Origin of the sequence: Microbacterium sp. 20-116, assembly GCF_041079415.1 — a bacterium.
Classification (GTDB): Bacteria; Actinomycetota; Actinomycetes; order Actinomycetales; family Microbacteriaceae; genus Microbacterium.
Window position 1 is genome coordinate 112278 of sequence record NZ_JBFYGP010000007.1, and the last position, 55911, is coordinate 168188.

General features: G+C 70.6%; 55 protein-coding genes (2 of these 55 running past the window's edge). 27 read left to right on the forward strand and 28 right to left on the reverse strand.

Annotated features, from left to right (window positions below; genetic code table 11):
• Positions 1-799, forward strand: partial view of a formaldehyde dehydrogenase, glutathione-independent gene (gene fdhA, locus AB6V29_RS13565; RefSeq protein ID WP_141376916.1) — the 3' portion only. The gene continues 419 nt to the left of window position 1, outside the view; 799 of the gene's 1218 nt are visible here — the last part of the coding sequence; the start codon falls outside the window, past its left edge; it ends in the stop codon at positions 797-799.
• Positions 800-963: 164 nt separating this feature from the next.
• Here fdhA and AB6V29_RS13570 read toward each other — a convergent pair whose 3' ends face one another.
• From AB6V29_RS13570 to AB6V29_RS13580, 3 genes are all read right to left on the reverse strand, one after another.
• Complete coding sequence (locus AB6V29_RS13570; RefSeq protein WP_369359283.1) at positions 964-1941, reverse strand: SRPBCC domain-containing protein; 978 nt, start codon at positions 1939-1941, stop codon at positions 964-966.
• 18 nt (positions 1942-1959) lie between these two features.
• Entirely contained in the window at positions 1960-2334 is a 375-nt protein-coding gene (locus AB6V29_RS13575) for a helix-turn-helix transcriptional regulator (RefSeq protein ID WP_267788992.1), read from the reverse strand.
• 388 nt (positions 2335-2722) lie between these two features.
• Positions 2723-2995: a winged helix-turn-helix domain-containing protein gene (locus AB6V29_RS13580; RefSeq protein WP_115916228.1), complete on the reverse strand. Its 273-nt coding sequence runs from the start codon at positions 2993-2995 to the stop codon at positions 2723-2725.
• A gap of 98 nt (positions 2996-3093) precedes the next feature.
• Here AB6V29_RS13580 and AB6V29_RS13585 point away from each other — a divergent pair, with 98 nt between their 5' ends.
• The 7 genes from AB6V29_RS13585 to AB6V29_RS13615 all read left to right on the forward strand — a co-directional run bounded on the left by AB6V29_RS13585 (position 3094) and on the right by AB6V29_RS13615 (position 10562).
• Entirely contained in the window at positions 3094-4569 is a 1476-nt protein-coding gene (locus AB6V29_RS13585; protein WP_369359285.1) for a proton-conducting transporter membrane subunit, read from the forward strand.
• Complete coding sequence (locus AB6V29_RS13590; protein WP_369359287.1) at positions 4569-7118, forward strand: DUF2309 domain-containing protein; 2550 nt, start codon at positions 4569-4571, stop codon at positions 7116-7118. The genes AB6V29_RS13585 and AB6V29_RS13590 overlap by 1 nt, the downstream gene beginning before the upstream one ends.
• The gene (locus AB6V29_RS13595; protein WP_210075779.1) at positions 7118-7441 is read left to right on the forward strand and encodes a transcriptional regulator; all 324 of its coding nucleotides are present in this window, start codon (positions 7118-7120) and stop codon (positions 7439-7441) included. The genes AB6V29_RS13590 and AB6V29_RS13595 overlap by 1 nt, the downstream gene beginning before the upstream one ends.
• A 53-nt stretch (positions 7442-7494) precedes the next feature.
• Positions 7495-8274 carry a DUF6671 family protein gene (locus AB6V29_RS13600; RefSeq protein ID WP_369359290.1) on the forward strand — a complete coding sequence of 260 codons (780 nt, stop codon included), beginning with the start codon at positions 7495-7497 and terminating at the stop codon, positions 8272-8274.
• A gap of 412 nt (positions 8275-8686) precedes the next feature.
• Positions 8687-9724 (forward strand): hypothetical protein, encoded by a 1038-nt coding sequence (locus AB6V29_RS13605; protein WP_369359293.1) that lies wholly within the window; start codon positions 8687-8689, stop codon positions 9722-9724.
• A complete protein-coding gene (locus AB6V29_RS13610; protein ID WP_267788984.1) occupies positions 9709-10137 on the forward strand; it encodes a hypothetical protein in 429 nt (142 codons plus the stop codon). The genes AB6V29_RS13605 and AB6V29_RS13610 overlap by 16 nt, the downstream gene beginning before the upstream one ends.
• Positions 10138-10361: 224 nt before the next feature.
• A complete protein-coding gene (locus AB6V29_RS13615; RefSeq protein WP_267788982.1) occupies positions 10362-10562 on the forward strand; it encodes a hypothetical protein in 201 nt (66 codons plus the stop codon).
• A gap of 65 nt (positions 10563-10627) precedes the next feature.
• On the opposite strand, the gene AB6V29_RS13620 is transcribed toward AB6V29_RS13615, so the two are convergent.
• Positions 10628-11701 carry a DUF4241 domain-containing protein gene (locus AB6V29_RS13620; RefSeq protein ID WP_369359297.1) on the reverse strand — a complete coding sequence of 358 codons (1074 nt, stop codon included), beginning with the start codon at positions 11699-11701 and terminating at the stop codon, positions 10628-10630.
• A gap of 9 nt (positions 11702-11710) precedes the next feature.
• The gene (locus tag AB6V29_RS13625) at positions 11711-12460 is read right to left on the reverse strand and encodes a DUF429 domain-containing protein (protein ID WP_369359300.1); all 750 of its coding nucleotides are present in this window, start codon (positions 12458-12460) and stop codon (positions 11711-11713) included.
• Positions 12461-12543: 83 nt separating this feature from the next.
• On the opposite strand from AB6V29_RS13625, the gene AB6V29_RS13630 reads away from it, so the two are divergent.
• Positions 12544-12915 (forward strand): hypothetical protein, encoded by a 372-nt coding sequence (locus tag AB6V29_RS13630; RefSeq protein ID WP_369359302.1) that lies wholly within the window; start codon positions 12544-12546, stop codon positions 12913-12915.
• A 43-nt stretch (positions 12916-12958) separates the two neighbouring features.
• Positions 12959-13846: a helix-turn-helix transcriptional regulator gene (locus AB6V29_RS13635; protein WP_267788976.1), complete on the forward strand. Its 888-nt coding sequence runs from the start codon at positions 12959-12961 to the stop codon at positions 13844-13846.
• A gap of 33 nt (positions 13847-13879) precedes the next feature.
• Here the strand turns inward: AB6V29_RS13635 and AB6V29_RS13640 are convergent, their stop codons facing one another.
• From AB6V29_RS13640 to AB6V29_RS13655, 4 genes are all read right to left on the reverse strand, one after another.
• Positions 13880-15076 carry an MFS transporter gene (locus tag AB6V29_RS13640; RefSeq protein ID WP_369359306.1) on the reverse strand — a complete coding sequence of 399 codons (1197 nt, stop codon included), beginning with the start codon at positions 15074-15076 and terminating at the stop codon, positions 13880-13882.
• 172 nt (positions 15077-15248) lie between these two features.
• Positions 15249-15929 carry a class F sortase gene (locus tag AB6V29_RS13645; RefSeq protein ID WP_116239617.1) on the reverse strand — a complete coding sequence of 227 codons (681 nt, stop codon included), beginning with the start codon at positions 15927-15929 and terminating at the stop codon, positions 15249-15251.
• Positions 15930-17438, reverse strand: a complete 1509-nt coding sequence (locus tag AB6V29_RS13650) for a tyrosine-protein phosphatase (RefSeq protein WP_369359309.1) — start codon at positions 17436-17438, stop codon at positions 15930-15932.
• 196 nt (positions 17439-17634) lie between these two features.
• Positions 17635-18717 carry a citrate synthase gene (locus AB6V29_RS13655; RefSeq protein ID WP_369359311.1) on the reverse strand — a complete coding sequence of 361 codons (1083 nt, stop codon included), beginning with the start codon at positions 18715-18717 and terminating at the stop codon, positions 17635-17637.
• 52 nt (positions 18718-18769) lie between these two features.
• Here AB6V29_RS13655 and AB6V29_RS13660 point away from each other — a divergent pair, with 52 nt between their 5' ends.
• Both AB6V29_RS13660 and AB6V29_RS13665 read left to right on the forward strand, forming a co-directional pair.
• A complete protein-coding gene (locus tag AB6V29_RS13660; RefSeq protein WP_369359314.1) occupies positions 18770-19951 on the forward strand; it encodes a citrate/2-methylcitrate synthase in 1182 nt (393 codons plus the stop codon).
• Between the two features lie 140 nt (positions 19952-20091).
• Entirely contained in the window at positions 20092-20481 is a 390-nt protein-coding gene (locus tag AB6V29_RS13665) for a hypothetical protein (protein WP_267788971.1), read from the forward strand.
• 47 nt (positions 20482-20528) lie between these two features.
• Here AB6V29_RS13665 and AB6V29_RS13670 read toward each other — a convergent pair whose 3' ends face one another.
• The 5 genes from AB6V29_RS13670 to AB6V29_RS13690 form a co-directional block, all read right to left on the reverse strand.
• Positions 20529-20798, reverse strand: coding sequence for a DUF6457 domain-containing protein (locus AB6V29_RS13670; RefSeq protein WP_267788969.1), 270 nt, complete (start codon positions 20796-20798; stop codon positions 20529-20531).
• Positions 20799-20896: 98 nt separating this feature from the next.
• The gene (locus AB6V29_RS13675; RefSeq protein ID WP_369359317.1) at positions 20897-22180 is read right to left on the reverse strand and encodes a nitrate/nitrite transporter; all 1284 of its coding nucleotides are present in this window, start codon (positions 22178-22180) and stop codon (positions 20897-20899) included.
• Positions 22177-25251, reverse strand: coding sequence for an alpha-mannosidase (locus AB6V29_RS13680; protein WP_369359319.1), 3075 nt, complete (start codon positions 25249-25251; stop codon positions 22177-22179). The genes AB6V29_RS13675 and AB6V29_RS13680 overlap by 4 nt, the downstream gene beginning before the upstream one ends.
• Positions 25252-25371: 120 nt before the next feature.
• On the reverse strand, positions 25372-26712 hold the full coding sequence (locus tag AB6V29_RS13685; RefSeq protein ID WP_307314309.1) for a 6-phospho-beta-glucosidase: 1341 nt from the start codon (positions 26710-26712) through the stop codon (positions 25372-25374).
• Positions 26709-27455, reverse strand: coding sequence for a DeoR/GlpR family DNA-binding transcription regulator (locus AB6V29_RS13690; RefSeq protein ID WP_210075753.1), 747 nt, complete (start codon positions 27453-27455; stop codon positions 26709-26711). The genes AB6V29_RS13685 and AB6V29_RS13690 overlap by 4 nt, the downstream gene beginning before the upstream one ends.
• A gap of 131 nt (positions 27456-27586) precedes the next feature.
• Between AB6V29_RS13690 and AB6V29_RS13695 the strand changes: the two genes are divergently transcribed.
• Genes AB6V29_RS13695 through AB6V29_RS13720 form a run of 6 tightly spaced genes read left to right on the forward strand, consistent with a single transcriptional unit; the run spans position 27587 to position 35440 of the window.
• A complete protein-coding gene (locus AB6V29_RS13695) occupies positions 27587-28603 on the forward strand; it encodes a carbohydrate kinase family protein (protein WP_267788963.1) in 1017 nt (338 codons plus the stop codon).
• Between the two features lie 7 nt (positions 28604-28610).
• Positions 28611-29885: an extracellular solute-binding protein gene (locus tag AB6V29_RS13700; RefSeq protein ID WP_307314304.1), complete on the forward strand. Its 1275-nt coding sequence runs from the start codon at positions 28611-28613 to the stop codon at positions 29883-29885.
• The gene (locus AB6V29_RS13705) at positions 29882-30850 is read left to right on the forward strand and encodes a carbohydrate ABC transporter permease (protein WP_267788961.1); all 969 of its coding nucleotides are present in this window, start codon (positions 29882-29884) and stop codon (positions 30848-30850) included. The genes AB6V29_RS13700 and AB6V29_RS13705 overlap by 4 nt, the downstream gene beginning before the upstream one ends.
• Entirely contained in the window at positions 30847-31743 is an 897-nt protein-coding gene (locus AB6V29_RS13710) for a carbohydrate ABC transporter permease (protein ID WP_210075749.1), read from the forward strand. The genes AB6V29_RS13705 and AB6V29_RS13710 overlap by 4 nt, the downstream gene beginning before the upstream one ends.
• A gap of 2 nt (positions 31744-31745) precedes the next feature.
• Positions 31746-32492, forward strand: a complete 747-nt coding sequence (locus AB6V29_RS13715; RefSeq protein ID WP_369359322.1) for a glucosamine-6-phosphate deaminase — start codon at positions 31746-31748, stop codon at positions 32490-32492.
• Positions 32489-35440 (forward strand): glycoside hydrolase family 2 TIM barrel-domain containing protein, encoded by a 2952-nt coding sequence (locus AB6V29_RS13720; RefSeq protein WP_369359324.1) that lies wholly within the window; start codon positions 32489-32491, stop codon positions 35438-35440. Before AB6V29_RS13715 ends, AB6V29_RS13720 begins: the two co-directional genes overlap by 4 nt.
• Positions 35441-35577: 137 nt before the next feature.
• On the opposite strand, the gene AB6V29_RS13725 is transcribed toward AB6V29_RS13720, so the two are convergent.
• The gene (locus AB6V29_RS13725; RefSeq protein ID WP_267788957.1) at positions 35578-36540 is read right to left on the reverse strand and encodes an alpha/beta hydrolase; all 963 of its coding nucleotides are present in this window, start codon (positions 36538-36540) and stop codon (positions 35578-35580) included.
• Positions 36541-36655: 115 nt separating this feature from the next.
• Here AB6V29_RS13725 and AB6V29_RS13730 point away from each other — a divergent pair, with 115 nt between their 5' ends.
• The gene (locus AB6V29_RS13730; RefSeq protein WP_369359326.1) at positions 36656-37219 is read left to right on the forward strand and encodes a TetR/AcrR family transcriptional regulator; all 564 of its coding nucleotides are present in this window, start codon (positions 36656-36658) and stop codon (positions 37217-37219) included.
• Positions 37220-37231: 12 nt separating this feature from the next.
• Here AB6V29_RS13730 and AB6V29_RS13735 read toward each other — a convergent pair whose 3' ends face one another.
• Genes AB6V29_RS13735 through AB6V29_RS13745 form a run of 3 tightly spaced genes read right to left on the reverse strand, consistent with a single transcriptional unit; the run spans position 37232 to position 39496 of the window.
• Positions 37232-37807 carry a molybdenum cofactor guanylyltransferase gene (locus AB6V29_RS13735; protein WP_369359329.1) on the reverse strand — a complete coding sequence of 192 codons (576 nt, stop codon included), beginning with the start codon at positions 37805-37807 and terminating at the stop codon, positions 37232-37234.
• On the reverse strand, positions 37801-38988 hold the full coding sequence (gene glp, locus AB6V29_RS13740) for a gephyrin-like molybdotransferase Glp (protein ID WP_369359332.1): 1188 nt from the start codon (positions 38986-38988) through the stop codon (positions 37801-37803). The genes AB6V29_RS13735 and glp overlap by 7 nt, the downstream gene beginning before the upstream one ends.
• A gap of 49 nt (positions 38989-39037) precedes the next feature.
• Entirely contained in the window at positions 39038-39496 is a 459-nt protein-coding gene (locus tag AB6V29_RS13745) for a GNAT family N-acetyltransferase (RefSeq protein WP_267788952.1), read from the reverse strand.
• Between the two features lie 84 nt (positions 39497-39580).
• Here AB6V29_RS13745 and AB6V29_RS13750 point away from each other — a divergent pair, with 84 nt between their 5' ends.
• The gene (locus AB6V29_RS13750) at positions 39581-40075 is read left to right on the forward strand and encodes a DUF1990 family protein (protein ID WP_267788951.1); all 495 of its coding nucleotides are present in this window, start codon (positions 39581-39583) and stop codon (positions 40073-40075) included.
• A 71-nt stretch (positions 40076-40146) separates the two neighbouring features.
• Here AB6V29_RS13750 and AB6V29_RS13755 read toward each other — a convergent pair whose 3' ends face one another.
• Genes AB6V29_RS13755 through AB6V29_RS13780 form a run of 6 tightly spaced genes read right to left on the reverse strand, consistent with a single transcriptional unit; the run spans position 40147 to position 43242 of the window.
• On the reverse strand, positions 40147-41001 hold the full coding sequence (locus AB6V29_RS13755) for an Asp23/Gls24 family envelope stress response protein (RefSeq protein WP_369359333.1): 855 nt from the start codon (positions 40999-41001) through the stop codon (positions 40147-40149).
• Between the two features lie 19 nt (positions 41002-41020).
• Complete coding sequence (locus AB6V29_RS13760; RefSeq protein WP_369359336.1) at positions 41021-41608, reverse strand: hypothetical protein; 588 nt, start codon at positions 41606-41608, stop codon at positions 41021-41023.
• Complete coding sequence (locus AB6V29_RS13765; RefSeq protein WP_267788946.1) at positions 41605-42186, reverse strand: DUF6286 domain-containing protein; 582 nt, start codon at positions 42184-42186, stop codon at positions 41605-41607. Before AB6V29_RS13765 ends, AB6V29_RS13760 begins: the two co-directional genes overlap by 4 nt.
• Positions 42186-42578, reverse strand: coding sequence for a hypothetical protein (locus AB6V29_RS13770; RefSeq protein WP_369359337.1), 393 nt, complete (start codon positions 42576-42578; stop codon positions 42186-42188). Before AB6V29_RS13770 ends, AB6V29_RS13765 begins: the two co-directional genes overlap by 1 nt.
• Positions 42575-42763: a DUF2273 domain-containing protein gene (locus AB6V29_RS13775; protein ID WP_103207258.1), complete on the reverse strand. Its 189-nt coding sequence runs from the start codon at positions 42761-42763 to the stop codon at positions 42575-42577. Before AB6V29_RS13775 ends, AB6V29_RS13770 begins: the two co-directional genes overlap by 4 nt.
• Positions 42760-43242, reverse strand: a complete 483-nt coding sequence (locus AB6V29_RS13780) for an Asp23/Gls24 family envelope stress response protein (RefSeq protein WP_267788943.1) — start codon at positions 43240-43242, stop codon at positions 42760-42762. Before AB6V29_RS13780 ends, AB6V29_RS13775 begins: the two co-directional genes overlap by 4 nt.
• 300 nt (positions 43243-43542) lie before the next feature.
• Here AB6V29_RS13780 and fdhD point away from each other — a divergent pair, with 300 nt between their 5' ends.
• Both fdhD and AB6V29_RS13790 read left to right on the forward strand, forming a co-directional pair.
• The gene (fdhD, locus tag AB6V29_RS13785; protein ID WP_369359340.1) at positions 43543-44454 is read left to right on the forward strand and encodes a formate dehydrogenase accessory sulfurtransferase FdhD; all 912 of its coding nucleotides are present in this window, start codon (positions 43543-43545) and stop codon (positions 44452-44454) included.
• Between the two features lie 39 nt (positions 44455-44493).
• The gene (locus tag AB6V29_RS13790; RefSeq protein ID WP_369359342.1) at positions 44494-46818 is read left to right on the forward strand and encodes an FdhF/YdeP family oxidoreductase; all 2325 of its coding nucleotides are present in this window, start codon (positions 44494-44496) and stop codon (positions 46816-46818) included.
• 123 nt (positions 46819-46941) lie between these two features.
• Here AB6V29_RS13790 and AB6V29_RS13795 read toward each other — a convergent pair whose 3' ends face one another.
• On the reverse strand, positions 46942-47937 hold the full coding sequence (locus tag AB6V29_RS13795; RefSeq protein WP_267788938.1) for a glycerate kinase: 996 nt from the start codon (positions 47935-47937) through the stop codon (positions 46942-46944).
• Between the two features lie 223 nt (positions 47938-48160).
• Here AB6V29_RS13795 and purL point away from each other — a divergent pair, with 223 nt between their 5' ends.
• From purL to AB6V29_RS13815, 4 genes are all read left to right on the forward strand, one after another.
• Positions 48161-50500: a phosphoribosylformylglycinamidine synthase subunit PurL gene (purL, locus tag AB6V29_RS13800; protein WP_369359344.1), complete on the forward strand. Its 2340-nt coding sequence runs from the start codon at positions 48161-48163 to the stop codon at positions 50498-50500.
• A 42-nt stretch (positions 50501-50542) separates the two neighbouring features.
• On the forward strand, positions 50543-50677 hold the full coding sequence (locus AB6V29_RS13805) for a hypothetical protein (protein ID WP_369359346.1): 135 nt from the start codon (positions 50543-50545) through the stop codon (positions 50675-50677).
• A gap of 156 nt (positions 50678-50833) precedes the next feature.
• Positions 50834-51826, forward strand: coding sequence for a hypothetical protein (locus AB6V29_RS13810; RefSeq protein WP_369359348.1), 993 nt, complete (start codon positions 50834-50836; stop codon positions 51824-51826).
• Positions 51827-51859: 33 nt separating this feature from the next.
• The gene (locus tag AB6V29_RS13815; protein ID WP_369359350.1) at positions 51860-52591 is read left to right on the forward strand and encodes a hypothetical protein; all 732 of its coding nucleotides are present in this window, start codon (positions 51860-51862) and stop codon (positions 52589-52591) included.
• A 138-nt stretch (positions 52592-52729) separates the two neighbouring features.
• On the opposite strand, the gene AB6V29_RS13820 is transcribed toward AB6V29_RS13815, so the two are convergent.
• Positions 52730-52990, reverse strand: coding sequence for a DUF3253 domain-containing protein (locus AB6V29_RS13820; RefSeq protein ID WP_267788931.1), 261 nt, complete (start codon positions 52988-52990; stop codon positions 52730-52732).
• A gap of 47 nt (positions 52991-53037) precedes the next feature.
• On the opposite strand from AB6V29_RS13820, the gene AB6V29_RS13825 reads away from it, so the two are divergent.
• The gene (locus tag AB6V29_RS13825; RefSeq protein ID WP_369359352.1) at positions 53038-53769 is read left to right on the forward strand and encodes a YqjF family protein; all 732 of its coding nucleotides are present in this window, start codon (positions 53038-53040) and stop codon (positions 53767-53769) included.
• A 118-nt stretch (positions 53770-53887) separates the two neighbouring features.
• Here the strand turns inward: AB6V29_RS13825 and AB6V29_RS13830 are convergent, their stop codons facing one another.
• Both AB6V29_RS13830 and AB6V29_RS13835 read right to left on the reverse strand, forming a co-directional pair.
• Positions 53888-54793, reverse strand: coding sequence for a glycine betaine ABC transporter substrate-binding protein (locus AB6V29_RS13830; RefSeq protein WP_369359354.1), 906 nt, complete (start codon positions 54791-54793; stop codon positions 53888-53890).
• Positions 54794-54930: 137 nt separating this feature from the next.
• On the reverse strand, positions 54931-55911 hold the 3' portion of the coding sequence (locus AB6V29_RS13835; protein ID WP_369359356.1) for an ABC transporter permease. It continues 24 nt past the right edge of the window; only the last 981 of its 1005 coding nucleotides appear in the window; its start codon lies off the right edge, out of view; its stop codon occupies positions 54931-54933.

A 55911-nucleotide genomic window follows, 5' to 3' on the forward strand; every position in this document is an offset into this window, starting at 1 on the left:
CTGGGTCGGCGGACAGGCCGAGTACGTGCTCGTGCCCTACGCCGATTGGAACCTGCTGGTGTTCCCCGACCGCGAGCAGGCGCTGGAGAAGATCCTCGACCTCACGATGCTGTCCGACATCTTCCCCACGGGCTTCCACGGCGCGTACACCGCGGGCGTCCGCCCCGGATCGACGGTGTACATCGCCGGTGCGGGACCGGTGGGCATCGCCGCCGCCGTCGGCGCGCAGCTGCTGGGCGCGGCCGCGGTGCTCGTCGGCGACCTCAACCCGGAGCGCCTGGCGCAGGTGCGCTCGCTCGGGTTCGAGAGCGTCGACGTGTCGAAGGGCGACCCCGGAGAACAGATCGAGCAGATCCTCGGAGTCCCCGAAGTGGATGCCGCGGTCGACGCGGTCGGCTTCGAGGCACGCGGCCACGGGTCCGACGCGGGCCACGAGGCCCCGGCGACGGTGCTCAACTCGCTGTTCACCGTGACCGCGGCGGGCGGCGGGGTCGGCATCCCGGGTCTGTACGTGACCGGCGACCCGGGCGGGGTCGACGAGGCCGCGAAGGTCGGTTCGCTGTCGCTGCGACTCGGCCTCGGCTGGGCGAAGTCGCTGTCGTTCACGACCGGTCAGTGCCCGGTGATGAAGTACAACCGGCAGCTGATGATGGCGATCCTGCACGACAAGGTACAGATCGCGAAAGCCGTCAACGCCACGCCCATCAGCCTCGACGACGCCCCACAGGGCTACGCCGACTTCGACAAGGGCGCCCCGCGCAAGTACGTGCTGAACCCGAACGGGTACATCACGAGCTGATCACCCGCACCGGAGCGCGCAGAGCCGGCCCTTCCTCGCAGCCTTCCTCCTGGATCCTGCGAGATCCGCGCGGTTCTGCGAGCTTCGGTGCGCGGGAGACTCACCCCCGCACCACTAGGGCCTCTCTCGGGGCCACCCGCCGATCTGCAGGAGTCGCGCGCCGATCACCCGAGGACGACCCGCTCCATCCGCTGAAAGCTCTGCTCCATCCCGTCCACCATGCCCGTGGCCAGCACGGCCTCGCGGGTCTCGGCATCCGGATACTCGATCAGCAGGGTCACCAGGGTCGCGCCGTCCTCTTCGTACAGCGACAAGTCATTGATCGTCGCGGGGTAATCGGTGCCGGTCATGTGCTCCGTCTGCACCATGCGGCGGGGCTCGTCGAGGAGCAAAATCTCGCCGTCGAAGCCGAAGGGCTCTCCCTCGGCGCCGGGCTCGGGCTCCCACGCGATCCGGTACGTGCCGCCCTCACGCTGGTCGACCTCACGGTGCGTCATGCGCCAGCCGTCGGGGCCGAGCATCCACTGTCGCATCAGGTCGGGGTCGACGTGCGCGCGCCAGACCAGCTCACGCGGCCCGTCGATCAGACGCGTGATGCGCACGTGCCGGTCGTCGAGGATCTCGAGCTGTGTGCCCTTGCCCTGAGCGAATGCGCGCAGATCCTGCACCACGGCGTCGAGCTGGTTCATCGCGAGCGTCGAGCCCTCGACCGCGCCCATCGCAGTGAGCTGCTCGAGCGCCTCTTCGGAGTCGAAGTACGTGACGTTCGTCAGCCGCGACCCGGTCGCGGTCTCGTCGAACGAGAAGGTCATGCGCATGGCGGGCATGCCGTCGATGAGGTCGCCGTTCTCGTCGACGAAGGAGTCGATCACCTCGAAGCCCCGCGGCGCATCGATGGCGAGGAACTCCCAGCTTCCTCGCGCGACCTCGCCGGTGGCGCTGGCCATGGCGTAGCGCGCCCGGCCACCCACCGCGCAGTCGAACGATGCCAAGGTTGCGGGCCACCCGGGAGGACCCCAGAACCGCTCGAGCTGACGCGGATCGGTGAACACCGCCCAGAGCCTCTCGACGCCGACCGCGAAGTCGGCGATCAGGGTCATGGTGAGCGCTCGGGCGTCGCTCTCGACAGATGTGACGGGCATGACGACTCCTTCGTCGGTTCAGATCTCGGTGGGTTCGGAGGGCGGAACGGATGCCGGCACCCCGGCGTCTTCGAGCAGGATCGCTTCGAGTCGGTCGACGCGGCCGCGCCAGAGGTCTTCGTACGAGCGCAGCAGTTCCTGCACCCGGGCGAGCGCGGTGGGGTCGGCGGACACGAGTCGCACCCTCCCCTCCGCACGCTTGGTGATGAGTCGCGCCTCGGCGAGCACGGCGACGTGCTTCGACACGGCGGCGAACGACATCGCGTACGCTGCGGCGAGCTGCGTCACTGACTGTTCGGAGACGAGGGTGCGCCGCACGATGTCGCGGCGCGTCGCATCGGCCAGGGCGTGGAAGACCCGGTCAATGTCGGCGGCGCTCTTATCTTCAACCATTTGGTTGCAAAATAGCGTGCCATTCCCGTGCTTGCAAGGGGGTCGTTCACACCACCACCTGCGCGGGATGAAACAGGCCAGCCGGCGAATGCGCGCGTGATCGCCGCCTCGTCGAGCTCCTGCCGGGCGCGCGCCGGTGGGCGCGCGAGGATCACCGCGATGGCGACCGCGCCCGGAATACCCGCGGCTCCCGTTGAGGCCAGCACCTCAGCCGGCGATGTGGAGGCCGACGCTCCTGCGACCGTCGGCGCCGGGTCGCTCGATGCGACGAAGATGCACGAGTACGCGGAGCCGAGCGTCGCGGCCGGCGGGGCGGCAGCGACGAACGCCGGGGCAGCCTGCACGGTGAAGTCGATCGGGTCGATCGGGCGCGGAGGCACCCTCGAACTCAGCCCCGCAGCGCCTGCAGCAAAGCCCCGACCGGGTGATCGCTCTCGATCGGGTGGCGCAGCGGAAGGTCTTCGACGCACTCGTACCGATTGCGTCGGCCCTCTTTCTCGCGCTTCAGATACCCGGCGTCGACGAGGTCGGCCAGGATGCCGTGCGCGGTGCGCTCCGTGATGCCGACGGCATCCGCGATCTCACGCACGCGGGCACCGGGGTCGCGGGCGACGTAGATGAACACATGGGCGTGGTTGGTGAGGAACGTCCATGTCGTCATCGCCACAGCATACTGACCTGCTGTACCGGAATCAAAGCACCGGTTATTTGTTACCTGTTTTTTGACACCAGCAATTTTTTGCAGGTAATGTGCTGCGCATGTCGCTTCTCGCCCCGCTCACGATCGCCGCGCTGCTCGCCGCGGTCGTCGCCGCCCTCCTCCCGGATGTCGCGCGTCGCCACACCCCGGGCTCCCTCGCCGTCTGGCCTGCAGCCGTCGCCGCGGCGTTCGCCGCGGCGGGCCTCGCGTCGGCCTTCGCCACCGACGTCGACATCGCCGGTTCCGCCCTCGCGCTGCTGGTCGTCGCCCTCACCGTGATCGTGCAGGCCTACGCCAGCCGCAACCTGCGCGGCGACCCACGTTCGCGCAGCTTCTTCGCCCTGTCGTCTCTCGCGGCCGTCGGGTCGACCACCGCCATCGCCGCGAACGACGTCGTGCTCCTCGCAGCCGGGTGGACCCTCGGCACGGTCAGCATGATCGCCCTCATCTCGACGGGCGGCGCCGGCCCGCAGACGCGCGTGGCGGTGGTGCGCAGCGCCGTGACGCTGCTGCTCGCAGACGCGGCCCTGTGGGCAGCCGTCGTCGTGGCGGTGGCGTCGACCGGCTCCGTCTCGCTCGCAGCCCTCGGTAGCCTCGACGACTCCTCGTCGGCGGTCGTGAGCGCACTGGTGGCGGTCGCGGCCGTGGCCCGCGCGGGCTCCTTCCCCCTGCACGGATGGCTCCCCGCGACCGCCGCGACGACCACCCCGGTCTCGGCGCTCCTGCACGCGGGCTTCGTGAACGCGGGCGCGCTGCTCCTGCTGCGCTATGCCGCTGTGCCCTCCGCCGTGGGGCCCTGGGTGGTGGCCGTCGTCGGCGCGATCACGATGATCGTGGCGACCCTCGCCATGCTCACGCGCCCCGACGTGAAGGGCCGCCTCGTGCAGTCCACCGCCGCGCAGATGGGGTTCCTGCTCTTGGCCTGCGGGCTCGGGGCCTTCGGAGTGGCCCTGGTCCACGCGATCGGTCACGCGCTCTACAAGGCGAGCCTGTTCCTCGGCGCCGGCTCCGCGGTCGAGCACGCGCTGAAGGGCCGGGCGATCGCGCTCCCGGTGGCATCCCGCGGCGGCGCTATCGTCGGCGGTGCAGTCGTGCTCCTGACCGGGGCGGCGGCGCTGGCGGCATCCGGTGCGATCACTCACAGCGCGGCGGTGCTCCTCCTCTTCGCCTGGGCCACCGCGGTGATCGCCGGGGCTCGGATCGGCGGGGGTTCATCGCCGACCGCGACCCGCACGGCCCTCGTCGCCGGTCTGGCCGCCGCCACCGCCGCCTATCTCGCGGTGGTCTTCCCCGCCGCCGAAGCGCTCACCCCCGTCATCGCCGCCGCACCCGCACCCGCAGTACTCGCCATCGCGGTCTTCGCGATCGCCGCCGCCTCGGGTCTCGTCGCGCGAAGCTCCGGTCCGCTCGCTGACCGCCTCTTCGCCTTCGCCTTCGCGTGGGGCCGACCACCCCTGCCCCCGGCCGCACCCCGCATCGACACGCCCTGGACCCCGGCGCCCGCCGACGGCCCCCTCGAGTACCGGAGATTCTGATGACCGCCCTCGCCTCCCCTCCCTCGCCCGCCGTCATCCGGGGCTGGATCGCCGCCGCCGGTCGCAGCATCTCGCCGCATTTCCCACTCGAGACCTTCATCGCCCGCAACCCCGTGGCCGGCTACGAGAGCCTCGACTGGGAGGAGGCGATGGGACGGATCGCCGGAGATCACGGCATCCTGTTGTCCCTTCCGGAGCAGCGGTTCCGTGACCTGCACGCGCAGGGGCGCATCTCGCCCGCCGACCTCCATGCGGCCCTGCGGTTCACCGTGTCCGAGGCGGGATCGCCCCGCGTCCTGCGCATCGGCGGCCTGGCCACCACCGTCGGCGAAGTGCTCGGACATGATCTGCTCGTCACTCCTCCCATGAAGGCACCCTCCCCGCACCCGACGCCGGCGGCGCGTCTGTCGCCACGCATCCACGCGCGAATCGACGACCTCACCGCGCGCTGGCTCGCCACCTCGCTCGGAACCGCGCCCTGGTCGCGGTCGACGAAGGGCGAGAGCATGTGGACGGCCTGGCGGCGCCTGGCCGCGCTCGACCCGACCCTGTCGCGGCGGGTGCGCAGCGGCATCCGGAACTGCTCCGACGACCCGGCCGGGGCCATCGGCGAAGCGCTCGCCCGGTGGAAGCTCGACGGGCCCGCGGCGGAGTCCTTCCTGCGGGCGCACGTGCTCGCGCTGCCGGGGTGGGCCGCCCTCGTCCGACACAGCGCCACGACCGGTATCGACCTGACCGCGCTCGTCGCCATCCGCGCAACGCTCGAACGGTTGCTGCTGCCCTCCGACGCCTCCCTCCCGACCCGAGCTGCGAGCGAGGAGTCCGCGGTCGACGACACCGCCCGCATCGGCGCCGTCGCTCTCGCCCTCGGCGTCGACTCGAACGACGGCGAGGTGCGCACCGCCCTGCGACCCGTCCTCTCTCTTATCGAGCCCGTGACGCGGCTCGCCGTCTGGCAGGAGGCATTCGAGAGGGGCATCGCGCGCGAGCTCGCCCCGGCGACCGCGCCGGTGCTTCGCCCGAGCGCTCGGACCCAGCGACCGCTCGCGCAGGCGGTCTTCTGCATCGACACGCGGTCCGAGAGTTTTCGGCGGCACCTCGAAGCCGCCGGCGAGGTCGAGACGCTCGGCTTCGCGGGCTTCTTCGCCGCCCCCATCTCGTTCCGTCCCGCCGACGGCTCCGCCGAGGTGGCCTCGTGCCCGGTGCTCCTCACGCCCCGCGTCGCGATCACCGAGTCGTCCGTGGAGCGCGACGCGATCGCGCGCTGGAGGCGGCAGCACTCGGCGAGCGTGGAACGGGATGCCACGATCGACGCGCTCAAAGAGTCCGCCGTCGCACCGTACGCCTTCGCCGAGACCGCCGGGTGGGTCCTGGGCGCCGCGAGCGCGGCCCGGACGCTCGCTCCCGAGGCATGGCGGGCACTGGTGTCGCGGATGCGCCCTGCGAAGCCGTCGACGCACGTCGACGCGAACGTCGTCTTCACCCTCGAGGAGCGCGTGCTCTACGCCGAGACGGCGCTGCGGATGATGGGCCTCGTCGACGGCTTCGCGCCCATCGTTCTGCTGACGGGGCACGGCGCCTCGGTGACGAACAACCCCTTCGCCTCATCGCTGCAGTGCGGCGCGTGCGGCGGACACGAGGGCGAGCCCAACGCCCGGGCGGCGGCCATGATCTTCAACGACCCCGAGACGCGCGCCGCCCTCGCCGGTCGCGGCGTCTCGATACCGGCCGACACGCTCTTCGTCGCGGCGCAGATGGACACCGTGACCGACGAGGTCACCGTGCTCGAGCCCTGGGCCATCCCGGCCACGCACGAGACCATCGTGCTGGAGCTGACCCGGCGGCTCGAGGCCGCACGCGCCGCCAACACGGCCGACCGCAGCGCCGGCCTGCCTGGCGCGGGCGGGCGGCACGGCGCGATTCGCGACACCGAGCGCCGGTCCGCGGACTGGGCCGAGGCGTACCCCGAGTGGGGCCTGGTCGGCAACGCCGCCTTCATCGTGGGGCCCCGCTCGATCACCGCGGGCGCCGACCTCGGTCGCCGCGCCTTCCTGCACAGCTATGACGCGGCCGCCGACCCCGACGGCGCGGGACTCGAGACGATCCTGACGGCGCCGATGATCGTGGCGCAGTGGATCAACGCCCAGTACTCGGCCTCGACGGTGGCTCCCGATCGCTTCGGCGCCGGGCCCAAGCCCTTGCACAACGTCGTCGGCACCGTCGGCGTGCTCTCCGGATACGGCGGCGACCTGCGCCTCGGGCTGCCCTGGCAGTCGGTGGGCGTCGGCCGCGCGTCCCGGCACGAACCGATCCGACTTCAGGTGTTCGTCGAGGCCCCGCTCGCTCGGGTGAACGACATCATCGACGCCTCCGAGGCCGTCCGCACCCTGGTCACCAACCGCTGGATCACCCTCCGCGTCCGCGAGCACGACAGCGCCCGCTGGATGCGGTGGGGTCGCTACGGCTGGCAGGCGGACGACCTCGACACCCACGACCACTCCGGCCTCCCCGCCGTCCACGAAGAAACCACCACGAAGGAGATCCGCTGATGAGCCTGTCCGAGCTGACCCCGATGACCAAGATCGAGGTGGTCGTCGCGAGCGACGACGTCGCCGAGGTGTCCGCCCTCATGCAGTCGTTGGGTGCCCGCGGCTACACCGCGATCACCGGTGTCGCCGGCGTGGGCCACCACGGCCCCCGCGGCGGCCGCCTGCTCTTCAACGACCACGACACCCTGACGCTGCTCGTCACCGTCGTGGCACCCGAGAAGGCAGACGCGATCGTCGCCGGCATCCGCCCCGTCCTCGACCACGCCTCCGGCGTGATGTTCGTCTCGCCGACCTCGGTCAGCCGCGCGGACTACTTCGCCTGATGTGCGCCGCGACGAGTCGAGCGGGGTCGCCGTACGTCGGCCACACGACCGCCATGGGAACCCTGCACGGGAAAGAGACCGCGTTCGCCCCGGCCTTCGCCCGGTGGCTCGGCGCGGGTGTCAGCCCGACGGTGCAGCTCGACACAGACTCCCTCGGCACGTTCACCCGAGACGTGCCGAGGGCGGGCACTCCCGAGCAGGCGGCCACGTTCAAGGCGCGGGCCGCCGCTCTCGAGCTCGGTACCTCCACGGGGCTCGCGACCGAGGCGTCGTACGCCCCGGCGCTCGGGGGCTTCGGCCCCATGGTGCACGAGGAGCTCGCCGTCTTCGTCGACATCGAACGCGGCATTCGCGTGCGCCACGGCATCCGCCAGCACACGCACGTCGCCCCGGCACGTGTCGTGCGTACCGAGAGCGAGGCGCGGCGCTACCTCGCTCGCGTGGGCTTTCCCCATCAGGCCGTCGTCGCGCGCACCGACACCGGGATGCATAAAGGGATTCAGGATGCCGCGGTCATCGACGCCCTGCTGCGCCGCGGCCCCGTCGAGCTCGAGCCCGACCTGCGCGCGCACATGAACCCGACCCGGCGACGGGTGCTGCGACGCCTGTCGTGGCTGCTCGCGGCCCGGCTGAACCGCCTGTGTCCGGGGTGCGGATGCCCGGGCTTCGGCACGGTGGGCGTCGTGCGCGGACTGCGGTGCGGCGCGTGCGGTAACGCCACCTCGCAGGTGCGCATCGACGTCGACGGCTGCCCGGCCTGCGACGAGCAGCGCGAGCGCCGGCGACCCCAGCGTGAGGCCGACCCGGCCACGTGCGATAGGTGCAATCCGTGAGGGGGGCTTTGGAGCCGGTGCGGGAGGTGCGGCGCGCGGTTGACTCACCATTTCACCCGACGGTGAGTTGTCGATTTTCGGTCTGCACGGGCCGGACGCACCGAAGGGCGCCTGGCCCGCGATCACCGCCGGCCATTACGCGGCGACGCGCACGAATGGGCAGAGCGTTTTGAGCCGCCATCCTCGCCGAGCAATCAGGGGCTATCGAGCCGCCGCACCGTTCTCCGGGGCGAGCAAGACTCCGCGAGATCTGACCAGCCCACTACACCAAGCACTTGTTCGAGGTCGCCGGCCGCCGGCCGGACCCTCTCCCCCGAAACGCAGAAATGTTCGTTTTGCGAAAAGAACTCGTCGAACGCTACGTTCGCAGTGCCGGGGGGACCGGTGAGGCTCGAACGTTCCGGGGGGAACTTTGATCAGCAAACACTGGACCTGCCGTGCGGCAACTGCGACCATCACGATGATGCTTGCCTTGCTACCGAACGCCGCGAACGCCGATGACGGAGACCCGCCCCCGACGTTGGACACGCTTCAGTCGGTCACAAGCACCGCGGCCGAAACCGGCACTGCCGCGCAAGAGATTTTGAACGATGTTGCGGACGCCAGCACGGTCGAGACCGCCATCGACGGCAGCTTGTCGATGGACAGCGGTGACACAACGACCGTCATACCCGCCACGTCAGACGAACCGATCAAGATCGGCGACGTCGAGATCGAAATGCCGAGCCCTGGTGGCCCGATAGAGGGGGAGCGCGTAGCCGACGCTGTCGTCAGCTTCGAGAGCGACAACGGCTTCACCACCGTGCCGGTTCTGAAGGACGACGGTTCCGTTCAGATCACAACCATCATTAGCGACAAATCGGCACCGTCCAGCTACGCCTATCACCTGACTCTGCCCGCCACCGCGAGGCTCACTCTCGACGCATCGGGCTTTGTCAGCGCGACGATTGGCGACGAGCTTGCGCTCGGCGTCGCGCCGGCGTGGGCGGTCGACGCGGAAGGACGAGCGGTACCCACGCACTACGAGATTGACGGGTCGACGCTGCGTCAGGTGGTCGATCACAGCTCCAGCTCGTTCGCTTACCCGATCGTGGCCGACCCATGGGCTGGGCAACGGCTGTTCGACAGTGTCTGGATTTCCGGATACACGCGGGGCATCGCAAACGTCTCCTTGGTCACATCTCCCTGGGGCCGCATGATCCAGGCTGGGGTCCAGGGTTGGGGCCAGGGGCAGCTGATCCTCAACGGTGCTGGATGGGCCGAAGCCGTCAGTAAGGCGAAAGTCTTGGGCGGCAGGTCGACCTACTATCAGCAGTACCAGTGTCACGTTCTCGGCGCGTACACGCCCGCTAGTGGCGGACCTTCATGGGATCTCGAGGGCTATAGGGCGAACAGACTGAACTGGCGTATCGACGGCGGCGCCTTCCCCTACAAGTGCAACTGGCCGTGAATCGAGTCAGGTCACAGCGCGCCGCGCTGATTGCTACGGGTGTGACTGCTGGCGTAGCGATCACCGCGATGCTGGCCGTTCTCCTCGTCATGATGGCAACCCGGGACACCCGACAAGACATTAACCTCGGCGACTTCGCTCACTCCAGCTCGCAATTTCGCGCGCTGAACGGCTACGAGGAGGCGACCGAGAAGCTCTGCCGTGACGTTGCTGGGTGCGTTCAGGGCTACAGCGCGACGTATGCGTCGTACCGGAAGTTCAGCAGCATTGACGATGCGGTAGCGTTCGCCGCCACGTCGTCTGGCTCCTACCGGTCGAACTGGATCGTGATCGAGTACGTCGGGCATTCCCTCAGCGAAGGCGACAGAGCCGATGTGCAGGAATACTTCGACAGCACCGCTACGTCCGAGTAAGGCGCTTCCAACTTTCGTTGTGGGCAGCATGCCCGGAACTAGCCGACGGGCCGGGCGGAACGGCATCACGGCTCGCCTATACCGCTCCGCGACTCGCCGCACAATGTCCCCCATTCGGGGGACCTGGCCCCGGTTATGCTGGCCCGTATCGAGCGGCGATCGGCGAAGGCGCCGCGTCGATATGCGACACCTCCTCCTCTACGAGAGCCCGAAGGCGAGGCACCGTGCGAACCGATCTGAATCAGCAACCGGTCTGGACGGGTGCCGCAGCGGTGTTCCTCCTGTGGACCTCCGTGTTGGTCCTCGGCTTGTCAGGGCTCGCGATGCTCACCGTTCACGGCGATACCGGCGCCCTGCTCCTCATCGCCGCGCTCATCGCGGCGGCTCCGGCTGCCGCGTTGAGTCAGCGGCGCAGTTCGATCTGAGCAACGCAACGGCCCCTGCGAGACGACCGCAAGAGGCCGGCCGCACCATCACGCGGCCGGTCGCCTCACAGGTGCCGCAGGTTCCCCTCTTCGTCCGCGGTGACGAGCACCAGGAAGTCGACGACGAGCTGTGCGACCGCGCCCGTCTCGTCGATCCCCCAGTACACCGGGTACTGACCGTCGCCGTACCCGGACTCCGCGACGATGCCCACGTCGGACGGCCCGAGACCGACCTCCTGGACGCTCGGCGAGGGCGCGTACATGTACTCGGTGAAGGCCGCGGCCTTGGCCCGCCGGCTCATGGTCGCGTACGCGGGAAGATCGACGATGCACGCGCAGCCCGCGTCGACGCCGAAGAAGTGCCCCGGGCCGGACGGCAGATCGGCGGGATGCCAGGTCACCGGCATCCGATCGCTGAAACGCACCCGCAGGGCGGCGTTGCGGCCGAAACCGGTCACTCTTTCGACCGGGTACGCCCCCGGGGCCACGCTGCGGGCCAGGGGTCGCGCGTCGTCGTTGTCGTATCCGAAGTCGAGCACGGCGAGCACACCCGACGTCGTCACCAGGGTTCCCGCGGGCGAGACGCGTACCTCCGACTCCTCTCCGCTGCGCCGGTGCACGACCGAGCGCTCGGTGAAGTTGCGCACCTCGTCGAGGGTTCGCTGTTCGTCGGGCACCTCGTCGAGAGAGGTGTCCGGTGCCGCCTCGGCGGCGAGCGCCCGGGCCTGTGCCGCATCGGCGAAGGGAGTGCGGGGGTCGTCGAAGTGCTGTTCGATGGCGCTGATCTTCCACCCGCGCCCTTCGCGCTCGAGAACGTACTCGTGCTTCTGCCGCGTCGGCGAGTCGATCATCTCGGTCAGGACGAACGCGCGATCGCCCTCGACCTCGGAACGCACGATCCGTTCCACCGCGACCCCGTAGCTCGGCGGCGTACCGAACGAGGAGTCCAAGCGAACGTGCTCCCCCACCACGTGATCACGTGTCAGCGGGACGACGAGTTCTCGCCACTCGGAGAATGCGTTGCGCCGTGTGGACCGATCCTCGAAGGCTGGCGCTGCACGCCGCCACTGCGCGTCGTAATCCTCGAGGAAGCGCTGCACGCGCTTGTCTGCCGCTTTCGCCCCGCGATCGCCCCACATGCCGCCAGCCTAGGTCGCCGCCAGCTCCTCGAGAGGCCCGTCCGGCAGCACGACCCACCCCTCGCGTCGGGCGACGGGGAGCATTGCGGATGCCGGGCGCTCGAACGACCCGAGGGCTCCGGCGCGCGTGGCCAGGGCGGCGACGACGGCATCGAAGGCATCGGCCTTCGCGACGGCGAGGGGGCCGAATCCGCCGAGGTCGAGCCACGGGGCGCGCTCGGTCAGCGCGTCGAGCAGGATCGCCCGGCGGGCCGCATCGACTCGGTATCCGCTCGTGTCGAAGCCCCACAGGCGCAGCGATCCGCCGGGATACACCTCGAACAGGCGCCCCTCGGCCGCGCGGTCGACCGGGAACCCGGCCTCGGCCAACCGTCGCAAGAGGCCGGCGCCCCGCAGCGCCGTCACGCCCAGGCGGTCGGTCGAGACGCTCAGCGGCCAGCGCCCGATGCGTTCGCGCACGACGTGGTCGGTGTGGCGATAGACGAGCGAGCGGCGCCACTCCGCCCCTCCGTCGACCGGGCCGAGCGCGGGGTCCGCCTCGGCGTGGTGCGCCTGCACGAAGTCGACGAACGCGTCGGGCCAGCCGAGCGGGCAGTCCACCCCGAGCCACGCGTCGCCAGAAGCGACGGATGCCACGATGTCGGCATCCTGGATCCCGATCTCGAGCCGCGTGAGGCGGGCCGCGCCATCGGCCCAGTGCATCTCGGCGAGGGCCGTGCCGGGGGCTCCGGCGGCGAGGTCGACTCCGACGGTTCTCATCTCCTCGAGCCTAGGCGCGGTCGCCCGCGGCGAGGCCCGTCAAGACCTCGCCGAATGGCCTCGCGACCTGGGAGGATCGAGACATGGCAGACGACGACCTCCCCGATTCGCTGGAACCGGCCGTCGACATCCCGCCGCGCGACGAGCCGCCCGCTCCTCCCACACCGAAAGGCGACCTGAGGATCGCGTCCGTCGTCGCGATCGTGACCGGCGTCATCGTCATCGCCTGGTACCTCTTCGTCGCGACGGCGAGCGCCATCGCCGACGTCGACAACCTGATGTGGATCCAGATCGGCATGTGGGTGCTGGCCCTGATCTCGTTCGTGTGCGGCATCTTTAGCCTGAATGCGCGCATGGCGCGCGAGCTCGCCGCGGCGGGGTTCATCGCGGGGGTGGCGGCGGGTCTTCTCTCTGTGACGATCGGGCTGTTCAGCGGGCTCGAACTGTTGGGCTGACGACGCTCGGAATAGCGCCGAGACGAGCGGGGTTGCCGCTCTCATGACCTCGCGTGCCGCGCTCGAGAGCGCTCTGTCGAACATCGACGTGCACCCCGGTCGTGCGTGGCGGCGGTCGTTGTCGATGGGCGAGAGCACGACGCTGGCGCAGGGCGAATCCGCGATCGTCTACGTGCGCTCCGGCGAGCTCACCGGCCTCAGCGCCGCGCGAGCGGGATGCTCGGTCAACGCGCCCTCCGGGGCGGCGACCGCGGTGGAGGGCGGACGTACGCTGCTCACGGGAGACGCCTTCATCTCGCTCGGATGCCACTCGCTCGAGCTGGCTTCGCAGTCCGGCGCCGAGGTGACCGTCGTTCCGCTCGAGGTGGTTCCGACGGTGCACACCCGCGCCCTACCGCCGGTCGTCTTCGTCAGCGGCTTCGCGCGCGCAGAACCCGCGGCTGCCGGCCTCGCCGCCCACCTGGGCATTCCCACCCCCGGTGCCGCGCTCGACCGCCAGGGCGACGAGACCATCTGCAAGCTCATGGTGACCACGGTGCTGTTGTCGGCGCTGCGTGCGTGGGCCGCGTCAGAGCACGAGACCTCGTGGCCGCCGCGCACCGCCGACCCGTTCCTCGCCCGTGTCGCGGCCGCCGTCGACGACGACCCCGGAAAGGAGTGGACGATCGATCAGCTCGCGGCCCTCGGCGCGATGTCGCGGTCGGTGTTCGCCGCCCGCTTCCGGGAGGTGTTCGGCACTTCACCCGCGTCGTATGTGACGGCGGTGCGGATGCGCCGAGCCGAAGACCTCCTCGACGCGGGGACGCCCGTCTCCGAGACCTCGCGCGCCCTGGGGTACGCCTCGGACGAGGGGTTCCGCCGCGCCTTCCGCCGTCACACCGGCGTGGCCCCGTCGGCCTGGCGCAGCGGTCGGCGCTCGCTGACGCCCTGAGGCCCCGCCGCATCTTCGGCGGGGCCGTCGCCGTCATCGCGCGCGAGGGCGCCGCCGCAGCGAGAGGCCGAACAGCACGGCACCGATCACGAGCAGCAGGATGCCGATGGCGTCCACCGTCACGACTCCCGCGGCGTCCACGAGCAGGCCGCCGAGGCCGGCCGCGATGGTGATCGCGAGCTGGAAGCCGGTGACGATGAGGCTGCCGCCCGCCTCGAGGCGGTCGGGCATGCGGTGCCCGACCCAGGTGTTCACGATGATCAGCCACGACGAGAAGAAGAAGCCCCAGACCAGGACGGCGGCCGCAACCGCCCCCACCGCCGAGGGGAGCAGGACCACGGTGGCCACGGCGAGCGCGATGACCAGCGGACCGACGACGGCCAGACGCGCTAAGGCGCGGTCGACGATGATCCCGACGAGGATGTTCCCCACGAACCCGCCGACCCCGAACAGGGCCAGCAGCAGCACGATGGTGCCCGCTTCCACGTCGGGGATGCGCTCGAGCGACAGGCGCACGTACGTGTACGCGAGAAAGTGGCCGAGCACGACGAGTACGTGGCCGACCATGCCGCCCGCCACCCCCCGGCGACGAAGAGTGTCGACCAGGATGCCGAGGCTCGACGCCGCGGCCGGCGGAACGGGCGGCAGCACGGCGCGCACCGCGATGCCGACCGCCGCGGTCGCCACGGCGACGAGGAGGAACGCCAGCCGCCAATCGAGCGCTTCGCTGAGGGCGACGCCGAGGGGAACGCCCGCCACCGTCGCCAGCGACAGACCGGCAGAGCCGAACATGACGGCGCGACCGATGCGTTCGGGGCTCGACAGGCGTGCCGCGACCGTGATCGACATCGACCAGAACGCGCTGATCGCGGCCCCCAGCAGGAACCGGGCGATGAGGATGGCCACCAGGCTCGGCACGATCGCGACGACGAGGCTCGACAGCGCAGCCGCGGCCGCCGCCAGCACGAGCAGCGTGCGGCGGTCGAGCCGGGGAAGCAGCAGCCCGACGGTCGGGGCGACGAGAAGCCCCGCCAGGGCGGTGACCGTGACGGTCTGGCCGGCTTGGCCCGGGGTGATGCCGAGTGAGGCGGCCATCTCGGTGAGGACGCCGTTCGGGAGGAACTCCGCCGTGACGAGCAAGAAGCTGAGCAGCATCACGACGATGAGGCCGCCGTACCGCATCGAGGGCGGGGCGGAGAGCGAGGTCGGAACGGGAGCGGTCGTGGTCATGTTCCGATGCTCGTTCAGCGCTGCCGCCCTCGCCCGACCGATCGTCCGCGGCATCCGACCATTCGTCCGGGCCTCCGCGCGGGTGCTCGCGAGAGGCCCGCGATCCTGTCCGCCGCGTTCGCTCCCGACGGGCGAGACCGCCGAGAGGCGGCTCCGGCGCCCCTCGCTCGGTTCAGGTGACTCTCCGGGCCTCGATCACGAGATTCTCGGTCGAGGGGAGACCGTCGGATCGCTGGAGGCAGGTGACGACGACAAGCCTGCCCGCGGTGTTCGCCCACACGTCGGCGTCGCTCCCGATGGCGGTCTTGTCCACGACCTGCGTTCGATCGACGCGATAGTGCACGTCGGCGACCGAGATGTCGGCCCCGACCGCGATCCGCGCCCGGGCTGCGTCCACGTCGATGAGCGCGTTGCCCGGGCCGACGCCGCCCCCGCGCAGGGAGTGCATCACGACGAACACGGTGCCCGCGTCCGCCCGGTCGGGCGAGACCCCGAGGTTGCGCACCCAGTACGCCGAGGTGAAGCCGGGCGGCTGCAGGACGCCATCGACGACGTTCATGGCTCCGAGCGGGACGTCGAGTCCCACCGACGGTGCGGTGAATCTGCCGACGCCCTCTGGCGTCGCGGATGCGCTCGGCACCGGGTCGGGCCCGTCGAGCTGCACGGGATTGCCCGCGAGATCGTGCTGCGCCGCCGAGGGGCCACCGTCACCCGCCGAGGCCGGGGGAGGCGCGAAGAACGGGCCGAGCGCGATGCCCGCGGTCACGATCAGCCCCAGGGCGGCGGCCACCGCGGTGGCGGCGAGGATGTCTCCCCGCCGCCACCGCCGCAGAGACCGGAGAAACCGGTTCATTCAGCGTCCGAAGCGCGAGCGCGCGCGGCGCGTCACGCCGACGAGGGCCAGCAGCACCAGACCGAGGCCGCCCAGGGCGATCCACGGCCATGGCGCGGGCTGTGCGATCACCGTCCCCCCGGTTGCCACCGAGGGACCGGAGGAGCCGGTGCTCGCGGCGGTAGCGGTGGCCGCGGGCACCGTCACGGACAGAGGAGCGCTCACGGCGTTGCCGTTGGCATCCGCCAAGAACAGCGTGTGCGCCCCGGTCGCCAGCGATGCCGGCAGCGTCACGTCGGCGGTGATCGAGCCGTCGCCGGCGGCAATGAGGTGGCCGATGACCGTGGGCGTGGAGTGTACGACCACGTCGTAGCCTGCCCCGGCGACGAAGCCCGCGCCGGTCACATGCACCGTCGAGCCTGCCGCGATGTTCGTTCCCTGCGCGAGCGTGATGGTGGGGAGAGCGACGGTGATCGTGTAGGTCTTCGTCGTGGTGCCGTCTTCGGCCTTCACCGTGACGGTGGCCGTCTGGCCCGACACGGTGACCGTCGAGGTAGCCGCAGCGCTCGAGGTCGTCACCCGCACGTCGGATGCCGAGAGCGCCGCGATCGGTGCGGTCACGACCGCACCACCGGTGTCGGCGGCGGTGTCCGTGGGAACGCCGACGCCCCCGACGCTGATGCTCGAGGCGGTTGCGTCGTTCGAGACGAGGAAGCGGGAGCGCAGAGCGGTCGCCTCGGCCGATGTCACACCGATGACCTGAGAGATGTAGGCGTCGAGGCCGCCGTACTTGTTCGCGACGTCCGCCTCGAAGGTGCCCTGCAGCAGCGCGGGAGTGGCCCAGGTGACGCCGAGCTGCGTGTTCGACAGCAGGTAGTCGTGGAGGATGTCGGAGCTGCTGACCCCCAGGATGCGGTACAGCAGGTCCATCACGGTGCCGGTGCGATCCATGCCGTGCGAGCAGTGGATGAGAACGGTCCCGGTGGTGTGGGTGGACATCAGCCGGAGGATCTGGGCGTAGGCGCTGATCATGACGCCGGGCGACGAGGCGCTGACATATCCCTTGTCGACGAGGTCGTGGTACATCGCCGTGTCGTCGTTGTAGTTCCCGTCGCTGCCGAACATCGAGATGTTCACGTACTGGGCGCCGGGGACCGTGACGTCGGGCTTCGCCGACACCTGCGCGGGGGTGCGCAGGTCGATGACGAGGTCGACGTGATACTTGCTGGCGAGAGTCTGAGCGCCGGCAGAGGTGACCTTGTCGAGCGACTCCGTGCGAAGCAGACGCGGAGCATCGACGATCTGCGCGCCGGCGCCGACGAAAGACCCGAGCTCGCGGCCGTTGACGAGGCCGGGCACATCGGTGATTGCGTGATCCTGCGCGGTCAGGGCGGGCTGCAGCTGCGGGTCGGTCGCGGCCTGGGCGGCGGTCGCACCGAAGCCGAGGGAGCCGAGGGTCGCGGCGGCGGCCAGGGTGGCGGAGAGCAAGCGCGCGGATGTCACACGGCGGGAACGGGTAGTCACTGTCATCCTCAGGGTCGGAGATGGGGGTGGAAGGCGGCACCCGTTCGAGTGGGCGGGCGAGCCGAAGGCGACCGTCCCAACCCCGGGTGACGAATCCGAGAACGCGAGCGAACCAGTACCGAACGGAATCTGAGGATGTTGTCCTGAGGAGGTGATGAATCCGCGGAGAAGCCCTCATCTGTGCACTCGCACCCGATTCGCCTCAGCCGACGAGCACCGGCCCCACGTACCGCGCCGCCGGCCGGATGATCTTCGGATCGCGCGCCTGCTCGAGCACGTGCGCGGTCCAACCGATCGTGCGGGCGAGAGCGAAGGTGGGCGTGAACATCGCCCGCGGGATGCCGCATTGCTCCATCACCACGGCCGCGTAGAACTCGACGTTGGCGTGCAGCGGTCGCTCGGGCCGGCGCTGCGCGAGCTGCCGCTCGGCCTCTTCTTGGAACGCCAGCGCCTGGGTCACGCGGTCGCCGCCGAGCCCGCGTGCGACCTCGCGCAGCAGCTCCGAGCGCGGATCGGCAGTGCGGTACACCGCGTGCCCGAAGCCCATGAGCCGGCGCCCCGCGTCGAGCTCCCCCGCGATCCAGGCGGTGGGGTCGTCGACCGCGCTGTCGAGGCTGTCGAGGGCGCGGGCCGGAGCTCCCCCGTGCAACGGCCCCGAGAGCGCGCCGAGCGCGCCGGAGAGACAGGATGCCATGTCGGCCCCCGTCGACGCGATGACCCGGGCCGTGAAGGTCGAGGCGTTGAAGCCGTGGTCCATCGCCGCGACCAGGTAGGCCGACAGCGCCCGGACGTGGGCGTCGTCGGGAGCCGTCCCGGTCACGCGCTCGAGGTAGTCGGCCACCACGCCGCGACCGCCCGAGGACCCGGGCGCGAGAGCGAGCGGGGCCATGGCGGCGAAGGCGATCGCCTCGTCGAGCCGCGCGTCGGACTCGAGGTCGTAAAGCGCCGCGGACGAGCGGGCGGATGCCGCGAGCGTCCACACCGCGCGAAGTGCCGCGAGCGGCTGATCGGTGCGGGCCGTGACCGCGGCGATCAGCCCGGGCAGGGCGGGGTCGGCCTGTGCGGCCGAGACGCGCGCGGCGAAGGTGGCTCGGGTCGTGGCATCCGGCAGCTCTCCCGCCACCAGCAGTTGCCAGACGTCTTCGAAGGAACGAGTGCGGGCCAGCTCCACCGCCGAGAAGCCGCGGTAATGGTAGACGCCGGCCTCACCGTCGACGTCGCTGATGGTCGTCTCGGCCGCGACGACGCCGTTCAGTCCGCGGGGCACATCGATCAGGTCGCTCATGCGCTCAGTGTGCGAACATGACGGTCTCAGCGTCAACGTTGATCGGATCAAGATGACCGCACCCCTCCCCCGTCTTTCCGCGGCCCAGGTCGCCGCGCGCCTCGGCGTGAAAGCCGAGACCGTGTACGCGTATGTCTCGCGCGGACTTCTCCGCCGCGAGCGCGACGCCCGCGGCTCGACGTTCGACGCGCTCGAGGTGGAGGCCTTCGTCTCGGGCCGCCGACGCACGGCGCCGCGGACGCCGACGCACCCCACGACCGGCATGCCCCTCGGAATCGTGCAGACCGACATCGCCGACATCGAGGACGACGAACTGCTCTACCGCGGACGCCGCGCCCGCGACCTGATGAATCAGCCCTTCGCCGAGGTCGTGGCCTGGCTGTGGGACGCGGAGCGCGTGGACGCCCCCGACCCCGCGATCGGCAGCGCCCGCGCGATGGTCGAGGCCCTCCCCCTGCACGCCGGATCGATGGACCGCCTGCGCGCCGCGGTGACCGGCTTCGCCGCCGACGACCCGCTGCGCTACGACGCCTCGGCGGACACCGCCCACCGCATCGGCTGGTCGCTCATCACCGGGCTGCCCGTCGCCCTCGGCGGCCACCCGCACACCGATGTCGCGCGCTCGCTGGTGAGCGCGTGGGGCCCGCCGACCGATGCGGCGACCATCGCCGCCGCCAACGCCGCACTCGTCCTGCTGATCGACCACGACCTGGCGGTGTCGACCTTCGCCGCGCGGGTCGCGGCTTCGGCCCGTGCCGACGGCTACGCCGCTGTCAGTGCCGCCCTCGGCGCTGCCGATTCTCCGCTGCACATCTCGGCCGCGACCCGCACCGCCCGCTTGCTCACCCGCGTGCGGCGTGGCCAGGAACCCGAGAGGGCGCTGACCGACTCACTGCAAGAGGGCAACGGCATCCCGGGCTTCGGTCATCCGCTCTACGCCGGGGGCGACGATCGGGCCACGGCCCTGTTCCCGCTGCTGGCCGCACTGCCCGACGGGGAAGGGACGATGGATGCCGTGCGGCGACTGTCCGACGTCGTCGCCGACCGCGCGGGGTTGCGGCCCAACGTGGATCTGGCGCTGGCGGCGCTGGCATCCGGAGCCCGTCTTCCCGAAGACGCGGCGAGCACGATCTTCGTGCTGGGGCGGGTGGCCGGGTGGATCGCGCACATCGCCGCGGAGTACGCCGAGCCGGCCATGCGGCTGCGGCCCCGCGGGGAGTACGTGGGGCCGTGATCGCTCGCCTCAGCCCGTTTCACCCACCGAACGAAAGTCGATAGATGATGCGTCGATATCTGGCGATCGCTCTTCTCGCGGTCGCGGTCGCGAGCATGACGGGCTGCGCGCCCACCTCACAACACCCCAGGGGGAACGACATGACGAGCGACTCGGCGGCGAAGCAGGGGGACGGCACCCTGCGCACCGATCTCGCGCCGATCGCGACGCGATACCCGCAGCTCGCGTCGGCGGAGTCGATCGAGTGGATGGGCGGCACGACCGGCACGTCCGACGTGGGGCCGACGACGTACTGGGTCGACGTTGTGGCGGTCATCCCACAGTCCGAGGTCGACGCTCTGCAGGCGGCGGGAGACCTCGGCTCCGTGCACCCGCACGAGGTCGTATCGGGGATGCGCACGAAACTGCCGGCCGGCCCCTTCGAGGGCAGCCCCGCGCTCGACGAGCTGTTCTCCGCCTCGGGCCACAGCGCAACCGTCGCCCTGGATCCTCGCGCGCGCACGATCGTGCTGTCGGGCCTCTTCGAGTGACACCGGCCGGCGACGCTCGCCGGGGTCACTCGGCTGGGTATCCGACCTCAGCGGCTCTCCCACTCGCGTGCCATTCGCACCACCGCCGCCACGGCGGCCTCGGTGTCGGCGGGTGAGCCGCCCGCTCGACCGGCGACGAGACCGGCGACGAATGCGCTGAGCGGCGCCGCCGGCCGGGCGACACCGTTGGCGACGTCGCGCGCGAGATCGAGGATCAGAGAGATGGGGATGTCGCCCTCGGCCAGGCCGAAGCGCTCCGCGAGAGCGGCGCTCCAGTCGTTCAGCGCTTCGGGGGGCAGCGTGCGGGACTCGGTCATGGTTCCTCCTCGGGCCGTGGGGAGATCGTCCCACGAGTACAGCCGATGAAGGTGGCATCCGGGTGCCAGGCGATCCGATCGCGCCGAGCGCCCCGTCGCTATCCGACGACGCGGGCTCCCGTGCGGGGCGCCTCGATGCCGCGGCTCGTCACCTGGCGATGCGCGCGCACCACGAGGAGGAGCCCGATCGCCCAGAACGGCACCTGCACGAGCTCCGCCAGACGGAACGCGGCGAGCGAGAACTCTCCCCCACCGGCCTGCAGGGTGAGGACGGCGCCGATCGCCAGGATCACGAGGATGCTCGAGAGGAAACCCGCGCCGTTCACCACCCCTGTCGCCGTGCTCAGCCGCTCGGGCGGGTTGTGGTCGCGCACGATGTCGAACGCGATCATCGACGCGGGCCCCCCGACGCACATGGCGATAGCGAGCACGACGAGAAGGGGCAGCGGCGCCCGGTCGGGAAACACCAGAACCGCCGCCCACGACGCCGCTTGCGCGGCGACGAGAGCGATCACGAGGGCGGTCCGAGCACGGGGGAACCTCCCGGAGACGGCACCAACGAGCGGCCCGAAGACGATACCGCCGACGACGTAGACCGTGAACAGTCCGCCCGCGGTCGCGGCATCCAGGCCCTGACCGGCCACGAGGAAGGGGAAGCCCCAGAGGATCGCGAAGGCGTTGCCCGAGAACGAGGTGACGAAGTGCACCCAGAACGCCAGACGGGTGCCCGCCGCACGCCAGGCCGCGCGCACGGACCGGCCGACAGGCTCCCGTGCGACGGCGATCGACCCGCGCTCGTGGACGACGACCACGACCAGCACGCCCACCAGAGCCGTGACCCCGGCCACCGCGAGGAAGGCCGACGTCCACCCCGACAGACCGACGAGGGCCGCGAGCGGAACGACGCTGATGATCTGACCGAACTGCCCCAGTAGTCCGGTCACTTGCACGGCCGTCGGCGCGAGGCGTCGGGGGAAGCGCATTCCGATGACCCTCAGCAGGCCGGGGAAGATCGCGGCCTCGCCGGCGCCCATGAGCAGACGCGCGGCGATCGCCAGGCCCACGCCCGGGGCGACTGCGAGAAGCACCTGCGCCGCGGCCATCACGAACATGCCGACCGTGAGCACGGTGCGCGCGCCGAACCGGTCGAGGAGCAGCCCGACCGGCAGCTGCAGCGCGCCGTAGACGGCGAGCTGCACGACGGCCAGAAGCGACAGCGTCGCCGCGGTGATCGCGAACCGATCCGCCGCCTCGAGCCCGAGGGCCGACAGGGAGGTGCGATTCACGATGGAGACCACGTACGCGACGACCCCGACGAGCCACACGGCGAGCACGCCGATGCGCCGTCGCCAGGGAGCCGCCGGGGTCGCGCTCCGGGTCATCCGCGGGTCAGCCGCAGTGTCACGACCTGGAACGGCCGCAGCTCGAGCTGGATCTCGTCGCCCTCGTGCGCGAGCTGACGCGAACGCGCCATGTCGGCACCGAGCGGGCGCTCGAGCAGGTCGACCTCGGAGACGGATGCCACGGCGAACCCGGGCACCAGCGTCGTGGCCGCGCGACGACCCAGCGCCTCGTACGCACGCACGATCACATCGCCCGATCGGTCGTCGGCGAGCTTGACGGCTTCGATCCGGATGCCCTCGTTGGTCGAGCGCACGACGCTCCACGGCTGGACGGTGCCCTCCACGACGGGGCGGCGCAGCGGCAGGTTCTGCTCGTAACCGGATGCCACGACCGCGGCGATGTCGGCCCCGGGGTGCACCGCGTAGGCGAACGTGTGGTGGCCGGCATCCTGGATCGGGTCGGGCGAATTCGCCGCACGCACGAGGCTCAGGCGCACCTCGGTCTCGACCTCGCCCGAAGCCCCCACGGTGCGGGTGATGTCGTGGCCATAGGTCGCATCGTTGGTCACCCCGATGCCGTATCCGGGCTCTTCGACGTGCACCCAGCGGTGCGCCATGACCTCGAACTTCGCGTCTTCCCACGAGGTGTTCGTGTGCGTCGCGCGGCGCACGTGCCCGTACTGGATCTCGGCGCTGTGGTGATGCGCGTGCACAACGAACGGCAGCGACGCCTTCAGCAGCTTCTCGCGCTCGTTCCAGTCGAGGTCGACGGCGAAGTGCACGCGCACGTCGTCGGCCTGCACGGCGATCGTCTGCGTCAGTCGCGACGTGCCGAACGAGCGGGTCACGACGACCCGGGCCCGCAGGTCGCCGTCGACGAGCAGCTCGACCGCGTCAGCGGCATCCAGGTCGTCGAAGGTGTAGCGGTAGTGCGCGTCGATGTCCCACGCGTCCCACGCGTTCGGCAGGTCCTGGTGCAGCTGCAGCAGGTTGGCGACGCGGCCGGCGGGCACGAGCTCGCGGTTCTCGGCGAGGTCGACGATCGAGGTGACGAGGCCGCGGGCGTCGACGGTCACCCGGACGAGGCCATTGTCGAGCACGATGTCCTCGCCGTCGCGGTGCGCGGTCACCGGGTGCGCCGGAACGACGGGAACGAGGGATGCCACGCCCAGCGCCGGCGCCTCCACCAGTGCGAGCGGGGTGCCCTCGGCATCCAGGGTCAGAGACCGACGCGCGTGGTCCGCCGAGTTGACGACCGCGGCCGACAGGCCCGCGGCCGCGAGCGCCTCGGCGATCGAGCGCTCCAGCTCGGCGAGCGCGGCGGCGTAGTCCTCTTCGTTCTGCTCGTGCACCCACTGGATCGACGAGCCGGGCAGGATGTCGTGGAACTGCTGCAGCAGCACGCCCTGCCACAGGCGGTCGAGCGCCTCGTAGGGGTACTCGGCGCCCGTGAGCGCCGCGGCGGTCCACCAGAGCTCCGCCTCGCGCAGGCGGTTCTCGGCCTCGCGGTTGCCGCGCTTCTCGCGGGCGTGCGAGGTGAAGGTGCCGCGGTGCAGCTCCAGGTACAGCTCGCCCACCCACACGGGGGCGTCGGGGTACTCGGCCTGGGCTGCGGCGAAGAAGTCGTCGGGGTGCTCGATCTCGACGCGGGGCGAGCCCTCGAGCGAGGCGACGCGGCGCTGACGCTCCATCATCTCGCGGATGGGTCCGCCGCCGCCGTCGCCGTAGCCGAACGGCACGAGCGAGGTCGTCGCCCTGCCCTTGTCGCGGAACTGGCGCACGGCGTGGTGCAGCTCCTCGCCCTCGAGCGTGGAGTTGTAGGTGTCGATCGGCGGGAAGTGCGTGAAGATGCGCGAGCCGTCGATGCCCTCCCACCAGAAGGTGTGGTGGGGGAACTTGTTCGTCTGGCTCCACGAGATCTTCTGCGTGAGGAACCAGTCGAGCCCCGCGAGCTTCGCGATCTGCGGGAACGCGGCGGTGTAGCCGAACGAGTCGGGCAGCCAGATGCCGTGCGTCTCGACGCCCAGCTCGTCGCGGAAGAAGCGCATGCCCTGCGTGATCTGGCGCACCATCGCCTCGCCGCTCGGCAGGTTGCCGTCGGGCTCGACCCACTGCGAGCCCACGACGATCCACTGGCCCGCGGCGATCGCGGCCTTGATGCCCTCCCACACGTGCGGGTAGCGCTCCTTCACCCAGGCGTACTGCTGTGCCGACGACGCGGCGAAGCGGAAGTCGGGGTACTGCTCGGCGAGGGCGAGCACGTTCGAGAACGTGCGGGCGGTCTTGCGCTTGGTCTCGCGGATGGGCCAGAGCCACGCGGTGTCGATGTGCGCGTGACCGATGCCCGAGAGGCGGTGGGCCGAGGCGGATGCCGGGCGCGAGAGCACGTCGACCAGCTCGGCGCGGGCGGCCGCGGCGGTGCCGACGATGTCGTCGAGGCGCAGCACGTTCAGCGCCCGCTCGAGCGCGCGCATGACCTCGTGGCGGCGGGGCTCGGTCTCGGGCAGCTCCTTCATGAGCTGGTAGAGCACCTCGACGTCGAACTGCAGCCCCCACACCTCGGGCTCGAACACGGCCAGCTCGGCGGTACGGAACGTGTAGATGGGCGCCTCGGGCGCGGTCTTCTTCGAGCCGTACGGCGTCGGGACGAAGTCGTTCTTCAAGATGTCGGGGTTGGCCGCGGCCTCGACGAAGAAGTGCACCGGCTCACCGCCCGCGGCCTCGTCGGCCAAACGGACGTAGTGGTTGCGGGGGTGGATGCCCTTGACCTGCACGCCGTCGGGGGTGTGCACGAGCGCCTCGGCCTGGTTGCCTGGCCAGTCGCCCTGGAAGCCCGGGTCGAGCAGCAGCTCGACCGTGCGGCCGGCCCAGTCGGTGGGGATCTCGCCGGTGACCTCGAACCACCAGGTCGACCACGCGCGGCCCCAGCTGTCGCCGACGGCGAAGGGCGAGTAGTCGGCGGCGAGCGCCTCGGATGCCGGGACCGGCTCGTCGGGGACCATCCAGGCCTGCAACGCGACGGGCACGCGGGCCGAGTAGACGGCGGGCACGATGCGCTCGGTGAGAACGCGGTGGATGCGCTCTTCGACGAGCGTGAGGTTCTGGTGCACGGTGGTCTCCGATTCGAAGGCTGCGCGAGGTTCGGGGCTGCGCGGTTCGGGTTTCGTTCTGCGGGGCTGTGACGTGGTGCGGGGGTGCGGCGCCGTGGGGGGCGGAACCGCACCCCCGGGTCAGCGGAGGTACGACAGGTCGGCGAAGCTGGAGCCGGCGTCGTCCAGGAGGGCACGGGCCACCCGCACCGAGTCGATGAGCGGGTGGTGGGCGAGAGCGCGCAGCGCGGCGGCGCGCGAACCCGTGAGCGCGGCCTCGATGGTCTGCCGCTCGACGTACTTCACCGTGGTGACGAGACCGAGGCCGAAAGCAGGCACGGCCGCGCTCTCGATGGGCCGCGGGCCGTCGGCGCCGACGATGCACGGGACTTCCACCACGGCCTGGTCGTCGAGACCGGCGAGCACACCGCCGCCCGGCACGTTGAGGATCAGACGGGCCGACTGGTCGTAGGCGATCGCGCGCATCAGCGCGATCGCGACGTTCTCGTAGCCGCCCGAGACGAGGTCTTCCTCGTCACGGTCGCCCATGCCGGCGGAGTCGCGGTTGGTCGCCATGTAGGTGACCTCGCGCTCGTGGCGGCAGGCCTCCCACGCCGCGTGCGGGTGCGGGGCAGTCGCCGCGGCATCCCAGAACCCGGCCTGCTGGTCGAGCAGGTACCGCCCGCGGGTGGTCGCCGCGTACTGGTCGGCCTGCAGCACGTCGCGGCGGTACGAGTAGTAGTGCAGGTACTCGTTGGGCAGCGCGCCGAGCGTGCGGATCCAGTCGGCGCCGAACAGCGCACCCTCTTCGAACGACTCGATGCGCTCGGGAGAGGCCAGCAGCTCGGGCAGCAGGTCGACGCCGTCGCGGCGCAGGGCGGTGAGCCAGCCGAGGTGATTGAGACCCGCGTACTCGATCTCGACGTCAGCGGAGTCCCGGATGCCGAGAGCCCCGAGCGCGCGACGGGCCAGGCCGATCGGTGAGTCGCAGATACCGATCACGCGCTTGCCGAGCACACGACCCATGGCCTCGGTGACGACGCCGGCGGGGTTGGTGAAGTTGATGACCCACGCATCGGGGGCGACCCGCTGGATGAGCTCGGCGAGCCGCATGGCCACCGGCAGCGTGCGCAGCGCGTAAGAGATGCCGCCGAAGCCGACGGTCTCCTGACCGATGACCCCGTGCGAGAGGCCGATGCGCTCATCGGCCGCCCGACCTTCCATGCCGCCGACGCGGATGGCCGAGAACACGAAGTCGGCGCCGCGCAGGCCCTCCTCGGCATCCGTGTGCACGCTCACGCGCGGTGCGTCGGAGAAGTCGCGGGCCTGATCTTCGAGGATGCGGGCCATCGTGCGCAGCCGGGTGCCGTCGGTGTCGATGAGGGCGACCTCGTCGACGCGTCCGGGGTCGCGGTCCAGGAGGAGGGCGCGGTAGACCAGAGGGGTGCGGAATCCTCCGCCACCGATCATGGCAAGCTTCATGCGGTCACAATCTCGACATTCCGTCGGCCCAGGGACTCGACGATCGGGCCCTCGAGCGGCGCATCGGTGATGAGCCGCCGCAGGGCGAGGGGCAGGGCGATACGCCCGGCGCCGCTGCCGGGGAACTTGCTGTGGTCGGCGAGGACGGTCGCCGCGTCGCACGCGGCGAGCATGGCCTGCTTGATCGGGACCTGGGCGAGCGTGGTGTCGCGCAGGTCGCCCTCGGGAGACATACCGCTGACGCCGAGGAACGCGTGGTCGGCACGGATCAGACGCAGCGACTCGGTCGTGAGGTGGCCGGCGACGCTGCGGTAGACCGGATCGTAATCGCCCGGGAGCATCACGAGGTGCGTTTCGCGTTCGTCGCGCAGCACGTCGTAGATCGCCAGGTTGTTCGTGATGACGGTGACCGCGCGGCCGCGCAAGAGACGGGCGAGCTGCAGCGTCGTCGTTCCGACGTCGAGGATGACGGCCTGACCGTCACGGATGGTCGCGGCCGCAGCCCGCGCGATGCGCTCTTTGCCCTCGCGGTTGACGGGCTCGACGGTCGCGAACGGGGCGTCGCCCTCGCTCATCACCGCACCGCCGTGGGTGCGCCGGAGGAGCCCCGCGTCGTCGAGGCGCTGCAGATCGCGGCGGATCGTGGCGATGCTCGAGCCGGTGGCCTCGGCGAGCTCCGCGACCGTGGCCGCTCGGGCGGAACGAAGGTGCTGGAGGATCTCGCGATCTCTGACGTCTTTCATGGTTCGATCACCATAGCGCTCAAAATCGCTCAGTAACAAAATGTTTACACGCAAAAATTTGCGCGTTCATGATTGCTCGGTGCTATAAACGGTGCAACGCCCCCGGTCGTCACCGAAGAGAGGAGGGGCCGATGACAGTTGCATCCGGTCCCACCCCTCGCCTTCTGACGGCGGGGCAGCTCTTTCTCGATCTGGTCTTCGCCGACCTCGCCTCAGCCCCGCGCCTCGGTGAGGAGCACTGGACACCGGCTTTCGGCTGGGGTCCCGGTGGCATCGCGAACTACGCGATCGCCGCCGCCCGTCTCGGCGTCGACACCATGCTCTGCGCCGACGCCGGCGCCGACCCGATGTCTCGACTCGTGCGCGACCGTCTGGCCGACGAGGGCATCATCGACGGCGTCCGCGCGCGCACCGATTGGAACCTGCCCGTCACCGCCGCGATGAACTACGACGGCGACCGCGCTCTGGTCACGGGCGGTCGTCCCGCCGCCCCCCTGGCATCCCTCCTGCAGGATGCCCCCGTCACTCCCGTGGCAGCCCTGCACATCGACGACTCGGTATCGGAGTGGGTACGTGAGCGCGCTACGGCCGGCACCAAAGTGTTCGCCGACATCGGCTGGGATGCCGACGAGCGGTGGGATGCCACGGCCCTCGACGTGCTCGACGGCTGCCACGCGTTCCTCCCGAACGAGGCCGAGGCCCGCGCCTACACCCGCGCCCACGACGCCCGCACGGCCGCCCGCGCCCTCGCCGAGCGCGTCCCCCTCGCCGTCGTCACCCGCGGCGGCCACGGTGCCATCGCCGTCGACGCGGCGGCGGGCGACGAGGTCGAGATCGACGCCGTCGCCATCGACTTCGTCGATGCCACGGGCGCCGGCGACGTCTTCGGTGGGGCCCTCGCCGCCGCCGAGCTCACGGCCTGGTCACTGCGCGAGCGCGTGGAGTTCGCCACGCTCGTCGCCGCCATCACCGTGTCGCGCCCGGGCGGCGCGGCCGCTGCTCCCCGACTCGACGAGCTGCTCCCCTGGCTCGACGCTCACCCGGCGGCCGCCGACCCGGCGCGCTTCGCCTTCCTTCGCGCCGCGCTGCACGACGGCGCATCGCCCTTCGACGCCCCGCCCTCACACCGCACCCGAATCAAGGAGTGACCCACCCATGATGACCCTCACCCCGCGCCATCGACGCGCGCTCGGCACCGTCGCCGTCGCCGCCGTCGCCGCCGTCTCCCTCTCGGCCTGCTCTGGCGGCGCCGGCGGCTCGTCCGACGGCCCGATGACCCTCTGGACCTGGCCCGGCGGCCTCGGCGAGAGCGTCGTCGACTCGGCCAAGGCCCAGTTCCCCGACGCCAAGCTCGAGGTCACGACTATCGGCGACGACGTGAAGCAGAAGCTCGTGACCGTGTTCACCGGCCGCAGCGGCATCCCCTCGATCACCGGGATCAAGGGCGAGGACATGCCCTACTTCCTGCAGCAGGCCGACCTCTTCACCGATCTCAAGACGCTCGGTATCGACGACAAGCTCGCCGACTTCCCCGCTTGGAAGCTCGCCGAGGCCACGACTCCCGACGGCAAGCTCATCGGCCTGCCCACCGACATCGGTCCCACCGCGTTGTACTACCGCACCGACGTGCTTGCCGCGGCGGGCCTTCCCACCGACCCGGCCGCCGTCGCCGCCGCCACCAAGACCTGGGACGACTACTTCGCCTTCGGTAAGAAGCTCAAGGCCGCCACCGGCGCGTACCTCGAGGTCTCGATGGAAGACGTGTTCACGAAGGTCATGGGTCAGGGCGAGACGAAGATGGTCTCGCAGGACGGCGAGTTCCTCGGCGACAGTGCCCAGGTCAAGAAGGCCTGGGACACCGCGATCGAGGCGAACGAGCTCGGCCTGGTCGCCGGCATCCAGGACGGCAGCCCCGACTGGGCCGCCGCGGTCAACAACGGCTCGCTCCCGACCCTGCTCGGCGCCGCCTGGTACCAGGGCGACATGAAGAGCAACGCCCCCGACACCTCGGGCAAGTGGAATGTCACCGCGATGCCGGGCGGCCCGGCCAACATCGGCGGCTCGTTCCTGACCATTCCCGCCGCCACCGGCAACAAGGACGAAGCGATCAAGATCATCGACTACCTCCTCGACGCCGAGAACCAGGCCACCACGTACACCGAAGTGGGCAACTTCCCGTCCTCGACCGCGGCACTGAGCCAGCCTGCCCTGCAGCAGCCCGACCCGTTCTTCGGCGACCAGGTGACCACCGACGTCTTCAAGACGGCCTCCGAGAACATGCCGATCAGCTACACCAGCCCGATCGACAACGAGCTGCAGGCCCCCTTCATCACCGAGCTGACGAATGTGCAGTCGCAGGGCAAGGACCCGAAGCAGGCCTGGAACGACGCTCTGACCGCCGCCCAGCAGGTCTGGGAGCGCTCTAAGTGACATCCGCCACGCGCGTCATGACGGCCTCGGGGGTGCGCCCCAGCGCGCGCCCCCGAGGCCGGGGCCTGATCCGGCACTGGCCGATGTACGTGGCCATCGCCCCCTTCTTCCTGCTCTTCCTGGGCTTCGGCCTCTTCCCCACCGCCTACTCGCTCGTTCTGTCGTTCCAGGACTGGAACGGGCTGGGGGCTGCGAAGTGGACGGGCATCGACAACTACACCCGCCTTTTCACCGACCCCACGTTCTGGCTGTCGGTGCGCAACACCTTCGTCATCTTCGTCCTGTCGACGTTCCCGATGCTCATCATCGCGGTCGCCGTCGCCGCCATGCTGAACAACGCCGTGCGCTTCAGCACGGCCTTCCGCATCGCCTACTTCGTGCCGAACATCACCTCGGTCGTGGCGATGGCGGTGCTGTTCGGCTCGATCTTCGGCGAGAACTTCGGCCTCGCCAACTCCTTCCTGCACGCCCTCGGGCTTCCCGGGGTGCAATGGCTGTCGACGCCCTTCGGCATCCAGTTGACGATCTCGATCCTCATCACGTATCAGTGGACCGGGTACAACGCGATCATCTTCCTCGCCGGCATGCAGTCCATCGGAGGAGAGGTCTACGAGGCCGCCAAGCTCGACGGCGCCGGCCCCATCCGCAGCTTCTTCTCGATCACGCTGCCGCTTCTGCGCCCGACGATCATCTTCGTGCTCGTCGTCTCGACCGTGACCGGCATGCAGAGCTTCACCGAGGCCCAGGTGCTGACGGCCAGCTCGAGCACCACCAACCCGAACAGCGGCGGTGCGGGCCAGGGCGGTCTGACGATGGTCCTGTACTTCTACCAGCAGGCCTTCAGCTACAACCGCTTCGGGTATGGCGCCGCGATCGCGTGGGGCGTGTTCCTCATCGTCGTGATCTTCACCATCATCAGCTGGCGCTTCACCGCCGGCAAGAAGGAAGACAAGGCCCGCGCATGACCGTCACCACGCCTCCGCCCGCGACGATCACCGAGCACATCACGACCGCCGGCGTGCCGCTTCGCCGTCGTCGCAAGGTGACCCCGAGCCGTGTGCTCCTCTACGGCGTGCTCAGCGCCGGCGCGTTCATCTCGCTCTTCCCGCTGTACTGGCTCGTGGTCATGGCCAGCAACTCCACGAGCGACATCTACACCACGCCGCCGACGTTCGTCCCCGGGCCCCGCCTGTTCGACAACATCGGGGCGGTGTTCACCCGGATCGACTTCGCGGGCTCGCTCCTGAACACGGTGATCGTGGCGTGCAGCGTGACGTTCCTCGTGCTGGTGTTCGACTCGCTCGCCGCCTTCGCGTTCGCCAAGTTCGAGTTTCCGCTGCGCCGCACGCTGTTCACGATCACGCTCGTGACGTTCATGCTGCCGATGCAGCTCGCCGTCATCCCGCAGTTCATCACCATGACCAACCTCGGCTGGGTCGGTCAGCTGCAGGCGCTGATCGTGCCCGCGGCCGCCAACGCGTTCGGCATCTTCTGGCTGCGCCAGTACATGGTGTCGTCGATCCCCGACGAGCTGATGGATGCCTCGGTGCTCGACGGCGCGGGCTTCTTCCGTCAGTGGTTCACCGTGTGCCTGCCGCTGATCCGCCCGGGCCTGGGCTTCCTCGGCATCTTCACGTTCATCGCCGCGTGGAACGACTACCTGTGGCCGCTCGTCGTGCTGACCAACCCCAACCAGGTGACGCTGCAGGTCGCGATGGCCCAGCTGAACACCGCGTTCGGCCAGGACTACGGCATGGTCATGGCGGGAGCCCTGCTCGCGGTGCTGCCACTGCTCATCGTGTTCCTCATCGGTGCCCGCCAGTTCATCGGCGACATCGCCAAGGGCGCGATCAAGTGAGCGTGACCCTTCGTCCCGACCTGGTCCCCGTCTCCCCGTCCACGCGCGTCGTCACGTGCGCGGCCGACGAGATCGGCGAGGTCGCGGCGGACATCGTGGCGACCATCGCCTCCGACGGTGTGCTCGGCGTGGCCACCGGGTCGTCGCCGCTCGCGCTCTACGCCGCGCTCGTCCGTCGCCGCGCCGAGGGGCTCCGCACCGAGGGGTTGCGCCTGTTCGCCCTCGACGAGTACGTGGGGCTGAGCACCGACGACCCCCGCTCGTACGCCGCGTACGTGCGGTCCGTGATCGCCGAGCCGCTCGGCATCCCGGCCGAGAACGTGCGGGTGCCCCGCGGCTCGACCGACGCCGACGGCGCGGCCTACGAGCGCGCGATCGCCGAGGCCGGCGGCGTCGACGTGCAGGTCGTGGGCATCGGCCGCAACGGCCACATCGGCTTCAACGAGCCGGGTTCGGATGCCGAGACCCGTACGCGCGTGGTCGAGCTCGACGAGAGCACGCGTCGCGCCAACGCCGAGCACTTCGACGGCGACCTCACCCAGGTGCCGACGCACGCTCTCACCCAGGGCGTCGCGACGATCCTCTCGGCGCGGCGTATCGTGCTCGTGGCCGCGGGCTCCGCGAAGGCCGCCGCCCTGCGATCCGCCCTCACCGGCCCCGTCACCGCCGACAACCCCGCCTCGTTCCTGCAACGGCATCCCGACGTCACCGTCGTGGCCGACCCCGACGCCCTCCGAGAAAACCGATGACCCACCTCGGCGACACCGCCCCCGGATCCGACAGCCGACTGCCCCCGCGCGCCTGGCTGCGATCCGACGCCCCGGTCCAGAGCCTCGACGGCGACTGGGCCTTCCTGCTGCACGACGCCGACCCGGGCGACGACCTCGACGGTCCGCCCCCGTTCGCGGCCGTCGAGGCCGACGTCGCGGCGTGGGATCGCCTTCCCGTGCCCTCGCACTGGGGTCTGCACGGTCACGGCCACCCGACGTACACGAACATCCGGTACCCGTTCCCGCTCGATCCCCCGCACGTGCCCGACGCGAACCCCACGGGCGATCACCGCCGCACTTTCGAGTGGCATCCCTCGTTCTGCCCCGGCGGCCGCACCTTGCTGCGCTTCGAGGGCGTCGAGTCACTCGCGACCGTGTGGGTGAACGGCACCGAGATCGGCTGGTTCACCGGCAGCCGGCTCATGACCGAGTTCGACGTGACCGACCATCTCGTCGACGGCGAGAACGTGCTCGCCGTCCGCGTGCACCAGTGGTCGGCCGCCAGCTACCTCGAAGACCAGGACCAGTGGTGGCTCCCCGGTATCTTCCGCAGCGTCTCGCTCCAGGGCCGGCCCGCGAACGGCCTTGACGACGTCTTCGTGCGCGGTGACCGCGACCCCGCCACCGGCGCCGGCATCCTCGACGTGCGCCCCCGCGGCGGCTGGCCCGTGAGCGTGCGGGTGCCCGAGCTCGGCGTCGATGCGACGTGGGCCTCGGAGGGCGCGGTGGCCCCCCTCCCGATCCCCGCGGTCGACGCGTGGACGGCCGAGACCCCCCGCCTGTACGACGTCGAGGTGTCGACGGATGCCGAGACGGTGCGCCTGCGCGTCGGCTTCCGCCGCGTCGAGATCGTCGGCGACCGGCTGCTCGCCGACGGTCGCCCGCTGATCTTCCGCGGCGTGAACCGTCATGAGACCGACCCCGATCGCGGCCGCGTGTTCGATGAGGACTACGTGCGCGGCGAGCTCACGCTCATGCGCCGGCACAACATCACCGCGATCCGCACCGCGCATCAGCCCCCGCATCCGCGGGTGCTGGAGCTGGCCGACGAGCTGGGCTTCTGGGTCGTGCTGGAGTGCGACCTCGAGACCCATGGCTTCTGGGACGTCGAGTGGACGGGCAACCCCGCCGACGACCCCGCCTGGCGCGCGGCGTGCCTCGACCGCGTGCGCCGCACCGTCGAGCGCGACAAGAACCACGCGAGCGTCGTGATGTGGTCGCTCGGCAACGAGTCGGGCACCGGGCGCAACCTCGCCGAGATGGCCGGGTGGATCCGCGAGCGCGACGACTCGCGCCCCATCCACTACGAGGGCGACTACGGCGGGGCGTACACCGACGTGTACTCGCGCATGTATCCGACTCTGGAGGAGATCGCCTCGGTCTGCGGAGAGCAGACCATGCCCGTGCACGAGATCGGCCCCGCCGAGGGCGCCCGCCAGCGGGCGAAGCCCTTCGTGCTGTGCGAGTTCGCGCACGCCATGGGCAACGGCCCCGGTTCGCTCGCCGACTACGAGTCGCTCGTGGAGCTGTACCCGCGGCTGCACGGCGGGTTCGTGTGGGAGTGGCGCGACCACGGCATCCGCACCCGCACCGCCGACGGCGTCGAGTTCTTCGCCTACGGCGGGGACTTCGGCGAGCCCGTGCACGACGGCGTCTATCTGATGGACGGCCTCGTGCTCTCGGACGGCACGCCCTCTCCCGGCCTCGGCGAGCTCGCCGCGGTGTGGGCCCCGGTCACGCTCGAGCACCTCGGCGAGCGCTCCTGGCGCGTACGGAACCGGCAGCACACGCTCGACACCGGGCACCTCGAGTTGCGGTGGCGCGTCGAGGACGACGGCATCCGGGTCGCCTCGGGCGCCCTCGACCTGCCGACGCTGGCCCCCGGCGCCGAGAGCATCATCGAAGTGCCCGAGATTCCGGATGCCACGACAGAGCGCTGGACGACCCTCGAGGTCGCGCTGCGCGAGGAATGCGCATGGGCCCCGCCGGGGCACGTCGTCTCGCGCGCGCAGGCGCAGATGCTTGCCGCTCCCCTGCGCCTGGCACAGGCGTCGACCGGCGGCTGGCGCGGCGACGCGCTCGGCGACGCGGTCTTCGACCGCCGCGGCGGCCTCGTGCGCTGGCGCGACCTGGAGGTGTCGGGGCCGCTCCCCGAACTGTGGCGCGCCCCCACCGAGAACGACCAGCTCGACGGTCAGGGCTCGTACGAGACCGCCGACCCGGCGCTCACCGACGGTCGCGGCGATGAGAGCACCCCGGCGTCGTCGGTGCGGTGGCTCGAACGCGGCCTCGACCGTCTGCAGCACCGCGTGTTGTCGGTCGAGCGCACTGATCAGGGTCTCGTGCAGCGCGTGCGGTCGATGGCCGCGCATAGCGCGCAAGGCATCGAGACGACGTTCGCGTGGCGCCTCGACGGCGACGGGCTGCGGCTGCACACCGACATCCGCCCGTTCGGCCCGTGGGACTGCACCTGGCCGCGCGTCGGCGCACGCATCGGCCTGCCGGGCGCCCTCGCCGACGAGCGGGTGCGCTGGTTCGGCACGGGACCGACGGAGTCGTACAGCGATAGCGCCGAGGCCGCGTACGTCGGCCGCTTCGAGGCCGCCGTCGACGAGCTCGGCGTCGCGTACGGCCGCCCGCAGGAGACCGGGCACCGCCCCGGCCTGCGCGCGCTCGATCTCGGTCCCCTGCGCCTGTGCGCGGTCGCGTCGGGTTCGACCGGCCTGCCCGGGTTCCAGCTCGACCGCCACACCGCCCAGGAGCGCACCGGCGTCGCGCACGCGCACGAACTGCCGCCGTCGAGGGGGCTCTGGTTGTACCTCGACGCCGCCCAGCACGGTCTCGGCTCGCGGGCGTGCGGCCCCGATGTGCTGCCGCGCCACGCGCTGTGGCCGCGGGCGGTGTCGTGGACGGTGGTGTTCGAATAGCCCGACAGGGGCGCCGTGGTGCGCGTTTCTCGTCCCCGGCAGTGCACCAGCGGGTGGCCGACGGCATGCCGTCGGGGGTGACGACGACCGGTCGGGGCCCGGGCCACGCTCGACAGCGCAGCCCGGGCCGGTCGGCGTTACGCCGCGAGCGCCTTCGACAGGAAGGCGACGGCCTGAGCGATCGCCGCCTGCGCCGCATACGTGTCGTGCAGCGCGTTGACCATCACGAAGTCGTGCACGATGCCCTGGTAACGGACGGCGGTGGTGGGCACGCCCGCCTGACGGAGCTTGGCGGCATAAGCCTCGCCCTCGTCGCGGAGCACGTCGGCCTCGGCCGTGATGACGAGCGCCTGCGGAAGTCCCGCGAGCTGATCGAGCGTGGCACGCAGCGGCGACGCCGTGATCTGGGCGCGGTCGTCTTCGCTGGTCGTGTACTGATCCCAGAACCACTTCATGCCGTCGCGCGAGAGGAAGTAGCCCTCCGCGAAGCGGTGGTACGACTCGGTGTCGAAGGCCGCGTCGGTCACCGGGTAGAACAGCACCTGCGCGGCGAGGTCGACGCCGCCGCGCTCCTTCGCGAGCAGGGTGAGCGCCGCGGACATGTTGCCGCCCACCGAGTCGCCCGCGACGGCGATGCGCGCCGCGTCGAGGCCCTTCGACTCCCCTTCGGCGACGATCCACTGGGCGGTCGCCCACACCTGCTCGATCGCGTGGGGGTACCGCACCTCGGGCGAGCGGTCGTATTCGGGGAAGACGACTGCGGCTCCGGTTCCCACCGCGAGGTCGCGCACGAGACGATCGTGCGTGTGCGCGTCGCCGAAGACCCAGCCCGCGCCGTGGATGTAGATCACGACGGGCAGCACTCCGATCGCGCCCTTCGGGCGGACGATGCGGACTTTCACCGAGCCGCTCGGGCCACCCGGCACCTCGATCCACTCCTCGTCGATCTCGGGCTTGAAGATGGGGTCGTCCTGAACGCCGTCGACGGCGGCGCGTCCCTCGGCCGGCGGCAGCTGGTACAGGAAGGGCGGTTCGCTGGTGGCATCCACGAACTGCTGTGCGGCGGGTTCGAGGGCGATCTCGTGCGGGTTTCCGGACATGGTCGGGGCTCCTTCTTGACGACGGTTCTGCGAAGCGGGTGTGCGAGAACGATCGTTCTCATTCTCTGCTCCGACCGTAGAGAACGACCGTTCTCATGTCAAGTAGACTGCACGCATGACCGAGACCCGCGACCGCATCGTCGATGCCGCCGACGCCCTGTACTACACACGCGGCATCGGCCAGGTGGGGATGGATAGCGTTCGAGACACCGCCGGGGTTTCCCTCCGAGCCCTTTACAAGGAGTTCCCCGCCAAAGACGACCTGATCGTCGCGGTCCTCGACAAACGCCACGGCATGTGGACCGACGGGGTGACCGACGCCGTCGAGCGCATCGACGACCCCCGCGAACGGCTGCTGGCCGTCTACGACTACCTCGCGCATTGGTTCGACGAGGCGGACTTCCGAGGCTGCGGCTTCATCAACGCCTTCGGCGAACTGGGAGCCGCCAACCCCGGCGTCGCCCGCGCGGTGCGCGCGCACAAGGCCGATTTTCAGCGCTATGTCGGGCAATTGGTCGAGGCGGCGGGCGCTCCGGCCTTCCTCGCACCCCAGCTCGCCATCCTCGCCGAGGGCGCCCAGACCACCGCCGCGATCGCTGGAACATCCGAGGCCGCCGGTGCCGCACGCGCGGCCGCGTCGACGCTCATCGACGCCGCCTTCGCACACGGCAGCCGCTGACGACGGCGGCCGTCAGGTCGACGAGAACCCGTCCGGTGCGACCTTCCGCAGGTCTTCCCAGGTGTCGATATCGCGCGTCAGCGCGGGGTCGGCCCGCACCGACTCCACCCTCAGCCCGCCCAGGAGCGCCCGCATGGACGCGTCGCGCCCGCCCTCCGAGACACCGGATGCCGCCGCCCGCAGCGCGGCCGTCCGGTACCGGCCGATGAGCCACTGGTGTCGACCGTCGTCGAGACACGCGCCGTCCGCATTGTCGGGGACCGGACCGGAGAGAAGCGCCACCGCCGGACCGGCCGTCGGAAGATCGCAGGCGAGGACGAAGACCTCCTCGGCATCCACGTCACCGAGAGCGGCGACGATCGCGGCGACGGGGCCGCCGAACGGCGGATCTTCTCGCGTCCAGGTCACCTCGAGCGCATCGTCGAGAACCGGGGCGACGACGACGACGCGTCGAGCACCGGCCGCTCGGACCGCGTCCACCGCCGTATGCAGCAACGTCCGCCCGCCCACGCGCAGCATCGGCTTCGTCGCCCCGTCCAGTCGTGAAGCCCGTCCCCCGGCCAAGAGGATGGCGTCGACGCTCACCATCGCGTGACCGTGACCAGCTCGCCGGCGGCGAGGTCGCGCTCGCTCGGCGGGATGACCGCGAGCCCGTCGGCATCACCGAGGCCGCGCGTTCCGTGCGCGGTCGCCATGGCCGTCCATCGCGCGGCGTCGGAGCGGTCGAGGCGCACCGGCACGTACTGCACACGGCCCGGCCGCGCCCGGCGCCCCTCGGCGAGCGCGACACGCAGCGTCTCACGACCGAGATCGGCGTCGCCCTCGAGGGCGCGCAGTGCCGGGCGCACGAACAGCTCGAACGACACCGCGGCGCTCACGGGATTGCCGGGCAGACCGAACAGCAGCGTGCCCGAGGGGGTGCGTCCGAAGCCCTGGGGCTTTCCCGGCTGCATGCGCACGCGGTCGAAGCGCATGAGGTCGCCGAGGGTGTTCTTCACGACCTCGTACGCGCCGGCGCTCACTCCCCCCGAGAACACCACGATGTCGGCTCCGGCCGCCTCGGCGGCGGCGATGGCCTGACGCGGCCCGTCGCCCTCGTCACCGACGCTCGTGCGCAGGACGATCTCGGCACCCGATTCCTCGGCGAGGCCTGCCAGCAGCACGCTGTTCGACTCGGGGATCTGACCGCGGCGGAGCGGGTCGCCCGCGGGTCGCAACTCCGAGCCCGTCGACACGATCGCGATCTTCGGCGCACGCGAGACCGAGACCGTCCCCACTCCCGCGGCAGCGATCGCGCCGAGCCGGGCGGCGTTCAGGCGCACCCCCTCGGAGACGACCAGTTCCCCCGCCCGCACGTCCGAGCCGCGGCGACGGATGTGCGCCCCGGGCTCGCGCGGAGCGGCGAGCACCGTGACCGCGTCCAGCCCCCCGGCGAGCCCGCGCGCGGTGTCCTCGAACGGAACGACCGCCGTGGCGTCGGTCGGTACGGGCGCTCCCGTCATGATGCGCGCGGCCTCGCCGGCATCCAATCGCGGATCCAGCTCGGTGCCCGCGGGCAGATCGGCGACCACGCGCAGAGTGGCGGACACGGTGAGGTCGCGCACCGCGAATCCGTCCATCGCCGAGCTGTCGAAGCCGGGCACGTCGACGTTCGCGAACACGGGATGCCGCAGCACTCTGCCGCGGGCAGCGGCCACCGCCCGCGCTTCGGGCGCGAGCGGAACGACCTGCTCGAGAACCGCGACGAGGTGCTCGGCGACGTCGATCACGCGGCCGACCCGCAGAGGGAGAAAAGCATGCCCTCAGCGTAGGCGCGGGTCAGAGGTCGAAGCGGTGGGGGATCGCTTCGTCGCCGTCGCGGTAGGGCACGAATCCCATCGCGGCGTAGTACGCCAGCGCGGGTGCGTTGTCGGCACCGATGGTCGCGTCGATGTGGCGAAGGCCCGCGGCTTCGGCGGCGGCGCGCGAACGGGCGAAGAGACTTCGGCCGATTCCGCTGCGCCCCACCTCGGGGTCGATGTGGGTGCCGATGATGCCCCATCCCTGCTCGACCCCGTAGGGGTTGCCGGGCCAGGCGCGCTTCAGGGACTGGAAGCCGACCACCGCCCCGTCGCGGTCGGCCACGGTGCAGGCGATCGAGTGCTCGGCGTCGAAGTACCGCTCCTCGACCAACGCCGCGTCGGACTCCCCCGACCGCAAGCCAGCCCGGTAGATCGCGTTCTGCACCTCGACCATCGCGTCGATGTCGGACGGGCGCGCCTCGCGGAACTCGATCATGCGGCCATCCTCTCAGCCCCCTCCGACACCGGCGGTCTCTGCAACCCCAGCCGGCGAGGGATCCCACCCGGATACCGTGGCCCCATGGACGAGGTGACCTACGACGAGGTCGGCGCGACCGCGGGCGACATGCCGCCGGGCTACCACCACGTTCGCGCGCGGCGCGTGATCGGCAGGGGCCCGGACGACTTCGCAGCGGCCGCCGACGCCCTGCTCGCCGGCGAAGCGCAGCGACGGGCGGGGGCCCGGGTCGAGGTGTCCGAGACGCCGATGCGGCTGGGCTCGCACGTGACGATGCGCCTGGGGCTCGGCATCCTGAGCGTGCGCATTCCGTGCCTGGTGGTCTGGGCCGAGCGGACCGAAACCACGGCGGGCTTCGCCTACGGCACGCTGCCGGGACATCCCGAACGGGGTGAGGAACGCTTCACCCTCACGCTCATGCCCTCCGGCGAGGTGGTTTTCGCCATCGCCGCGTTCTCGTCACCGGGGCGCTGGTTCACGCGCCTCGGCGCTCCGGTCGGTCGGCGGGTGCAGTCCTGGATGACGCAGCGCTACCTGCGCGCGCTCGACGCCCGCTGACCCCGCGCTCGGTCCGCCGTATACGCGCCGAAGGCCCCGCCGAAGCGGGGCCCGTGGCTCTCCGGCCGGGGTCAGGAGCGAGGACGGTCGCCGTCGGCGACCGACCGCACGCTGTCCGTCGCCGGGGTCTGCTCGCCGGCACGCACCTCGTCAGCGGCGACCGCGATGTCGATCGCGGCGTCTTCGAGAGCCTCGGCGACGACGTCGCTCACGTCCGTGCGATCTCCGACGGATGCGCCGGGACGCTCGGGCTCGAGGCCCTCGGTCACGCGATCCGCGGCGACGACGTCGGACTCGGCGTCGGCCGCGACGACGCGCTCGCGCGCTTGGCGGGCCGTCTCGCCCACGGCGGCCGCGGCTCCCGCGGCGACGTCCTTCGTCTGCGATACGGCGGCGTCGATGGTCTCGGAGGCACTGGCCGCGAGGTCCTTCGACTTCTCGCGTGCGGCGTCGACGGCCGCCGACGCGCGACCCGCGACATCCTTCGCCCTGGCCTTCGCGTCATCGACTGCTTCCGAAGTGCGGGCGGCGACGGCATCCGCCCGCTCTTCCGCTTCCTCGACGACGTCGCGATCGAACGGCCCGAAGACCCCGGTCACGACGACGTCGACGGCGATGGTGCCGCGACCGAGCGGCTCAAGGGCCGACTTCACCGCGGTGCGCACGGCACCTGCGACGTCTCGCAGTTTGTGCGGGTAGTCGATGACGAGCGAGATGGTCGCGGTGACCGAGTCGCCACGACCGGTGTCGATCTTCACCCCCGGAGCGGCGCTGGCGAGACCGACCCGCTCACGAACGGCATCCGAAGCTCGTCCGACCAGGCTGCCGAGCGAGTGAACCCCCGGAACCGCGCCTGCGGCGGTCGCCGCCAGGGTCGCCGCAGCATCCAGGTCGGGCGGGTCGATGGTCGCATCGATGGTGGTCATGACGGCTCCTCGTGGGGTGTCAATGAACGCGAGTGTTGTCGCGTGCGAGCCGAGCGCGAAGGCCCGAGTGGATGGAGATGTAGGCGCGCAGATTCTGGCCCGTGATCGCGGCCAGGTTCGTGACCAACGTGTCGACGTGCTCGGCGACCTCGCGTGGCGAGGTGTTCTGGCGCGGCGTCACGGCCACGTGCAGCACGGACTGCTTGCCGACCTCGCCAGCGGTGATGCGCGATGAGAGGATCTCGTCACGCTCGCCCAGCGCGTTCTTCAGCGCTTCGGAGGCGAACCCATCCGTGACCGTGATGCGTCCCTCGTCGCTCGCGCTGCCGGTGGACTGCAACGGTGCGTGGCGGCGACCGCGCACGGCGGCCGAAGCGATCAGGACGAGCAGGATCACCAGCACCACGATCGCGGCGACGGCGCCCCAGCCCGCGGACTCACGGCCCAGCGACTCGAGCCAGCCCTGGAATCCGCCCATGACCGAGGTCCAGGCGTCCGTGCCGCCCGGGAGCAGCCCGACGGCGAGGGCGAGAGCGGCCAGGCCCAGCAGCACGACGGCGACCAGGAAGAGAAGGAAGCGGTTCAGACCGCGTCGCGTCGCGTTCATCGGGACTCCTCGGTGTCGGGTCGGTGCACGCGCAGGTGCGTGCGCACGGCGGGCGAGAGCTTGTACGAGGTGACTTCTTCGTCGACGATGCGCTGCAGTTGCGCCTCGTCGACCGGGATGCCGACCGGGGGACGAACCGTCACGTCGACGGAGCGGTGGGCGACGCCCACGACGATGTCCTCCCGGGCGATGCCCGACTCGTTGCTGAGGTGCTGGGCGAGGGCGGATGCCACGACGCCGTTGTCGACGACGACGGCACGTTCTCCCCATGACATCTCGTGGCGCGAGAGGCGGCCGGGCTTGAGCGCGAGGACGAGAACGATCAGGCCCACGACGGCGAGAACGACCCCGCCGACGATGAAGGCGACCGGCATGAGCGCGGTCGGTGCCGCGACGACGGCGTTCAGCGCTTCACCGGGGGCGACCAGCAGGGGCTGGGCACCGGAGAGGCTGAGGATGATCTCGACCGCGGCGTACGCGAGGGCGACGATCAACAGCGCGACCACGACGAGCATGGCGGTGGTGCGGGGCGAGTGGGTCTCGCGACGCACGACGGTGCGGAGCACGGTGTCAGTCATCACAGCACTCGCTTTCGCTGAGGGGTGGAGGCACCCGAGATGGTGAGGTCGACGCGCGAGATCTCGCGCCCGAACAGGTGGGCCAGACGCGAGCGCAGCTCGGTCTGGGCGACGCGCGCGGCCTCCAGCACCGGAGTCGCGGCGCGCACGGCCTCGGTGTCGTCGAGGCGGGGGACGGGGAACGGGGTCGTCACGCGCACCGCCGCGGTGTCGCGGGCCGAGACGATCTCGACGCGGACGTTCTTGGCATCCACTCCGACGATGTCGGCGGCGGCCCGCTCGGCCGTCTTCTGCAGTACGCGGTCGGAGATGGTCACCCGACCGGCGGGGAGGCCGGGGCCGGCAACCGCGGTACGGTTGCCGACCCCGGGGGAAGCGGTGACGGTGGTCACGATGTGCTCCGACCCTTGAAGGCGTTGACGATGTTGCCGAAGTCGAGTTCACCCGCCGTGATGCGAGCGACGACCACGCCGATCGCCATGAAGAGGGCGACGAGGATGAAGCCCCAGAAGCCGAAGATCAGAGCGCTGAGGGCCAGTACCAGGCCGGCGAGAGCGCCCTTGGTGGAGGCGCTCACTGGACGCGCTTTTCGTTGCTGTCGTCGTCGTTGTTATCGTCGCCCGGGATGTGGACGTCGTTCACGTCGACGTTGACTTCGACGACCTCGAGGCCGACGAGGCGGGTGATGGCACCGGCGACGCGGGTACGGACCTGGTCGGCGACCTCCTGGATCGGGGCGCCGTACTCGACGACGATCGTGATGTCGGCGGCGGCCTGCGTCTCGCCCACCTCGACCTTGACGCCCTGCGTCAGGTCGGTGGCGTTGATCGCGTCACGGATGGCGCCGAGCGCGCGGGCTCCGCCGCCACCCAGGGCGTACACACCGGCGACCTCACGGGTCGCGATGCCTGCGACCTTGGCGACGACGCCCTCGGCGATCGAGGTCTTGCCCTCGACGGGAGTGTCCTGGCCGCGGCCGTTGAGCGGACGGTTCACGCGCGACGCCGACTGGGGGACGTTCTGCGCAGCGGGGGTGGTGGGGGCGTTCTCAGCCATGTCCGTGCCTTTCGAATGTCTGGACCCGGGTGTCCGGGGTGGGCGCTTCGGCCTACATGACTAAGACGTACCGGGTCGAGGAATCGTCACGTCGGACTTGAAAAAGTTCCGCGGATCTGTATTCGCATGAATGCGGATAGCCGGAAGCCGCAGGATCTCGAGCGTATGCACGCTCTCATCGCTGGCTCGTGCTGGCATCCCTTCGACCGGTTGATTCGTCGCGAAAGAGCCCCCGCGGTGTCGGAGGCCCGGCGTACGCTCGACCCATGTCCCCCTCCAGCTCTCCGGTTCGGTCCTGACATGGGCCGCCTGACCGCCTCGCGTCGCGTGACGCGCCTCACGCTCGACGGCGTGAACAGACAGAGACCGGATGCCGTGGCCGTCGAGGAACCGCTCGAGATCCGTGTCGCCGGCACGCCCCTGTCGGTGACGATGCGCACGCCCGGGCACGACGTCGAGCTCGCGGCCGGTTTCCTCGTCTCGGAGGGCGTGATCAGCCGGGGCGAGGACTTCGCCCGCGCGATCCACTGCGGCGGGCCGGGCACCGGGGGCGCCGACGGCAACACCTACAACGTCCTCGATCTCACCCTCGCACCGGGTGTGGCCCTGCCTTCCCCCGACATCGCGCGCTCCTTCTATACGACGAGCTCGTGCGGGGTGTGCGGCACCGCCTCGATCGAGGCGGTCGAGAAAGTGTCGACGTACGACGTGTCCACCGACCCCTTGTCCGTCTCGGCACACGAGGTCGCCGCGTTCCCCGATCGCCTGCGCGAGCAGCAGAAGACCTTCGACAAGACCGGCGGCCTGCACGGTGCGGCCTTGTTCGAGGCGACCACCGGAGAGCTGCTGGTCGCCCGCGAAGACGTCGGTCGCCACAACGCCGTCGACAAAGTCGTGGGCTGGGCCGTACTCCACGATCGGCTCCCGTTGCGCGAAACGGTGCTGCAGGTCTCGGGCCGCGTCAGCTTCGAGCTCGTGCAGAAAGCCGTCATGGCAGGCATCCCGATGCTCTCCGCCGTCTCGGCGCCGTCGTCTCTCGCGATCGAACTCGCCGAGCGCGCCGGGCTGACCCTCGCCGCCTTCGTGCGCGGCAACAGTATGAACCTCTACACGCGCGCCGACCGTGTCCGTGTACCCGAGCCCGCGGCGTCCACAACCCCCTCCACCCAGAAGGTGGCGAGCGTACGCTGGCGACCAGCGCTCGGTGTGTAGATGCCACCGACTCGGCGCCGAGATCCACGGAGGGTGAACATGGGTGAATCGTTCGGACTGATGACCGAGGAACCGCGCCAGGGCGGCCTCGGCCCGCGCATCGACGGCGAGTGGTCGAGCACCGGTCCCTACGAGCACCCCGCGGCCGGCTGGGGCGCGGCGCTGACCGTCGGCAAGGTGCTGCTCGAACAGCGCCAGCCGGTCGCCGGCACCAAGGCCATGTTCACCATGAACCACCCCAAGAGCGGCTTCGACTGCCCCGGGTGCGCGTGGCCCGACGACAAGGGCGTCACTCTCGACATCTGCGAGAACGGCATCAAGCACGTCACGTGGGAGATGACCCATAAGCGCGTCGGCAAGGAGTTCTTCGCCGAGCACTCGGTGAGCGAGCTGTCGCAGTGGAGCGACTTCGAGCTCGAGGACGCCGGTCGCCTCGTCGGCCCCATGGTCTACGACGCCGAGACCGACCACTATGTGCCCATCTCGTGGAACGACGCGTTCCGCATGATCGCCCACGAGATCACCGCACTGGACTCCCCCGACCAGGCCGCGTTCTACACCTCCGGCCGCCTGAGCAACGAGGCGTCCTTCCTCTACCAGCTGTTCGCGCGCGAACTGGGCACGAACAACCTCCCCGACTGCTCGAACATGTGCCACGAGGGGTCTGGCCGCGGGCTCACGGCATCCCTCGCCACGGGCAAGGGCACCGCCGACCTCGAGGACTGGGAGAACGCTGACGCACTGTTCATCCTCGGCGTGAACGCCGCCTCGAACGCCCCGCGCATGCTCACGAGCCTCGCCGAGGCGATCGACCGCGGCGCGCAGATCGTGCACGTCAATCCGCTGCGCGAGGTCGCCGGCACCCGCACGATCGTTCCGCACGAGATCGTCGACATGGCGACGTTCCACAGCACACCGACCAGCACGATGAACCTTCAGGTGCGCCCGGGCGGCGACCTCGCGCTGATCCGCGGCATGGCCAAGGTCGTGTTCGAGGCGTCCGAGACCGACCCCACCGCCCTCGACCAGGCGTTCCTCGATCAGTACACGACCGGGCTCGATGCCTACCGCGCACTCGTCGAGGCGACGAGCTGGGACGAACTGGTCGAGCAGGCCGGTCTGACGGAGGCCGAGATCCGCGCAGCCGCCGACGTCTACCTCGCCTCGAGGGCCTGTGTCATCAGCTGGTGCCTGGGCGTGAGCCAACACCAGCACGGCGTCGACACCGTGCGCGAGATCGTCAACCTCCTCCTGCTGCGCGGCAACGTCGGCCGCAAGGGCACCGGTCCCTCCCCCGTGCGCGGCCACAGCAATGTGCAGGGCAACCGCACGTGCGGCATCAACCACAAGCCCACCGAGGACTGGCTCGCCAAGCTCGACGAGGTGTGCGGCATCACCTCACCCCGCGAGCCCGGCCTCGACACGGTGCACACGGTGGCGGCTCTGCACCGCGGCGACCTCAAGGTCTTCCTCGGCATGGGCGGCAACTTCGTCCGCGCCGCTCCCGACACCACGCTCACCGCCGAGGGCATGAGTCGGTGCGAGTTGACCGCGCACGTGAGCACCAAGCTCAACCGCAGCCACCTCACGCACGGCAAGAAGGCGCTGATCCTCCCGTGCCTCGGCCGCACCGAGCGCGACGAGCAAGAGACGGGGCCCCAGTCGATCTCGACCGAAGACGCCATGAGCTCCGTCATGCTCTCGCTCGGGTCCCGCAAGCCCGCGTCGCCGCACCTGCTGAGTGAGCCCGAGATCATCGCGCGCATCGCGCGAGCGACCATGCCCGATTCGGCGACGCCGTGGGAGTGGTACGTCGGCGACTACGACCGCATCCGCGACACGATGGCCAAAGTCCTGCCCGGGTTCGAGGGGTTCAACGAGCTCGTGCGCCAGCACTACGGCTTCCGAATCCCCCAGCCGGCTCGCGAGCGCGACTTCCAGACGCCGTCCGGCAAGGCGGAGTTCTCGGATGCCGAGCTGCCCAATGTCATCCCCGAAGAGGCCGATGTGCTGGTGCTGCAGACCATGCGCTCGCACGACCAGTGGAACACCACCATCTACTCGGCCGACGATCGCTACCGGGGCGTCCGCAACATCCGTGAACTGGTGTTCATGAACCGACGCGACATGAAGAAGCGCGGCATCGCCGAGGGCGACCTCGTCGACATCGTCGCCACCTCTCGCGACGGCTCGGTCCGCAGTGTGACGGCGTTCCGCGCGCTGGAGTACGACACCCCGCGCGGCAGCGCCGCCGGGTACTTCCCCGAGTTGAACGTGCTGCTCGGCCCGGACGACTACAGCCGTCAGAGCGACCAGCCGCTGATGAAAGACATCCGGGTGCGGATCGCGAAGACCGGAGGCTGACGCGGGGTTCGCTCGACAGAATCGGAGCGGTGCCCGAGAGTCATCCGGTTTCGGCAGTGGCCTACGACGCAGACGCGTCGATCCGCTACCGGGACCACCGGGTCGCGGGCCCGCAGCGACGACTCAGAGGTCGAGTTGCCAGAGGGCTTGCGTCGTCGTGACGCGCAGTGCGTCGGCAGGGTCGGTGAGGGCGTGCTCGGCGCCGACGACCTCGCTCATTGAGAAGACCCGCGAGCCGGCGGCATCCGCGGCGACGACCCCCGCGATGACGATGGCCGGCACCCGGTGGCGCGCGGCGACCGAGAGCACGTGCCCCGGCCCCTTGCCTGCGATGCTCGTCGCGTCGAACGTGCCCTCCCCGGTGAGGGCGAGATCCGACTCGGCGAGCGCTTCGCTCAGCTCGAGCGCCTGCGCGACGTAGGCCGCACCGTCGACGACCTCTGCACCGGCCGCGAGCAGAGCACCCGACAGACCACCGGCGGCCCCCGACCTCGGCACGATCGAAACGTCCAGTCCGAAGCGCTCGGCCCAGTCCGCGGCATCCGCCCGCAATCGCTCCGTCAGGCGCTCGACGAGTGCCGCGTCGGCGCCCTTCTGCGGACCGAACACCTTGGCCGCGTGGACGAACGTCGTGGTCGTGTCGGTGAGCACCGTCACCTGCCCGGGAGCGAACGGCACGTGGTCGCCCAGCGCCTCGATCGCGCCGCGGCCGCCGTCGGTCGCGGCGACACCGCCGGTCCCCACCACGATCCGAATCGACCCCGAGTCGAGGGCGAGCCTGATGAGCTCGCCGACGCCCCGTGTCGTCGCGCCCCAGGAGTCGTTGGCCTCCGCTCCCCCGGCGAGGACGAGCCCGGATGCCGCCGCCGACTCGATCACGGCGGCTCGGCCGTCGAGCCGCCAGGCGGCACGCACGGGTTCGCCGAGCGGTCCGGTCACCTTGTCGGAGACGTTCGCCCCGCCCAGGGCGTCGAGAGTGCCGTCTCCGCCGTCGGCCATCGGCACGATCGCGATCTCGGCGCCGGGCCACCGCTCGCGCACGGCCAGGGCCATGGCATCCGCCGCCTCACGCGCAGTCAGCGTGCCCTTGAACTTGTCGGGGGCGATGACGATGCGCATGGTCTTTCCTCCGCTGACTGCGGACGGTGCAGCCCCGTCTATCTTGCCCGAGCCACCTCCACACCTCGGCGATCCGCACATCCTCAGCCCGAATGCGGGGAACCCGGCTGACTTTCCGCGGATCGCTGAGGTTATGCCCCCGGCTGCCGTCGACCCCGGGCATGTCGGTGGACCCAACTAGACTGACTCCCGTCCGGCCCCTGCGATCTTGGAGCTCAGCCGCGTGACCACCCCGAACCCCGCCGCCCGTACCGCCCTCGCCGATACGGTTGAGAACGCGATCGCCACGCCCGAGAAAGAGCAGCCGTACGGCGCCCTCGGTCTCAAGAGCGACGAGTACGCCCAGATCCGCGAGATCCTCGGCCGCCGGCCCACCAGTGGCGAGCTGGCGATGTACTCGGTCATGTGGAGCGAGCACTGCTCCTACAAGTCGAGCAAGATCTATCTCCGTCAGTTCGGCCAGAAGGTCAGCGACGAGATGAAGACGCGCCTCATGGTCGGCATGGGCCAGAACGCCGGCGTGGTCGACGTGGGTGACGGCTGGGCGGTCACCTTCAAGGTCGAGTCGCACAACCACCCCAGCTACATCGAGCCCTTCCAGGGTGCGGCCACCGGCGTGGGCGGCATCGTCCGCGACATCATCTCGATGGGCGCGCGCCCCGTCGCCGTCATGGACCAGCTGCGCTTCGGCGCCATCGACCACCCCGACACCCCGCGCGTCGTGCACGGCGTGACCAGCGGTATCTCGTTCTACGGCAACTGCCTCGGCCTGCCCAACATCGGCGGCGAGACGGTGTTCGACGCCGTCTACCAGGGCAACCCGCTCGTCAACGCCCTCGCGGTCGGCGTCATGCGCCACGAAGACATCAAGCTCGCCAACGCCACCGGCGTCGGCAACAAGGTCGTGCTGTTCGGTGCCCGCACCGGCGGCGACGGCATCGGCGGCGCCAGCATCCTGGCATCCGACACCTTTGCCGACGGCGGACCCACCAAGCGTCCCGCGGTGCAGGTGGGCGACCCGTTCGCCGAGAAGGTGCTCATCGAGTGCTGCCTCGAGCTCTACCGCGACGACCTGGTCGAGGCCATTCAAGACCTCGGTGCCGCGGGCATCTCGTGCGCGACGAGCGAGCTGGCCGCCAACGGCGACAGCGGCATGAAGGTCGAACTCTCGAAGGTGCTGCTGCGCGACCCCTCGCTGACTCCCGAAGAGATCCTCATGTCGGAGTCGCAGGAGCGCATGATGGCGATCGTCGCGCCTGAGAAGCTCGACGCGTTCCTCGCCGTCGTCGGCAAGTGGGACGTCGAGACCAGTGTTCTCGGCGAGGTCACCGGCGACGGCCGCCTCGTCATCGACTGGTACGGCGAGCGCATCGTCGACGTCGACCCCTCGACCGTCGCGGTCGATGGCCCCGTCTACGAGCGCCCGGTCGCCTACCCCACCTGGATCGACGCCCTGCAGGCAGATTCCGCCGCGAAGCTCTCACGGGCGACGGATGCCGAGACCCTTCGCGACCAGTTCACGACCTTGGTGGCGAGCCCCAACCTCGCCGACACCTCGTGGATCACAAACCAGTACGACTACTACGTGCTGGGCAACACGGCGCTGAGCTTCCCCGACGACGCCGGCATGATCCGCGTCGACGAAGAGACCGGCCTCGGCTTCGCGATCGCCACCGACTGCAACGGCCGCTACAACCAGCTCGATCCGTACAACGGTGCGAAGCTGGCGCTGGCCGAGGCGTACCGCAACGTCGCCGTCACGGGAGCTGTGCCCACCGCCGTCACCGACTGCCTCAACTTCGGCAGCCCCGAGAACCCCGAGGTCATGTGGCAGTTCAGCCAGGCCGTCGAGGGTCTGAGCGACGGCTGCCTCGAGCTCGGCATCCCGGTCACGGGCGGCAACGTCTCGTTCTACAACCAGACCGGTGACCAGCCCATCCACCCGACCCCCGTGGTCGGCGTCCTCGGCATCATCGACGACGTCGCCGCGCGCATCCCGAGCGGCTGGCAGGACGCCGGCGAGAACCTCTACCTGCTGGGTGTCACCGCCGATGAGCTCGACGGTTCGCAGTGGGCCGGCACGATCCACGACCACCTCGGCGGACGCCCGCCGAAGGTCGATCTGGCACAGGAGCGCAAGCTCGCCGAACTGCTGCAGGCAGCGGGCTCCCAGTCGCTCGTCTCCAGCGCACACGACCTGTCTTCGGGCGGCCTCGCGCAGGCCCTCGCCGAGGGCGTCATGCGCTTCGGCGTCGGCGCACGCGTGTGGCTCACCGAGCTCATGGAACGTGACGGCGTGGATGCCACCGCAGCCCTGTTCAGCGAGTCGACCGGCCGCGTGCTGGTCAGCGTCCCACGCGAGGAAGACGTGAAGTTCCGGGGCCTGTGCGACGGCCGCGGCTACCCGGTGCTGCGCATCGGCGTGACCGACGTCGAGCCGGGCACCGAGGCATCCCTCGAGATCCAGGACGTCTTCACCGTCCCCGTGTCGGAGCTGCGCCGCCTGTCGACCGAGACGCTGCCCGCCGTCTTCGGCCCGACCGTCTCGGAGCCGGTGGCCTGAGGCCTCCCGCCCCCGCCCCGGCACCTCGAGAGGAGATGCGCGATGACCGATGACGACGACATGACCGTGTTCAGCGACCAGCGTCAGAAGCGCGTCAAGATCACCGCGTGGATCGTGATCGGCGCGCTGATCCTCACCGGCGGCGGTGCGACGGTGATCTCGCTCATCCTCGGCTGAGGCCGTACCGCCCCCGCGCGAGGTGCCTTTGGTGGGGCCTGGAGCGATCCCGGGCGATACGAAACGACTCTCACCCGTCGGCGAGCTGGGCCTCGCGCTGCGCATTCCGGCACGACGCCCAGCCCGCTGTCGGAGGCCCGGCATAGCATGGGCACTGTGGAACCGCTGATGGCCCTTCTGGTCGACTGGTGGTGGATCGGCCCCGCGGCGGCCGGTGCGGGCACCGTCGGCTGGCTCGGCGTGCGTCGTTCCCGCCGTCATGCGCTTGCCTCGGGGTCGACGACCACGACCGACCGGGCGGTCCGCGCCTGGTCCACGCGCCCCCTCGGCAAGACCGCCGCGCGCCGCCTCGAACTCGACGCCGCCGTGCTCGACCTCCAGGTCGCGCGCCACGCCGTCACCCGGGGTCGCGTCGACGTGAAGGTCGCCGACGCCGAGGTCGTTCGCGCCCAGGCCGAGCGGGCGGCATCCCGGGCCTCCGCCGATGCTGTCTCTGCGGCCCGCGGCCGCCTGACCGATGCGCAGCGCGACCTGCGGGCCGCGTTGGCCGAGGTGCGCGCCCGTCGCGCCGGTGTGAAAGCCGCGAAGGCGATGCTCCCGGCGATCCGCTCGGGCAGTGCCCCGCTTCCCGTCGCTCGTCTGCTGGCCGAACACGACGCGATCCTCGCTCGATGGATGGCGTACGAGACCGACCCCGGCCTCGCCATCGGCTACCCGCAGATGAGCGACTCCCGCTCTCCCCTGCTCGCCGACTTCCTGCGCGCGCACGAGAAGGCGCAGTGGCTGCGTCCCGCCTCGGTCCAGACGCGTCTCGAGCCGGCCGACTTCCTCGCCTACCGCGACGCCGTGCGCCGCACGGCTCACGCTTTCGACCGCGCCGAGCGCGCCGCCCGCCGCGGTGACCGCGAGCAGCCGAACGCCGAGGGGAACGACGCGTGGAGCCGCGTGGCATCCGATCTGGCTGAGACGGCCCAGCGCGCCCTCGCCCGCTCGATGGAGTCGATGGGTCGCGCGGCCGCCCGCAATTGGAACGAACGCGGCGCCAGACGCGCGCAGAAGAAGGCACCGGATGCCGGTGGCCCTGCGCCGCGGAACGGCCCGGTGTGGCCGCCTCCCGCACGTGATCGGCCGCCGACGCCCCCTTCCTGAGAACCGCTGGGACGACGGGCGTAGCATGACGCTGTGACGGAGCTGTTGAACTTCCTCAGCCACTACTGGTGGCTGGCCTTCCCCGTGTTCGGGATGACGATGGGAGCCGTCAACGCGCGCGTGAAACACCGCGAAGTCACCGCCCGACGCCGCCACCGCGAGCAGCTCGAACTCATCCGCGCACAGGGCGGCTCGGCCGCCCCCGCGCCCACGGGCAGCGTCGCTCTCCCGGCGCCCTCCGACGGACAGCAGCGTGTCGTCGCGGCGCAGGACGCCGTCACCCACCGCTGGCTCGAGTACGAGCTCGACGCGACGAAGCTCATCAGCTACCCCGCGATGAGCGACGGTCGCCAGCCGCTGACGGCCGCGTTCCTGCGCGCCAAGAAGGTCGCCGACAAACTTCGTCCGACTGAGGGCGAGACCCTCTCGGCAGCACAGCTGCGCGAGTACCGCGACGCCGTCACCGACTACGAGGTGGCTTTCGACGTGGCCGAGCGCGACGCGCGCCGCGTGAAGGACGCCGCCTTCACCCCCGACGAGCGCAAACGCCTCGATACCGCCAAGCAGCTGCTCACGGTCGCCACCGACCAGGCCGCCACGCCCAACGAACGCCAGCTCGCCTACAAGCGCGTCCGCGAGGAGCTCGACGGGCTGATCCTTCTGTCCGACGAGGCCGTGGACGTACTCGAGAAGAAGGTCGCCCTCGAACTCCCGCGCGGAGCGACCGCGCCCCCGGCGGCGACAGCGCCCGGCTCCGCAGGCTGATCGCCCCGCAGAATCGGATGCCGCGCCCGCTGGCATCCGATTCCGGTGGAGATTCCCTCCTCCACGACGCTCAGAGCACCCGTCTCCGCGTGCTCGGGCCAGACCGTCGCACGAGCCCCACCCGGAGCACAGACGCCGTCAGCGTGCGCGACGGATCCGCACCGGACCCCGCGCCGTGGTCACGTCGACGACCTCACCCCGCTGCGTCACCTCGACCTCGCCGAGCCCCACCAACTCACGCGCCGCATCGCGTGCGGGCTGCATGAGGTCGCGCCAGTCGTCGCCGCCGACCGCGCGGGCGGCCTCCGACGGGCAGATCGTCTTGCTAGCGTCGCGCGCCGCGAGCAGTTCGCGGATGGATGCCACGAGCCGAGGATCTGCACCAGATGACGGGGCCATCTGTCCAGTGTCCCTCCGCGCCGGGGCGGCAGGGCCAGAATGACCCGGTGATCACCGAGCGCCACTCCCCCGACCTGCCCGGACGCGCCGTCATCGCGCAGCGCTGGAACCGCGCCGTCTTCGTGCACTGGCGCATCGATCCGGCCGAGGTCGCCCCGCTCCTGCCGCCGGGTACCCGCCCCGACGTGCACGACGGTTCCGCGTGGGTGGGTCTCGTGCCGTTCGTGCTGAGCGAGTTCCGGTTCCTCCCGCTGCCGCCGGTGCCGCTTCTCGGGACCTTCACCGAGATCAACGTCCGCACCTACGCCGTCGACGATCACGGCCGCCGCGGGGTCGTGTTCCGCACACTCGAGGCCGAGCACCTCGCTCCCGTCCTCGCCGCGCGCGCCCTGTTCGGCCTGCCGTACCGCTGGGCCCGGACGGGGGTGCGCACCGAGGACTCGCGCATCGAGTTCCGGTCTCGGCGCCACGGGGCACGGCATCCGGCGACCCGGGTGCGGGCGACCCTCGGCACGGACACGGTCGACACCCCCTTGTCGCGTTTCCTCACCGCCCGCTGGGGCTTCCACGAGCGACACCTCGGCCGCACGATCTGGGCCGCGAACGCGCACGAGCCCTGGCCGCTCGTCAGCGCCGAGCTCGACGTGCTCGACGACGACCTCGTCGCCGATTCCGGCTTTCCCCAGCTCGCTGGACGCACGCCCGATTCGGTGCTGGCGATGCCCGCCGACCACCCCGGCTTCATCACGCGTTTCACGAGAGCTCACGCGATCGGGTGAACCCGCGGCCAACGGGCCCCTCCGACGACTCCTCACGGGTTTGCGGCACCGACTGCCCGTGCCCCACGACGACGCCCCCTTCACCTCGAGGGCGAAGGGGGCGTCGTGGAGCGAGAGGTCAGTCGCGCTGCGTCGAGAACGCCGAGGGGTTCTTCTCGAGCCAGGCGTCCACGGCCTCGGCCTCGCGGCCCTCGCCGTACTCGTTGACCACGAGGTCTTCGAGCGAGCCGTACTGCTCGTCGTCGAGCTGGATGCCCTTGATCAACTCAGCGGCATCCGGGTACTTCGCTTCGAAGCCCGACGTGCCGAGGAAGTGGAGGGCCTCGGGTTCGCCCATGAGGCCCTGCGGATCTTCGAGGTCCTTGACGTCGTAGGCGTCGTTGGCCCAGAACGGACGCCACAGCGTCACGGCGATGTCCTTCTTCGCCGCGATCGCGTTGTCGAGCTCGGTGAGCATCGCCGCGGTGGAGGACGTCACCAGCTCGAACTCGCCGTCGAGACCGTAGCCGGGAAGCATGGTCTCCTGCGTTTGGGTGGTGAGGCCGGCACCCGGCTCGATGCCGTAGATGCGGCCGTCGAAGCGCGCGGCGTTGCCCTTGAGCTGGTCGATCGAGTCGATGTCGACGTAGCTCGGCACCGCGATCGTGAGCTTGGCGTTGTCGTAGTACGCGCCGAGGTCCTCGATCTTGTCGCCATAGCGGTCCATGTACGACTTGTGCGTGAGTTCGGGCCAAGCCGACGGATAGATGTCGACGTCGCCCTGGGCGAGACCGGTGTAGAGCGGGCCCGCCTCGGTGAGGGTCTGCATCTCGACCTTGTAGCCGAGCTTGCCGAGCTGGTCTTCCAGCAGGTACGCCGTGCTGAGACCGTCGGTCCACGAGGGCAGGAAGCCGAGCGTGATCGTGCCCTTCTCTCCGCCGTCGCCCGAGCCGCCTTCGGCCATGTTCCCGCTGGCGCAGCCGCCGAGCAGCAGGGCGCCCGCGGCGCCGAGGGCGAGAGCAGAGGTGAGGTGTCGCTTGTTCATTGCTGTGTTCTCTTCCGTTTCGTATGTGATTCCGTGGGTGCTTCCCCGGGTGAGGGGTCGTTCGCTGTCGCCGAGAGCTCGCCTGTGCGACGGAAATCGACCCCTCGCGCCGGAGAACGAGGGAGGGATGCCGGGACTCAGCGCCCCGACGACACCGGCGCGCGACGCGGCGAGGCCTTCTCGCGCTCGGCCTCGCTCGCAGCATCCGCCGAGCTGGTGTCGACGTGCGACGCCGCAGTGGCTCCGGCGGCGACGGCCGCGGCGGAACGCGCGGCCCGGCGCCGACCCAGCACGCCCAGCAACGAACCGCGGTTGTCGGCCCGGTTGCCGAGGGCCGCGGTGAGCCGGTCGAGGTACACGGCGAGGACGACGACGCTCAGGCCCGCCTCGACGCCCTTGGGCAGGTTGACCGTCGAGATCGACTGCACGACCTCTTTACCCAGGCCGTCGGCCCCGACGATGCCGGCCACGACCGCCATCGACAGCGCGAGCATGATGACCTGGTTGACGCCCGCCATGATCGTGGGCATCGCGAGCGGGAGCTGGATGCCGCGGAGGATCTGCCCGGGGGTGGCCCCGAACGCGTGTCCCGCCTCGACGGTCTCGGAGTCGACCCCGCGGATGCCGAGCTCGGTCAGACGCACACCCGGGGGCAGAGCGAAGATGACGGTGGAGACCACGCCGGGTACGACACCGATGCTGAAGAACGTGATCGCCGGGATCAGGTAGACGAAGGCGGGCATCGTCTGCATGAAGTCGAGGATCGGCTTGAGCACCGCGCGGACGGTGGCGTTGCGTGCCGACCAGATCCCCAACGGCACCGAGATCGCCACGGCCACGATAGTGGCCACGAGAACGAGCGCCAGCGTCTGCATCGCCGTGACCCACTGGCCCATCGCGAGGATCAGGGCGAAGCCGATCACGGTCCCGAGAGCGAGCTTCCACGAGCGCAGGAGCCACGCGAGGGCCGCCGCGACGATGATGACCACGACGATGGGAGCGGCAAGCAGCACGTCGCTGAGCCCGCCGACGAGGAAGCGCACGATGAGGGCGACGACGTCGAACAGGCCCGAGAGGTTGTCGCGGACCCAGTCCACACCGGCATCCACCCATGAGCC

Bases quoted from the DNA above. Each gene is read 5' to 3' on its own strand.
- AB6V29_RS13750 (WP_267788951.1), top strand. From the start codon at position 39,581: ATGGACGAGGTGACCTACGACGAGGTCGGCGCGACCGCGGGCGACATG.
- AB6V29_RS13590 (WP_369359287.1), top strand. From the start codon at position 4,569: ATGACCGCCCTCGCCTCCCCTCCCTCGCCCGCCGTCATCCGGGGCTGG.
- AB6V29_RS13570 (WP_369359283.1), bottom strand. From the start codon at position 1,941: ATGCCCGTCACATCTGTCGAGAGCGACGCCCGAGCGCTCACCATGACC.
- AB6V29_RS13620 (WP_369359297.1), bottom strand. From the start codon at position 11,701: ATGTGGGGCGATCGCGGGGCGAAAGCGGCAGACAAGCGCGTGCAGCGC.
- AB6V29_RS13690 (WP_210075753.1), bottom strand. From the start codon at position 27,455: ATGAAAGACGTCAGAGATCGCGAGATCCTCCAGCACCTTCGTTCCGCC.
- AB6V29_RS13660 (WP_369359314.1), top strand. From the start codon at position 18,770: ATGACCGCACCCCTCCCCCGTCTTTCCGCGGCCCAGGTCGCCGCGCGC.
- AB6V29_RS13780 (WP_267788943.1), bottom strand. From the start codon at position 43,242: ATGGCTGAGAACGCCCCCACCACCCCCGCTGCGCAGAACGTCCCCCAG.
- AB6V29_RS13790 (WP_369359342.1), top strand. From the start codon at position 44,494: ATGGGTGAATCGTTCGGACTGATGACCGAGGAACCGCGCCAGGGCGGC.
- AB6V29_RS13645 (WP_116239617.1), bottom strand. From the start codon at position 15,929: ATGAACCGGTTTCTCCGGTCTCTGCGGCGGTGGCGGCGGGGAGACATC.
- AB6V29_RS13755 (WP_369359333.1), bottom strand. From the start codon at position 41,001: ATGACCACCATCGATGCGACCATCGACCCGCCCGACCTGGATGCTGCG.
- AB6V29_RS13765 (WP_267788946.1), bottom strand. From the start codon at position 42,186: ATGACTGACACCGTGCTCCGCACCGTCGTGCGTCGCGAGACCCACTCG.
- AB6V29_RS13830 (WP_369359354.1), bottom strand. From the start codon at position 54,793: ATGAACAAGCGACACCTCACCTCTGCTCTCGCCCTCGGCGCCGCGGGC.
- AB6V29_RS13760 (WP_369359336.1), bottom strand. From the start codon at position 41,608: ATGAACGCGACGCGACGCGGTCTGAACCGCTTCCTTCTCTTCCTGGTC.
- AB6V29_RS13670 (WP_267788969.1), bottom strand. From the start codon at position 20,798: ATGACCGAGTCCCGCACGCTGCCCCCCGAAGCGCTGAACGACTGGAGC.
- AB6V29_RS13650 (WP_369359309.1), bottom strand. From the start codon at position 17,438: ATGACAGTGACTACCCGTTCCCGCCGTGTGACATCCGCGCGCTTGCTC.
- AB6V29_RS13600 (WP_369359290.1), top strand. From the start codon at position 7,495: ATGGGAACCCTGCACGGGAAAGAGACCGCGTTCGCCCCGGCCTTCGCC.
- AB6V29_RS13625 (WP_369359300.1), bottom strand. From the start codon at position 12,460: ATGAGAACCGTCGGAGTCGACCTCGCCGCCGGAGCCCCCGGCACGGCC.
- AB6V29_RS13640 (WP_369359306.1), bottom strand. From the start codon at position 15,076: ATGACCACGACCGCTCCCGTTCCGACCTCGCTCTCCGCCCCGCCCTCG.
- AB6V29_RS13630 (WP_369359302.1), top strand. From the start codon at position 12,544: ATGGCAGACGACGACCTCCCCGATTCGCTGGAACCGGCCGTCGACATC.
- AB6V29_RS13730 (WP_369359326.1), top strand. From the start codon at position 36,656: ATGACCGAGACCCGCGACCGCATCGTCGATGCCGCCGACGCCCTGTAC.
- AB6V29_RS13700 (WP_307314304.1), top strand. From the start codon at position 28,611: ATGATGACCCTCACCCCGCGCCATCGACGCGCGCTCGGCACCGTCGCC.
- AB6V29_RS13665 (WP_267788971.1), top strand. From the start codon at position 20,092: ATGACGAGCGACTCGGCGGCGAAGCAGGGGGACGGCACCCTGCGCACC.
- AB6V29_RS13695 (WP_267788963.1), top strand. From the start codon at position 27,587: ATGACAGTTGCATCCGGTCCCACCCCTCGCCTTCTGACGGCGGGGCAG.
- AB6V29_RS13580 (WP_115916228.1), bottom strand. From the start codon at position 2,995: ATGACGACATGGACGTTCCTCACCAACCACGCCCATGTGTTCATCTAC.
- AB6V29_RS13710 (WP_210075749.1), top strand. From the start codon at position 30,847: ATGACCGTCACCACGCCTCCGCCCGCGACGATCACCGAGCACATCACG.
- AB6V29_RS13585 (WP_369359285.1), top strand. From the start codon at position 3,094: ATGTCGCTTCTCGCCCCGCTCACGATCGCCGCGCTGCTCGCCGCGGTC.
- AB6V29_RS13595 (WP_210075779.1), top strand. From the start codon at position 7,118: ATGAGCCTGTCCGAGCTGACCCCGATGACCAAGATCGAGGTGGTCGTC.
- AB6V29_RS13795 (WP_267788938.1), bottom strand. From the start codon at position 47,937: ATGCGCATCGTCATCGCCCCCGACAAGTTCAAGGGCACGCTGACTGCG.
- AB6V29_RS13635 (WP_267788976.1), top strand. From the start codon at position 12,959: ATGACCTCGCGTGCCGCGCTCGAGAGCGCTCTGTCGAACATCGACGTG.
- AB6V29_RS13575 (WP_267788992.1), bottom strand. From the start codon at position 2,334: ATGGTTGAAGATAAGAGCGCCGCCGACATTGACCGGGTCTTCCACGCC.
- AB6V29_RS13820 (WP_267788931.1), bottom strand. From the start codon at position 52,990: ATGGCCCCGTCATCTGGTGCAGATCCTCGGCTCGTGGCATCCATCCGC.
- fdhD (WP_369359340.1), top strand. From the start codon at position 43,543: ATGGGCCGCCTGACCGCCTCGCGTCGCGTGACGCGCCTCACGCTCGAC.
- AB6V29_RS13720 (WP_369359324.1), top strand. From the start codon at position 32,489: ATGACCCACCTCGGCGACACCGCCCCCGGATCCGACAGCCGACTGCCC.
- AB6V29_RS13675 (WP_369359317.1), bottom strand. From the start codon at position 22,180: ATGACCCGGAGCGCGACCCCGGCGGCTCCCTGGCGACGGCGCATCGGC.
- AB6V29_RS13655 (WP_369359311.1), bottom strand. From the start codon at position 18,717: ATGAGCGACCTGATCGATGTGCCCCGCGGACTGAACGGCGTCGTCGCG.
- AB6V29_RS13805 (WP_369359346.1), top strand. From the start codon at position 50,543: ATGACCGATGACGACGACATGACCGTGTTCAGCGACCAGCGTCAGAAG.
- AB6V29_RS13725 (WP_267788957.1), bottom strand. From the start codon at position 36,540: ATGTCCGGAAACCCGCACGAGATCGCCCTCGAACCCGCCGCACAGCAG.
- AB6V29_RS13735 (WP_369359329.1), bottom strand. From the start codon at position 37,807: ATGGTGAGCGTCGACGCCATCCTCTTGGCCGGGGGACGGGCTTCACGA.
- AB6V29_RS13685 (WP_307314309.1), bottom strand. From the start codon at position 26,712: ATGAAGCTTGCCATGATCGGTGGCGGAGGATTCCGCACCCCTCTGGTC.
- AB6V29_RS13745 (WP_267788952.1), bottom strand. From the start codon at position 39,496: ATGATCGAGTTCCGCGAGGCGCGCCCGTCCGACATCGACGCGATGGTC.